Source organism: Paraburkholderia sp. BR10936 (assembly GCF_040965735.1).
GTDB lineage: Bacteria > Pseudomonadota > Gammaproteobacteria > Burkholderiales > Burkholderiaceae > Paraburkholderia > Paraburkholderia nodosa_A.
Genome location: NZ_JBFRCM010000036.1, coordinates 1 through 44,018, shown reverse-complemented (window position 1 = coordinate 44,018; position 44,018 = coordinate 1). Strand labels below are relative to the sequence as shown.

Below are 44,018 nucleotides of genomic sequence, written 5' to 3'. Positions count from 1 at the left end.
CGACAATCATCCAGCGACAATCATCAGGAAGGAGCGACAACCATGACCGAATAACCACCGACAATCACCCCGGTCGACCGGCCAAAATGATTGTCGGTAAACCGGCCATCCTGCTTGACGCTATCTACAAGGCGGCGCTTCGAACAGGCGCTCGACAGGACGCCGGTAACCGTCCTCAGGTGGTGCTCGACTGTATCAGGAGCGAGTCCGCGCAGATCAATGAGATGGGATCGGTATTGCGAAATGAGCGAGTCGAACTGGCTCGGTTTAGCCACCGGAACGAAGAGACCTCGATCGCATAAAAAGCGTTCTGCCGCTCGCTGCGTGGCGAGGTATAAGGTGTCGTGCGACCACGGTGCGAACCAGCGGGACAGCGCAGTCGAAGTAATCGGTAGGCTGGTGCCAGCCGCTACATGGTTATAGACAAGAACCTCACGGAAACGGCGTACGTGGTGCCGTGCGCAAATGCGCGTATAGCCGGGCTCGACGACCCACGCCGAAAATTTGCGGACTAGCGGTCCTTGCGGGCCGGCAGCATAAAGCGGCCAATCGCGGGGAAAGAGAAATTCCAGCATGTGAATCTCCCATTCAAGTGAACGGAGGAATCACAATAGCTCGTTCCAGTTATGTGTAGTTCCGCCGCCTCAAAATCCCATCGGCCGAGGGTCCAGGCAGTTGACTCTACATAACGAGGTCCTGCACATAGGTCGAGGATGATCAAATCGGAGCGATCGAGCTTGGCCAGCGCGGAAGGTAACTGCAGGCTTTGGCGCGCGGCCTGCAGCTTCTGAACGAGCTCGCTGGTACGCGTGAACATCACGCGGTAGCCGACGTCGATCAATGCGTGACCGATAGCCGATCCCACGTGGCTTTTTCCGATCCTAGGGGGGGCGAACAAGAGAACCGTGGCGCCTTTCCAGCCATGACTCTCCGGTGGCCAGCGCTGTAACATGCACTTTTGAGAACATCGGCACGGCGCCGAAGTCGAAGGCGGCGAGCGTCTTGGTCGGGTCCAGATGCGACTCGGTACGGTGCCGCTCGATGCGTCGCTTAGCGCGTTCGGCCAGCTCGTGCTCTAGCAGTGCGCCGAGCAGGCGTGCGGCCGGCTAGGCTTCCTTATCCGAGCGCTCAGCAAACTCGGGCCACAACCTGCCGATCGTTGGCAAACGCACCTCGTTGAGCATCAGGGCCAGGCGGCCACCATCATGCGCGGGCGCGTTCACGCTGGCCACCTTTTCGAGCAGTTCGTGATAGACGGCAACGGGCGGCATCTGAACCTCGACATCGGGACATTGCGCCTCACGGGGTGCGTATCGGTCACGCAGCGCCTTGAGATCGGGAAGCTCGCCGGTTTCCAGCATCGCATCAAGCTGCCCGGCCAGTACGGCCTGCGCGCCATGCAGGCCCGCGAGCTCAAGCAGGCCGACCATCGTCTTACATGCGTCGCGTTGTGACAGGCGGGCATCGAGTTGCTCCCAGTTTCTGCGGTAAGCCGCGCGTCTTCCAGGCACACCACAGGTGAGCGCAATTCTGAGATCTTGGTGCCGAAATCCACGTCCAGGATGTCACCGCGGGTCGGCATGTACAGAGTCGCCCAGACGGCGAACGGAGAAATGGTGCCCATCAGATCGGACACCGTATGATTGTCGCGGCACGATACGGACCCAGGTCCGCGCCAGCTTCCTCTACGGCCACGCCCGCGCGGTCAGTGAGATGAATTAACAACTGCACGTCGCTGTCGTTGCGATCACGTACCAGAACGTGATCAGGCACACGACGCAGAACCGCTCGGGTTGCCTCAGCGATACCCGGCTTCACGCGATTCAAGTTGGAGATGTCAAAGCGAGTTGCCAGCGAGGACACCGCGTCATCAGCGGACGCTTGGAGTTCCAATCGCTGTTCGTTGGTCCATGGAGTTGCGGGATGAACCTCGCCCAGCGCCCCGCGTTCGGCCTCGATCTTATTGATGAACTCTCGGGTTACATCATGCTTAGGCAGGTGGTCGTATGTCACGCAACCATGAAGCCCGCCTTGAGTCGGCCAGATGGTGCGGGATACTAGGCCGGACACGGTCGCGCCGAGGATGCCAGACGGAATTACCCAGTCCTCTGCAGAGCCAGCTAGCCAAGCGCGGCCGCAGGGGTCTGCCAGAACAACGAGGCGAGGATCTTCTGGGAAGCGCTTGTCGTCGTCCAAGGTGCGCTTGAGCTCACCGGAGATTGCGCCTTTTCCGGTCCAACCATCCACGAAGACGATCTTTTCGGGACCGTGCAGCTGGATGACGGCTTCCAGAGCCACCGTGTCGATACCGCGATCGCGAATGATGCTGACGCCGTAGTGGTGAGCATCGCGGCCCATTTCGACGAGTGCCCGGCGCAGCAGGACGCCGAGGGGTACGCCTGCGCGAACAAATGAAACCAGGGCGATGCTCGGCCCGGTGTAAGCGGCACTCAATGCCAAGGCCAGGGACTGAACATTGGAAGCCATACGAGCGCCGTTCTGCGCCAGGACATGGGTGTGGAAACGCTTGTGCACGTCGGTAGGAGCCTGCTCCAAGCTTATCATCTCGGAGTAATGTTTCTGATTCGTCTGGATCAGAAGTTCCTTTTCGTCAACGTTAGTGACGCTCAGCGGCACGCGCTGCAAAAGGAAATGCACATCTTCAGGGGCGTAGCTGCCGCTGCCGACGGTGCTCAGTGTGGCGAGAAGATTAGTCATTGATGAGCCCCTTCACTACGGTCGCCAGTTGACTGTGCGCCGGCGTCGACCACATATGACAGTGGTCCATGAACCCCAGGTCGGAGATGCTGTCACCGAAGCCTAGGACTGGCCGCTCGCCGTGGATCTCACGGTCGCGACGCAACCATTCTTGAACGGCGAAGCGCTTTTCCAAACCCTCAGGCAGGAAGGCGAGGTTGTTGCCGTTAACATGGGTGTGCATGCATTCCAACATGCGTCGAGATTGAACTTCGGTCAGCAACTCGGTGAGCACCGAGTCGTTGGACTCGTTGTGCTTGGTCACGACGTAGTGGCGCAGACCTTTCTCTCCAACTACCCAACTGCGCACGGAGTAGCCCAGTTCTTTGCCGATTTGCAGGGTGGCTTCGCTCAGTGGCGACAGCCGGTCTTGAAAGGTCCGGAGCGACGCGGCCATCTGTCCGTGCCAGGTCTGGTCAGGCGATCCGTCAGGGCGGAGTATCACTCCACCGTGGGAGCAAATTGCGCCTTCGGTGAAAGGAAGCTTGACGCGGTTGTAGGCCTCCACGCTGCGTGCGGTAACCGGAACGACATCGGCTGAGGCCAGCAGCCAGTTGATGAAGAAGTTCTGGACCGGGTTCATGTACCCGTTGGGCTGCCCATGCACGTCCAGAGTGGCGATGATTCGTGGTGTGGCCTCCTCCATCTTGCCTGCGGTCTGGATCAGGGTGTCGTCGAGATCGACGAATATCAGCGGACGGTTACTGCTCATCGAAAATTATCTCCGCATTCAGGACATCAACCAGTTCTGCAGGGAGCGCTTGCGCCGGGGTTTCCGTGCAGATAAGAACTCGGTCGAACTGACCGGGCTTCACGTTGTAGAGGAAGTTCGGAATACCGAGGCCATAGTTGTCAGGAAACGACAGCACGTGCTCGATCGCGTGGCCCAGGGCCACAGGGGATCTCGTGGTGGAGCTGAAGTAGACGTCTGCCCCGGCTCGCTCCGCACGCTCCGCCAGCAGGAAGGGACGCCAGACGAACTCACCGGTACCAACTATGACTACGTTCTCGCCGGGCCGGATTTGAATGTCCGGTGCGAGCGTGTCCTCCACGCGGCGAACGCCCAAGCGCCCCCAGTCATTGCGGGGTGAGAGAGGCCATTCGCCTATAGAAACGGCACCGACGCCTGGCATATCCGGCAGGGGCGCGGACTGATCTTCGTGGAACTGATACGACCCGCTCAACAAGGATACGGCGGTGGTCGACTCTCCGATGGCCTTACTCACAGCACCCGCAGACCAGTCCGTCAGGACGCACGTGACCACTCGCTCGATCTTCTTCAGGCCGGCTTCGATTAGTGCGCGGTGCAGGTTGAGAAAGGTCTTGCCGGTAGAAGCCTCATCGTCCACCAGGACTAAGGATCGGGCCTGAAGCATCAAATCACGAACCTCGGGATCGACCGGCAGGTGGATTAAGTGGGTGCTGGCATGACTGTGCTCTTCCTCGAATCGAGCAAAGAGGTCGGTACCCAAAGGATGACGGGTACTGGTGAGGTACACGCTATCGGAACGCGTTGCACTATAAGCACGGTACACGCCGGCACCGAGGCCAACTGCGGTTTCGGCCACGCCGATTACCAGCACTGGGCCGGGCAGGTTCGCTGGGATCTCGCTGACGAGGCTCTCGAAACTGGCAGCCATGATCGATGGGCGCGCCGGTATGTAGCGTCCCAGAACTTTGGATACAAAGAGAAATGCCCGCTTTGGATTCCGGCGCTCCGCGAAACCGAACAGGTTAGCCGCAGGCAAGGTGGCGGCGTCGACTTTGACCTCGAGCAGTCCCCGCTTCAGTTTAGCGCGTAGGAACGTGGGTACTACATTGCTATCCATGAACTGCTTCCTAGTTTGATGCGAGGTCGTCGAGGACCTAACTGGCTGTTGAAAATTGCCCCGTTGTGACAACCGCGGCACTGTTTAAAATGATGGTATGCAATTCGTCGCTGAGTTGTAGATGGAGCGTCCGGATTGCACCACAGGCGAGTGCGCCAGCCAGCGCATTTTCGCGCGGTGGCGGCGCCTGGGCGACTCATTGCGCTGTCCTTGCGGCACCGCCGTCACTATTCCGGCCACTTGGCTCATGTTGCTAGCAGCATTGTCAGTTGAAGGATTTTTTCGCGATAATGGCAACGGTCATAGCAAAGCGCAATATCACGGGATTGCTTATTTCGCCAGCGAATACAGTTGCTCAACGGCAGATGATTGAGTGCCGCGAATGCATTTCATCTGCCAATGCATGACTTCAATGCCAACCATAAGATGCGTGCACAGCGAAAATCTTTGAATCCCAGCATAGGACGAGTGCGGCGCTTCATGGCACGGTAGTCCTGCTCTACAACATTGTTCAGGCATTTGTTCTGGCGGTCTGCTCGAGGTGGCGCAGACTCAGCCGATAGGCAACGTACCAGCGCAGGCATAGAAGGATTACGTCAAGTGGATAATGCAGGCGCTTGAGCACCTTCGCCACTGCGGGATTCAGGTTCTGCCTCATTGGTCAGATCGTCCGTCTTTGGGACTCGTATCCTCACCTCCGTGTGAGATGGACTTCCGGAAATGACTGATGCAATTTTCGCGCCGGACGGACGGTCATATTGACACAACACAATTCCGAACTGCCTGTTGCAAATGTCCAACATTTGTCGCGGATCGGACAATTTCGGAGATATTGCAACGCAATTAAACGGGATAAGGTAAGGTGACCAATGAACGCTTGATTGCATGGGTGCATTGTTGCTTAGTTTCGGTTCAGCACGGGGCTGCTCTCCTCATCATCCGCCAGGAAATCGCCGAATAGGCCGGGACCTGCGAGGTAAGCAACTCGCGAAGACCCTTCTCGACAGCTGATGGAGTCGATTGGTATTTGCTATCCAAATTATGGCGGTACCATAATGGACAAGACAACGAGCCATTCCTGACTGGCGTTGCGCACGCAACAGCCATGGTTCTGCGAAATCCCCTTGGACCTTGTTCGGCACCAACGTTTCTCTGGGGCGGCTAACCGCCAGGGCAGGCGTGAGTTCCATCACTGCGTCCTTGAACCCGATGGGTGTCTGGTGCGGTTCGCAACCAGCTTGAGAAAACGGGTGCGATATCCGGCCCTGCAGGCAAGGCGATAGCATAACGGAACCAAATTCGCAGGATTGCAATGACGATGAAAAACCGATCGTCATTGCTCGCAGCGGCAGGAAATCGTTCAGGTTGTATGGAATTGAGCGTTTTTTTCTACCTTTGTTTCTTACTCTTTGGGGCGGTGCGGCGGTCGGGTGTCGGTACCCCTCGAGGTACCGAAGCAGACGATCGACAGCTTCCTGCTCGCCCTCGATTGCAGCGCGTTCGTCATCAGTGAGAGGAGTTTCCTGCAACATCCGGATCATGCCCGTCTTCGAAGAGAGCAAGTCGGCTTGGGACGATTTCTTCGGAACGTAGAAGTCGCAACGCACACACGCCATGCGGTGTGGACATTGATCGAAGAACTCATATGAGTACAGCCCGTGACCAAGGTCATAGTACTTCCACGGCTGGTCCGTGTGCCGATCGTCGATCGCCTGCCGGTCAATGAGCACCTCCATCATTCGAAGGTTGCGCTGGAAGTACTGTGCTTCAGAATGAGCTCTGGCCAGCTTTGTGGGCGTGATTGCGACGTAATGCTGGGTCGTTGCTGGCGACCGATGACCAAGCCACGCTTGCAGTTCGAACAGGGACATTGGTTCCCGCGCGTTAAAGAGCTGGCTCGCGATGGTCGAGCGTGCCCCTGTGGCTGCTGATCTGTCCGCGAGCATCCACGCAAGGAATGCCTGCCCTCCGACAAAGCAAGGGGATGAGATGTCGGTTCAGGTACTGGCGTGGTATCGCCCTTGCACGATACGAGAAGAGGAAGTCAACCTGCTCTCCGGTTTTGACGTCGAGCGCAGCCGGTTGTACGGGACGTACTCGCTCCCACGCCAATATTGCTTCTCCGACGACCGAGTCAATCGGTTTGGTAAATGCAGTTCCGGTCTTGTGAACCGGAACGTCGAGCATCCGGCATTGGTGTACCTGGTTGCCCTATCGATGTTTCTTCACGTACACAGCCAACTCTTAGCCGTACGATCTCCTCACTACTTAGTGCGGCGAAGAGAGTGCGCCATTCGAATGCAAAGGGTATAAGCAAGCCCAAAGCGACAGAAATAGACAGCTTTCCGCTGAAGTCGCGAGGTTCCTGACAAATGGAGCGATGTCGGCCGTGCGCTTTCTGTTGAGATAGAAGTCGAGCATCTGCTCGACCTGGAGATGAAGACGCAGGATGCACCCAATATCATCTTCCGTTTCTGCCGCAAGAATCAGGGGATCTGCGTCGAGAAGAGTGCCTAAATCTAGATTGACGGTTGTTGGTGTGTTGTTCATTGTTGTTCTCAAAGAGGGGGCGGAAGCCCCGGCGACACTTCCGTAGCGGGCGCAGTCGCCGTGTCAGGCCCGGCGAGTGTCAGTTATCGGCATCGTCGTCCGAATGCATGGCAACATCATCTTCTTCCGGCTCGGGCTGGGCCGGTTCTCCGGCGTGTCGTCGAGCAGGTACATGACCCGAATTAGCAAGGACTTTCCCGATCTCGTGGCATAGCGATATGCCAGGATGGTTGGTGCTGGACAACCCATCTGAGAAGGGGAAAGTCATGGACAAGATTACTCGTATCGGCGTGGATCTGGCCAAGAACCTGATCCAGGTGCACGGCGTGGACAGCATGGAACGCGTGGTGGTCAGGAAAGCCATCTCACGGCAGAAGTTTCTCGAATGGTTTGCCAACCTTGCGCCATGTCTGGTCCCAATGGAAGCGTGCAGCGCAGCCCACTACTGGGGGCGCAAGCTGCGCGACTTGGTCACGAGGTTCGCCTGATTGCGCCGCAATTCGCTGCGCCATACTGCAAGGGCGGCAAGCACGTGAAGAACGACAGGCTGGATGCCGAGGCCATCTGTGAGGCCGCGGGGCGACCGCATATGCGCTTCGTGGCCGTCAAAACGGCAGACCAGCAAAACGTGCTGTTGCTGCACCGGATGCGAAACGGTTTCGTCGAGGAGCGTACCGCGCTCGTCAACCGGTTGCGCGGTGAACTCGTCGAGTTCGGCGTGTTCCTGCCGCAAGGCATCAATGCATTTCGTGCCCGCTTCGTCGAGGCACTGGAGGACGGGGCCGCTGAACTGAACGATGTCGCGCGCACTGCGCTGGCACGAGGCCGGGAGCACCTGCAGGCCCTCGACCAGCAAATCGCCTGGTGCGACGCGCAGGTCGCCACGCACGTGAAGCAAGACAGCAGCGCGCAGCGCGCCATGGCGATCATCCGCTGCCAGGCCCGTCCAAGCGGGATCTGCGTGTCCGCCGGCAGATCGACCGCCTTGTTCGGGTAGCGCTCGCGCAGCAAGGCGAGCGCATCCATGACGGGATGGGCGGTCTGCGCCTGGAAAGGCAGGTCCAGCAGCTGTGCAAGCAGTGCATGCGCCACGTGCCGCTTCGAGACGAGCTGTGCCCGCATCAGGCGGGTCCGACTGGGCGCATCCTGTTTGAGGACTGTGTCCGCCAATTCGCACAATTGCCTGGCAAGCACATCGCGTGTCAGGTCCCTGTTGCCTGCGAGCGCCTTGACTGCCGTGGCAAATTCGCGCAGCTGCGCCTTCAGATCCGGGCGCGAGGCGGCGCCCCGATCGTTGGCTATCCTGATCGCCTTGCGGACCCAGTCGCCGAGCATCGACAGGAGCTGGTCGGTTGCCGAGCACAACGCGTAGCGCATGAAGCAGGCGGCCTAGAGCCGCCGTATGGCCGGCTGGATGCGGTGGCTCACCGAGGGTTTGCGGTCCGCGCAGCGCCGCGCATAATGCCGGACGATAGCTTCGTTGCATGTGTCGGGGCACTGCACCCGTACACCGAGCTCGACCAGATAGTCGAGCTTGAGCAAGAGTTCGCTCATCTGTCGCGTCGAATTGCGCAGCGGCACCGGCCACAGCCATTTCTGCAGGCTCGATGCCTCGCCATGGGGCTTCGGCAGCAGCTTGCCCCAACGATCCAGTGTGGCTTCGACGTCCTGGATGGCCTGCACGATCAGTTCCCGCAAGGTGCGATCGCGCGGCAACAGGATGGACCGCATCCCGAGATAGGTCTGCCGCCAGTGTTCCATCGCCGTCCGCTCCGCAGCCGAAAGGGGAACCGCTCAGCGTATGCCAACAATATCGCCTTGGCAGTTGGGGGCGAGGCACTGCGGGCCTCCGGGGAAGACAAACAGCAAGCTCTTGATTTCACGGAGACTTAATAAAGGGCTAGACCGCAAAGCCTTGTCAGGTCTGGAGCCCGCTAACCCGGTAAACGGCATCAAAATCACGGGGCCCCCAGTATGCAAGCGAGAACGACCGTGCGTGGTTGAAAAAAGACTTCACGTGGTATGCAGCATGAGCAAGGGAAATTGTTGGGACAATAAATGGAGCGTGTGTGGTAGCGCTAGTACGCCAATCACGATGAGGCTCGGCGCGATATCAACCAGTACATCATCGCTTTCTACAATCCAGTGCGCTTGCACTCCACGCTGGGTTATCTGTCGCCCGCCGCCTGCGAGGCGAAACCGACAGCGAAAGAAGCTATCTGCCTGTCCGAAATTTATTGACCCATGCATCAAGACAGCGGACGTGCCGCCACTCACACCGCGACTTAACAATGCAACTCTTACGGGGCATCATCTCGACGACGTAGCCGTCGCTCAGGTCACGGCGCCGCGCGTGGCGAATTCAGGCGCACGCCAGGTTTCTTCGGTAAGCACTTGGCGCAGATGCTCAACGGCATCCCACACATCCACGTGGCGCGTATACAGCGGTGTAAAACCGAAGCGCAACACATGCGGCTCCCGATAGTCGCCGATCACGCCGCGCGCGATCAACGCCTGCATCACCTCGTAGCCGTGCGGATGCTCGAAGCTCGCGTGCGACCCGCGTTGCGCATGCGCGCGAGGCGTGACGAGCGTGAGCGGAAATTCCTTGCAACGCGTCTCGATCAGTTCGATGAAAAGGTCGGTCAGCGCAAGCGACTTTTGGCGGATCGCCAGCATGTCGGTTTGCAGGAATACATCGAGTCCACATTCGACCAGCGCCATCGAAACCATCGGCTGCGTGCCGCACAAAAAGCGGCCGATGCCGTCGTCGGCGATATATGTCGGGTTCATCACAAACGGCGCACGATGCCCCCACCAGCCTGACAGCGGCTGCTCGAACTCACTCTGATGACGATGCGGCACCCACGCGAACGCAGGCGAACCGGGACCGCCGTTCAGATACTTGTATGTGCAGCCGACCGCGCAATCCGCGCCGACACCATTCAGATCGACGGGCACGGCGCCCGCCGAGTGCGCGAGATCCCACAGCACTAGCGCGCCCCTGTCGTGAACCAGCTTCGTCAGTGCGGCCATGTCGTGCATGTAGCCAGTGCGGTAGTTGACGTGAGTGATCATCGCGACGGCGACGTCGTCGGTGATCGCCGCGGACAGCTCGGACGGATCGTCGACGAGGCGAAGTTCATAGCCGCGATCCAACTGCTTGATCAGCCCTTGCGCGATATACAGATCAGTCGGGAAATTCGAGCGTTCCGACACGATCACGCGGCGCTTCGGGTCGCGCTTGTCCTGCATCCGCAGAACTGCCGACAACGTCTTGAATAAGTTGATCGAAATCGTATCGGTGACGACGACTTCGTTGTGCGCTGCACCGATTAGTGTCGCAAGCTTGTCGCCCAGTCGCCGCGGCAGCGAAAACCAGCCAGCCGCGTTCCAGCTGCGGATTAGCCCTTCGCCCCATTCGGCGCCGATGACGGTCTGCGCCCGCTGTGCAGCCGCGACGGGCGGCACGCCGAGCGAGTTGCCGTCCAGATAGATGACGTTCGGAGAGAGCGCGAACTGGTCGCGCAAGAGTGCGAGGGGGTCGGCCGCATCGAGTGCGAGTGCTTCTTCACGTTGATTCATGATAGTCCGCTCTTGTCATTCGAAAGAGGGCGCGTTCGTGCGGAACGCGGTGATGCGGTTGCATTGGTTTCAATGCCTGCGTACCGCAGGTTTGTTGCACAAATGACGCCGGAAAAACACCATCCCCGTTACCTCGCAATCTTGAATACCGACACGGCGTCCTGCAGCCTGGTGGCCTGCTCATCGAGGGAAAATGCCGCCGCAGTGGACTGCTCCACCAGCGCAGCATTTTGCTGGGTAACCTCGTCCATCTGCAGGACCGCCTGATTCACCTGCTCGATGCCTCGGCTTTGCTGCTCCGACGCGATAGCGATTTCACCGACGATGCCTGAGACCTGCTTGATCGCCTGCTTAACATCATCCATCGTCACACCGACCGCGCTTGCCTGCTTCGCCGCGTGGTCAATCGCTTGGACCGATGAATCGATCAACTCCTTTATTTCCTTCGCGGCTGCAGCCGAACGCTGTGCAAGGCCGCGCACTGCACTCGCAACGACGGCGAAGCCCCGACCTTGATCACCGGCGCGCGCCGCCTCCACTGCAGCATTCAGCGCAAGAATATTGGTCTGGAAGGCAATCCCTTCTATAACAGCCGTAATTTCCGAAATCTGCATCGAGCTGCTGTTCATCTTTCCAATCGCACGGACCATATCCTGCACAGCATCGTTGCTCTCGTCGGCTATGACGGCTGCCTTCATTGCGAGATGATTGGCTTGCGACGCGTTGTCAGCATTCTGTCTGACTGTCTCCGTCAGCTGCGTCATGCTGGCAGCCGTTTCTTCGAGCGACGCCGCTTGAGCCTCGGTACGTGCAGATAGATCAGCATTACCACTAGCAATCTCTCGCGACGTTACCGTTACTGCATCGGTGGTCGCGTGGATGCCAGTGATGAATTTCGCTAGCTGGCTGTTCATCTTCCGCAATGATTGCATCAAACGTCCGACCTCATCCCGGCCGTAACTTTCGATACGTGAGGTCAGGTCTCCGCACGCGGCGGTCTCCGCCACGGAGACTGACTTACGCAGGGGAAGGACAATGGTCCTCGTGATCAAGAATGCGGTGAGAGAGCCCGTCGCAAGCGCTAGTCCAATCAACCCAATTGTGACTTCTACGGCCAGCCGGTAGTCCTCTGCTGCAGTGGTTCGAGCAATTTGGCTTCCGTTGCTGGTGAGTTGGACTTCCGCCTCGATCAATTTGGCGACAGCGGTGAACGCATCGGCAGCCCCCCCGTCGCGAGCGAGCGGGCCGAGGCAAAACTTCCCTCACCCTGTTCGGAAAGCGAAAGCAGTCTGTTATCCATTTCCAGATAGGATTTCCACGCCTTCCGGGTTTGCTGGTTGAGCTGATCCTCTTTCGCTGACGAGATGAGTCGCCCATATGCTTCGATTTTCGCGTCGAGTGTGCGAAGCGCAAAGTCCCTCATGATGCGCTGGGATGCTTTTTGCACGGGATCCGTTTCAAGCACACTTCGTAGCGTTGACTTGCGAACGTTGTTTGCCCATGTACGAATGTCCCCAAGCACAGCGACTTTCGGCAGCCAGCTATCGGCAAACTGAACTGCCCCGTTGTGCACCCGAGCTGTCTGGAACAGGGCGACGGAGCCTGTCACGCAAAGAAGGATTAGCACGAGCGCAAAGCCAGCGCCAAGTCGGACGCCAATTCGGACGTTAGCAAGAAGGTTTCGCATAACGGGATCTGTCTGAGCGAAAATGCAAAAGCGCTGGAGTCCACGACCGATGGTGCCATTCCCGGTCGATTCCTCCAGCTTCTGCGGAAGACATCCTAGAACTTGTGCCGGATTCCCGTTACCGCCACGAACTGATTACCCGTTGAGGAGGCTGAGAAACCCGTGATGTTCGCGACCGCCGATTTGTCAGTAGAGTCCGTTCCCGTCGCATGCTGGTAAATCGCGGAAATATAGACGTCGGTCCGCTTCGACAGGAAATAATCGACACCTGCGTCGACCTGGTGATAGGCCGCGTGATTGACGCCGTAGCCCTTCGTATAGTCGTAGGAGATACCCAGATTCAGCGCGGGGGTCACGAGATACTTGAAGCTGACCTCAGCATTGTGGAACGCGGCGTTGCCATGATAGTGTAGCGAATTCAGGGCACTTAGTGCGCCAAGACCCCGGAACTGGGTGTTGGTGTACATGGCACCAAGCGTGGCCTGTCCTAGCTGATATGCTGCGCCCGCTGCAATGATCTGCTGCGTGCGCGCTGACGCATAGCCCGAATAGACGGTACTGGCAGTCATGTTCGACGCTGTCGTGCTGGACGTCGAATTGTTGCCGAAGAACGAGAAGTTCGGGTCTCGCACATTCAGGTATGCTGCGCCGAAGGAAAGCGGACCGTTGTCGTAACCTGCGCCGAGGGACCAGATCTGGTTGGTGCCAAGGTGGCCGGCAACGCCACCCAAGCTGTACAGTCCGCCGAATTTCAGGCCTGCGTAGTCGACGCTCCTGAACTTGATTGCGTTGTTCACCCGATTGGTGTTCTGGAGGTTGTCAAGATCACCGGGGTGCGCGCCATAGCCCGTTGCCCACTGTGCAGCGGATTCAAAGCGCGCCGTGTAATCCACTACCGCATCGTACTGGCGGCCCAGTGTGACGGAGCCGAAGCGATCCGATGCCAGTCCGACGTAGGCCTGGCGACCGAACAGGTCTCCGCCTTGCAGCAGTTTTCCGTTGGTCACGCTAAAGCCGTTCTCGACGGTGAACAGCGTCTTGAGTCCATTGCCGAGGTCTTCGACGCCACGCAGCCCCCATCGGCTGCCTTGCATGTTGCCGCTCGCCAGCGTGTAGAGCTTTTGACCGCCGGAATTATTATTGAAAGCGAAGCCCGCATCGACAATGCCATACAGCGATACGCTGCTTTGTGCGTAGGCGTGACCAAATAAGGACATTATTGCCGCGCCGGCAAGCAGACTCTTTCTCACAGTGATCTCCAGGTGAATTTGAACAGACGGAATAGACGCTTCGCGTGTGACCCGCGATGTCAGCGTTGGCGCACTCTACCGCCTCTGTTCTCCTGGCGTATTCGAAATCAAACAAACTCGCTTTGCGCCTTTCGCAAAGCTTTGCTATGCCGTGGGGGGATGCCGATCGTTTGTCCGCTGCAGGTCTGCGACCAGATGATCGAGACAGAGGGTGGCGAGCCCGGTCAATGGGCGCGTCGATGACGTTTTGACCTGCAGGCGACGCTGTTGCAGCAGTGCATTGGCGAACGGGATTGCGACCAGACCGTCGGAATCCATGCGGTTCGCGACCGAGACAAAGCCAGTCAGCATGATGGCGTTCGGAATCACCTGGGTAAACCGGTACAGTGACGCGACGTAGCGGCTCGTGATCGGTGTCACAACCTCAAATCCTTCAACGTTGCAGGCGATGTCAAACAACTGGCGAACCGTCGTACCGGTGTCCTGCAACAAAACCGGGTAGAGGTGGAGGTCTGGCAATGTAAGCGATTTTTGACCCGCAAGCGGGTGGTCTCTCGACATCAGCGCCATGACGGGCGCGGGAAGCGTAAGACGAGCAACCACATCCGGTTCGGGCTTCAGGCTGAACGAAAGCGCGATCGACGCATCCCCATCGACCAGCATGCGGCTTGCGTTATCAGACGATGTGACCTCGATCACGACCACGGCCTCTGGGTACAGCTTGTAGAACGCTGCGAGCGAGTTCGGCAGGAAATCGAGGGCAAAGCCTTCGGTGCATGCAATCTTGATCTTGCGCTGTCGCCGCCTCTGGTCGCCTTGAATCGCGCTCATCACGGCCTCGGCATCCGTAAGGCTATTTTGCGCATAGCGCAACAGCATTCGGCCAGCGTCAGACAGCACCATGCCACGCGCGTGTCGTTCGAAAAGCGGCGCGCCGACGTCGCCTTCGAGCTTCGCGATATGGCGGCTCAACGCTGATACAGTTGCGCCGAGCTTTTCGGTGGCAGCCGTCAGCGATCCACTCTGTGCCACGACTGAGAAGTAATACAGCGACGAATCCAGCAGGTTGCGCATTTCGGACCTGGCATACAGGGTTGCGATTTCCGCAAATATACGTTGATTGATTGCGAATACAAAAGATTGTTTACCCGGGTACTCTGGGGACATCGATTCTTTGATTCCAGAACATGAGCCGCTCAGAAGCCATCTCGCACGTCTCCCGTCACTTCGAAAGCGGAGCGTTCCAAGCGGTATTGCGCCGTCGCGTCGGCCTTCGCACGGAGAGCCAGAACCCGGATGCACAGGCTGCGCTGACTGGCTATTTGTCCGACGAGATCGCTCCCGCGCTAGGCGCTATGGGATTCACGTGCGACATCGTGGAAAACCCTGAAGCAGGCATGCCGCCGATGCTGATCGGCGAGCGCGTGGAAGCGGTCGGACTGCCCACGGTGCTGATCTACGGTCACGGCGACGTAGTCAACGGCGACGCAGCCAACTGGACAGACGCGCGTTCCCCGTGGGAGCTGTGCACAGACGGGGACAGCTGGTACGGCCGCGGCACGGCAGACAACAAGGGGCAACATTCGATCAATCTGGCGGCTCTTGCGTCGGTACTTGCCACGCGCGGCAGGCTTGGCTTCAACGCGAAGGTGATCATCGAAATGGGGGAAGAAGTCGGGTCGCCGGGACTCGACGCGGTATGCGCGCGGTATGCGGACCGGCTGGCTGCCGATCTGCTCATCGCCTCCGACGGACCGCGACAACGCGCTGCTGCACCGACGATGTTTCTTGGGTCGCGAGGCGCATTGCATTTCCGGCTGCGCGTGTCGAATGCATTTGGCGCGCGTCACTCGGGCAACTGGGGCGGCGTGCTGGCTAATCCCGCGACCGTGCTGGCGAATGCGCTTGCGAGCCTTGTTGATGGCAGTGGCCGGATTCGCGTCAACGGCCTGTTGCCGCCGCCGATTCCGCCGCGCGTGCGCGAGCTCGTCGCGAGTCTCGAAGTGGGTGCCGACGAAGGCGATCCGCCGTTGTCACAGGGGTGGGGCGAACCCGGTCTTAGTGATGCGGAGCGGGTGTACGCATGGAACACGCTGGAAGTGCTGGCGATGCAGGCAGGCAACGTCGGCCGGCCAGTCAGCGCGATTCCGGGCAGCGCGGAAGCGGTGTGCCAGTTGCGCTTCGTGGTCGGCACGGATTGGTTGAACGCGCGCGAATTGCTGATCGCGCATTTGCGCCGCGAAGGTTTCGAGAACGTCGACGTGACGATCGAAGCGTCGGGCAGCGCGACGCGGCTCGATCCTGATCATCCGTGGTCGAAGTGGGCGGAAGCCTCGATTGCAGCAACCTCTGGCAAGCCGGTGACCATCCTGCCGAATCTCGGCGGCACGATCCCTAACGAGTGCTTCGCGACGACGCTGGGTCTCGCGACTGTCTGGATCCCGCACTCTTATCCGAACTGCCGCCAGCACGCTCCCGATGAACATCTGCTGGGGAGTGTTGCGCACGAGTCGCTGCAAATCATGGCCGGCCTGTTCTGGGATATGGGGGAATCGGGGCACACGGTTCGCGAGACGCTCCGGGCTTCGACGAAGCGCTAATGGCAGTAGTCCCACTCTCAAGCAGTCTTTCTTCCGGGTCTCAAGATCATGCAATCTGTTGCTACTGAAGGACGTGCTGTGCGCCAGGACAACCGGCCACTGAAGCGCCTTATCGTCGCGAGCAGCGTCGGCAACGCGCTCGAATGGTTTGACTTCGCAGCGTATGGCTTCTTCGCCGTCACGCTGTCGAAGCTCTTTTTCCCCGCGCATGACGAAACGGTGTCGCTGCTGCTGACCTTCGGCACGTTCGGGCTTTCGTATATTTTCCGTCCGCTCGGCGCGCTGGTTCTCGGACGCTATGCGGACCGGCACGGCCGCAAGGCGGGACTGCTCGCATCGCTTTGGCTCACCACGCTCGGCACGCTGATCTGTGCGCTGATTCCGACCTACGCAAGCATCGGCCTGGGCGCGCCCATTGGCCTCATGCTGGCGCGCGTGCTGATCTCCTTTTCGACAGGCGGCGAGTTCGGCAGCGGCACCGCGCTGATGATCGAACAGAAGTCCACACGAAAGTCTTTCCTTGGAAGTTGGCAGTTTTCGAGCCAGGGTATGGCCACAGTGCTTGCTTCGTTCGCGGGCCTCGCACTCAGCAGCCAGCTTTCGACGGATCAGATCGAAGCGTGGGGATGGCGCGTTCCATTTGCTTTCGGCCTTTTGGTAGCGCCCGTCGGTCTCTATATTCGCCGTCACATTGACGACACGCTGCAGCCTTCAGCGGCGAAACATGCAGCGCCCATTCGAGATCTGCTCGTGAGTCACAAGGGGCGCGTCCTGCTTGCGGCAGGCATCATGGCGGTGTCCACGGCGGCCAGTTATCTGATGATTCTCTTTATGCCGACGTATGCCGTGAAGCAGTTGCATCTGCCAGCGTCGACGGGTTTTGCGGCGACGGTGCTGACGGGCGCGATCCTGATGGTGTTAACGCCGTTCATGGGGCATCTCGCCGACAAATATGGACGCAGCCGGATGATGACGGTCTCCGCGCTTCTCACGCTGCTGACCATCTATCCCTGCTTCCGATGGCTACTGGCGGCGCCCTCTCTGTCAGTGCTGATGTCGATAATGATGCTGGCGGGCGTGTTGAAGGCAATCTACTTCGGTCCGCTCGCAGCGGTGCTGTCGTCGCTCTTTCCCGCCTCGCTGCGCAGCACGGGACTCGGCTTCAGCTATAACATCGGCGTCATGGTGTTTGGAGGATTCACGCCGTGGCTCGTGACGGCCATGATCGGCTGGACGCATGATCCCGTATCGCCGAGCATCTATCTGATGGGCTGCGCCGTGCTCAGCCTCGTATGCATCGGCATCTATCATCGGTTCATCGTCAAACACATCTAGTTCGAAGCGAAGCGCTGACATGACTTTATTTTCTACCGCGCAGGACAGTGACTTCAGTGGCTGGATGATGTACCACTCGGTTGGTGTATTCCCCGGCCAACGGGAGGCCGTGACGGCGGCGCTCGCACGCTTCACATCCGACTGGTATGCACCCGACGAACGACGCTGGAGCGTCGGGCTCGGTGCGCGTGACGCGCTGCTGTCGAACTGGGCGACGCTGATCGGCGCAGACGCCGCGCACGTATTCGGCGCGCAAAATGTCACCGACGTCTTCGCACGTTTCATCGACGGTCTCGACGATGCGGCCTTGCGCGCACGCACGGTGCTGATTGCCGCCGACTGTTTTCCGAGCCTGCACTTCCTGTTGAACGGTGTTGCGGCACGGCGCGGCTTCACGTTGAAAACGGTGCCGGTGCGCGCCGGTGAAGCCTACGTTCGCGACGAGGACTTCGTCGCGGCGTGGGATGCGCATGTTGGGCTTGCGCTGATCACGTGGGTATCGTCGCTGACGTCCAAACGCGTCGATCTGGCCGCGCTCGCTGCGCACGCGCGAACCACGGGCAGCCTTGTCGCGGTCGACATCACGCAGGGCGCGGGCATCCTGCCGTTCAATCTGCGTGAGATACCGTTCGATTTCGTCTGCGGCTCCACGCTCAAATGGCTGTGCGGCGCGCCGGGATCGGGTCTTGGGTATGTCGCGCCGCATCTGCTGACGTCCGCCGTCACACCTTGCGTGCGCGGCTGGTTCAGTCAGGCCGACCCGTTCAACTGGAACCTCGATGCGTTTTCGTATGCGCCCGACGCACGCCGGTTCGACACGGGCACACCGTCGCTGCTGCCGTTCGTCGCATCGAAGCCGGGCTTCGACTGGCTGCTTGCGCAGCCGCCGGGCAAGCTGCGCGCGCAGAACCTGTCGTTGTGCCATCAACTTGTCGAAATCACCGACGGTCTCGGCTACGCGCTGTTGTCGCCACGCGACGATGCATCTCGCGGTGGCAGTGTCATGGTGCGGACGCCCGCACATCTGGATCCTCAGGAGGTCGTGGCGAAGCTCGCTTCGCAGCATATCCTGGTCGACTCGCGCGGCCGCACGTTGCGTCTGTCGCCCGGTGCGTGCACGACGGTGGCGGGCATCGAACGTCTCGCTGCGCGGCTGCCGCGATGAAAGCGAAAGCGCCGCATGTAGTGCGGTCAAATGCGCCGCGCGCAGAAGGCGTGTCGTGCGTCCTGACGGGGCCGCCCCGGATGCCAGTTGCTGCACCGCTGCATTTGTGAAACCCCGCTCTTCAGCTCAGGATCATGATCATGACCAGTCCATCGTTTCTTCCCGCTCCGCTGACCGGTATTCGCGGCTTTCTCGTCCCGATGTCGTGTACCGATCTGGCCGCGACGACGCAGTTCTTTATCGAACATCTCGGCTTCCGCATCGATGCCATTTTTCCCGCTGACAGTCCTCGCACGGCGATCCTGTCGGGCTGCAATATCAGGTTGCGCCTCAGTGTAGACCTCGTCGGCGGGGTGACGAAGCTCGACGTGCTGTGCGACGACGAGTTTCAACTCGGCGACGATACGCGAACACTGACCGCGCCGAACGGCGTCGAGGTCAGGCTCGTCCCGGCCGAGCCTCGCATGAAGCAGCCTGTCAACAGACAGGAACTCGTGTTGTCTCGTGCGCAGGATGGGGCACCGTGGACCGTCGGTCGTGCGGGCCTGCGTTACCGCGACCTGCTGCCAAACCGGCACGGAGGTGCGTTTATCGCATCACATATTCGGATCCTCGGTGGCGGCCCCGTTCCCGATTACGTGCACTTCCACAAGATCCGTTTTCAGACGATTTTCTGCCGCAAGGGCTGGGTTCGGGTCGTCTACGAGGGGCAAGGCGATCCGTTCATTCTGGAAGCGGGCGATTGCGTGCTTCAGCCGCCGGAGATCCGGCACCGCGTGCTGGAAAGTTCGGCCGGGGCAGAGGTGATCGAAATCGGTAGTCCGGCCGAACATATCACGATGGCCGACCACGATATGGCGCTTCCTTCGGCTGTCTATGATCCCGCCCACGATTTCAACGGTCAGCGCTTTGTTCGGCATGTCGCAAAGAACGGCACGTGGAGTCCGTGGAAATCGCCGGGTTTCGTCGTAACGGACACGGGTATCGGTGCGGCAACGAACGGCCTCGCGGGCGTGCGCGTGGTGCGCCCGCAAGGCGAGGGCAAGGTCGTTTCGCGCATGCACGATACGGAGTTCTGCTTTTTCTTCGTGCTCGCAGGAACTCTCGATGTCGTGCAAGGCGACGACCAATGGCATCTTCGAGCAGACGACAGCATTGCGATCCCCGGCATGCTTCCCTATGCGTTTAAGCACTGCAGCGCCGATTTGGAACTGCTCGAAGTGACCTTGCCAGCCGACTTCTCACTCGCGTGAGCAGTCGCTCGTGTTCGAGCACGAGATCGTCGCCGTAGTTTGAGCGCGTGATTCCCGTTGCGCTCGATGTGACCGGGGGGGAGGGTGTGGCTACGCTGCGCGTTCCGCCTCGGGTCTCGCGTTGCCTGTCAACAATGTGCGCGCATGAACCGCCTGCGGTCGTTTATCGCGGTGCAGAATACTGACGATGTGCGGGCCGAAATGGAAGTCAATTACTTCGGCGTTGCGACACCAAACGCTTTCACTGCGCCGCACGCGTTCATGCCTGACATGCTCGCCGCGACGGTGTCCCCTTCGCGCACCTTGGCGTTATTGCGGAGCGTGGTCGATACGAGCGGCCGACCGTCTCTGGCATCCGGACGGCGAGGAAGATGCCACCGTCATGCCGCGCCTCGTCGAGGTATACGGCCAGCAGAAAGCCGAGTGGATGATGCATCGGCTGCGCAACCTGAACGTCTATCCGAGCCTCGTTTTCATGGATCAGATCAGCTCTCAGTTGCGCATCGTGCGTCCAGTCGCCTGGAACAAGACGGAAGTCATCAGCCAGTGCATTGGCATAAAAGGCGAATCGGATCAGGATCGCGAAAACCGCATTCGTCAGTTCGAAGATTTTTTCAATGTCTCGGGAATGGGCGCGCCGGACGATCTCGTGGAATTCCGTGAGCAGCAGCGGGGCTTCCAGGCGCGCCTCGAGCGCCGGAGCGACATCTCGCGCGGCTACCACAAGTGGGTGTCAGGTGAAACGGCGAATACGCGCTTGCTCGGCATTGCGCCTGTGCTCTGCGGCACGGAGCTGACGCAGGAGGGGCTTTACGTCAATCAGCATGGCGCCTGGCAGGCGTTTCTCATGAGGGGCCTCGCACAACAATCGAACGTCGGGAAGGAAGCCATGAATCATGGCCGTCACGCAAACGCTACAGCAATCGGTCGAGCAATTTCTGTATCGCGAGGCCGAGCTTTGCGATGCGCAGAGTTGGGACGAGTACCTCGAGCTCTTCGACGAAAACAGCACATTTCACGTGCCTCAATGGGACTCCGAGCACGTGTACACGACCGACCCGAGGCGCAGCATGTCGCTGATCTACTACGCGAACCGAACGGGGCTCGAGGACCGTGTGTTTCGGCTGCGCACTGGCAAGTCTGCGGCCTCCACGCCGCTGCCACGTACACCTGCATCAGATCACCAACGTGCGTATCGCCGAATGTGAGCACGGGGAACTGGAAGTGAAGGCCAACTGGGCGACCTTTTACGCGCGGCACGGCGTGGCTGAACACTTCTTCGGGCGCGCTACCTACCAGCTGCAGCCTGCGGGCGGTAGCTGGAAGATCGCACGCAAGCACGTGCTGCTGCTGAACGACACGATCAACGCCGTGCTCGACTTCTATCATCTGCAGGCGGGAGTGCGCACAATGATCCATAAGGTCGCGTTCAGTTTTGCCGACGGCAAAACGGTGTTCTTCGACGTCCGTTCAGGCGAAATCCTCCTCGACGCCGCCCTCCGCAGCGGCGTGAACATTCCACTCGACTGCCGCGAAGGTGTGTGCGGGACCTGCCAGGGACGCTGCGAGTCGGGCAGCTACACGCAGGATTATGTCGGTGAAGAAGCACTGTCTCCGGACGATCTTGCCGTGCGTAAGATCTTGTCCTGTCAGACGCGCGTGCAGTCCGACGCCTCGTTCTACTTCGACTTCGATTCGAGCCTATGCGGCGCGGGGGGGAAGCGGGTGCTCACGGGCCAGGTTTCCGGCATCAGGCAGGTATCCGAAACGACGGCGATCCTGGATCTGGACGCAGGCGCTCACGCTGGACGCCTTGATTTTCTGCCGGGGCAGTACGCCCGCCTGAAGGTGCCGGGCACGGACGTGTGGCGTTCATATTCGTTCGCCAGCCGGCCCGCCCGCCGACGACAACCAGTTGCAGTTCCTCATTCGTCTGCTGCCCGACGGAGCGATGAGCAACTACATGCGCGAACGCTGCAGGCCAGGGCATACGATTGATCTCGAGGCACCGCTCGGCACGTTCTATCTTCGGCAGGTGGGGGCGGCCGCTCGTGATGGTGGCGGGCGGAACTGGCCTGTCCGCATTTCTCGGGATGCTTGATGATCTCGCTCACAAGGGGGCGACCAGAAGGTGCATCTCTACTATGGTGTGACGAACGCGCGCGACCTGTGCGAACTCGATCGTTTGGGCTCTTACGCACAACGCATCGCAAACTTCGCGTGCGACATCGTGGTGACGAAACCTTCTGACGGGTGGCAGGGAAGGACTGGCCTCATTCCGGAGCATTTCGACCGCGGGATGATCGAATCAAACCCCTTCGACATGTACGTGTGCGGTCCGCCTCCGATGGTGGACGCTATCAGGGCATGGCTTGCGCGCGAAGGCGTAGGCGACCACCGACTCTACTACCAAATTCGCGGATAGCAACGGCGCGCAGCAGGTCCCTTGAGGTGGCGGCGCAGCACCCATTCAGGGTCTTTTTGTATTCTTTTCCGCGCCCGGGGGGGGTTACTATCGAGTGACCATCAGCCCTCAGTGACACGCCATGTACGCGCCTGCTCTCAACGACAGCCAAGGTATTGACGCGCTGCGTCACGACCTCGAAGGCGCGCAGGAATGGATGGCGTCGATCTGCGGACCGCATCGGTTGCAGGTACGGAGCCCGAAGAAACTGCAGTTCCACCATTCGGGCACGGTGTTGCGGTCGATGGCGAGCTCGTTGGGGTACGTGGAATACGGCACCGATGTCACCGTTTCCATACATAACGAGGCGCCGCTCAACTGCTATAGCCTGAGTCTGCCGCTTACCGGGCAGCAGGAACTGGCCGCGCATGGTCGTTTGTGGCTATCGGACCGGGACAACGGCCTCGTGTTGTCGCCGCATGAGAGGCAGGACCTTACGATCATGGGAAACTGCCGGAAGATCATCGTTGCGATCCCGAGCCAGGCCCTGCGTCAGGTGCTTGAAGATCTTCTGCGACGGCCGGTTGGTGTCCCGTTGACGTTCGAGCCGCAGATGAATGCCGCCGACGGCGATCAGGCAGCCTGGTGGCGCATGGTCAAGTTTCTGCTGAACGAGATGGGCCACGCCGCGCCGTTGCTCAATCATGAGCAGATGGTCGGAAATCTCGAGGAAGCGTTGATCAAGGGGCTGTTGCTCTGTCAGTCGCACAACTACTCGCAGGCGCTCGCGGGGGCCATGGGCCCCTCATGTCCGCACTATCTATTGCGAGCGAAGCAGTTCATCCACGACAACGCCCGTGAGGACATTGCGCTCGAAGACATCGAGCGCGCGGCCGGTGTGTCGCGCTACAAGCTGTTTGGTGGCTTTCGGCAACACTTCGGGCATGCGCCCATGGCATATCTGAAGTGGCATCGGCTCGAAGCAGTGCGGCGTGAGATTCTTTCCGACTGCTCCGAGCGTAACGTTTCTTCCATTGCGATGAGCTGGGGGTTTTCGCATCTCGGACGCTTTTCCAACGACTACAAGGCGCGTTTCGGCGAAACACCGTCGCAAACACTCAAGCGGGTGACAAGACGCTAAGTGAATATTAATTGCGTGTAGATTGCCAACTGTGATGACTGAGAGACAGTAGAGACGTCGCTCCGAGGTATACAGCGCCGTGGACCGCTCTGGCGTCATCCAGTACTGCTGGCTCGAGGAATTCGAAAATCATCATTGCGATTAATGAGGACGAGGACAAGGACGAGGAAGCGTCAATTTTTTGGTAGCAGTCGTCGGCCTTTTCGTGCATGTGTGGACCCGCCGCCTTTTGCAAGCTTCTTTTTCGTGATGCCGAAACGGTCTGCATGCATGTATCCGGCTTGCCAGATGGGCGGTTGCCGAAGCACGCCCGCAGCCTTGATGAGATCCGCGCAGCCCGTCCTTAGCAACATCGCGGCTTGCCACGAGTGGCAGCCGGCACGAAAAACAGGCTTCAGGATGCTGGTTCAACCTATTTCGTCATCGCTTTGAGAAGCTTCGCAAACCTGGGTGGGGGCTCCTTACCGGCGGCTTTGGGAGGTTATGTTGCCGCGCTTCTCGTCATATAGGTCACTTCGCTACTGAGCAGCGCCTGGATGATCCGCGCATTCCTGTTGGCCAGGGCGACCTCTGCGCAGTTATGGCCCGCGTCGAGCCATCAGCTCTTGAAGCCAGATGCTCTGAAGATCAATTTTTTTGGGGTGCATAGCGCGGAACTGGCCGAGCACCATGAATGAGCAAGGTCCGCAGGTATGTGTCGCCGCGTCGGCTGTTGCCGTGCAGGCGAGGCTTGCCGCCAGACGAATACTGTCGAGGCATGAGGCCGAGCCAGGCGGGCAGATGCCGGCCGTCGCGAAACTGCCTGGCATCCCCGACCGCGGCGACAACGGCCGTCGCGGTAGCGGGCCAATACCAGGGATCTTGGCGATCTTCCTGCAGAGCGCGGATTTCTTCATGAACGTCTGGGTGGATGCCTCGATGAGATGAACACGTTCCTGGCGCGCATGTGCTGCAGAAGTTCGGTGAGCAGCGTCTGGCAAAAGGAAGTCAGTTCGTCTGCGCTCGTACGTAGGAGTTCCGGTATCGCGCGCCTGAAGGCTTCCGGTGAGCGCGAAATGGCCAGCCCGCGCTCGCCGAGCAGGCCACGTATCTGGTTGATCAGCGCAGTACGGTGACGCAGCAGGATTGCGCGCATGCGGTGCGCCGCCTGGATGTCCTGTTGCTCAACCGATTTGATCGTCACGAAGCGCATGGTGGGCCGGCTGGCAGCCTCGACGATCGCCTCCGCATCGTTGCGGTCGCTCTTGTTCGTCTTGACGAACGGTGCGACATATTGCGGGCTGATCAGCCTGACTTCGATACCGATCGACTGGAAACACCTCCCCCAGTGGTGGGCCGTGCTGCATGCTTCCATGACGACCAACTTCGGGTTCAAGGCGCGTACGGCTTCGAAGAACGAGCTGCGCGAGACCTTCGACCGATGCACAACACGACGGCGACGATCAGCGCCATGGAGCTGGAAGATCTGTTTCGCTAGATCAATGCCGAGAACGTCGATTTCCATGGTGAACCTCCGCACGTCTGGGTGAGTGCGTTAGTGTCTCCCGGTGGGAGGCGCCGGGTCCATCGCGGTAAAATTTGGCGGTTCCTCCTAGGCGCCTTTAGCGGCACAACTCAGCCGGCGATCCAGACGATTATCGGCGGCCCTGGCGGCGACCTGCGGTGACCGCCTGCGAATGGCGCTATTCCCCTCGAAGCGAGAGGCGCTTGACGACTGCGGATTCGGCCCTTCGAGACACGTCCCAACGTGTGGCCGCTAACATGTGTTTAGCGGCCACCGCGCGTGGCGAGCTGTCAGCGTGCCGGCAATTGCCGTCGCGCAATCTCAGCAAAGTATCGCGATCCGACTGACAGTATGTCGTCGTTGAAATCGTAGGTAGCGTTGTGCAGAGGAACGCCGCCGTTTTGGGGCTCCGTTCCGTTGCCGATGAAGATGAAATTTCCCGGTACAACCTGCAGAAACGCACCGAAGTCCTCCGAGATCATCATAGGCTGAACGTTGGCGTCCACATTCTCCGCGCCCACGACATGCGAAGCGGCTGAAACCGCTACATCAACAAGCTCTGGTGTATTCACGGTCGGGACGAACTCATGCGTGTACTGGAAGTCGCACTCGGCTCTGTGTGTACGGCAGATGCCCTCACTGACTTCCCTCATCCGGATCATCAGCAGCTTCTGCACTTCTGGGGCGTAGCTGCGCGTGTCGCCTTTGATGATGACATTCGAAGGAATGACGTTTCTAAGACCGTCCGTAACTATCTCAGTACACGAGATGACTGCGGACAGGCTTGGGTCCAAATTGCGCGAAATAATCGTCTGGAGACCGAGCACAATTTGCGAGGCAATGACAATGGGGTCGACGCCCATATGAGGCCGTGCTGCGTGCGTGCCTCTTGCCTTGATGTGAATGACGAAGTTGTCTTCGCTGGCCATAATGCCGTTCGGACGTGTTGCGAAGCTGCCTGCGGGCATCCCGGGCATGTTGTGCGCGCCGAAAATGGCGTCGACAGGAAACCGTTCGAACAACCCTTCTTGCATCATCGCTTTCGCGCCACGTCCGTGTTCTTCGGCGGGCTGGAAAATGAAGCGAACCATGCCGTCAAAGTCTTTTCGCTCCGCGAGAAGTTGCGCTGCGCCGAGAATCATCGCCATGTGTCCGTCGTGACCGCATGCGTGCATTTTCCCCGGAATACACGATGCGTAAGGTCTGCCGGGCGCATTCTCGGTGATGTTTAGCGCATCCATTTCGGCGCGAAGGCCGATAACCCGTTTCCCGTTGCCAATCTTCAAGTTGGCGACCATCCCGGTTCCGCCAATGTTGCGATGAACCTCGAGGCCGAGTGTCTTCAGAACACTGGCAACGTAGTCCGATGTCTGTACTTCTTCGAAGCCTGTTTCGGGATTCTTGTGGAACTGATGTCGCCAGTTCTTCAGGCGCTCTTGTAGGGACATTTCCATGGTGCGGTCCTCGATTTGAGGCGGTGATTGGATGTCAGTGCTCGAGCGATTTTTGCCACTCGCTCTGGCGCGCAAGAACGGCTTCCGCCGACTCGCCAACGAGGTCTCGATACACTGCGGGCGCCGTGGCACCCTCGGTATTGATGGCCAGCACGTGTGAGTCGGGTCCAAGTCCTACCTGCTGGGCAAGGGACGGGTTTTGCATGAGCACGCTTAGGCCCGCGAATCCCGCGGCACCGGACTCTCCAACCACTAAAGGAGCGTCACGGTCGCTGCCAGCGGCAAGTGAACGCATTGCTGCCACCGCGTCATCGTCACTGATGGTCATGAAATGGTCGACGCACCGATCGAGAATTTTCCAGGCCAAGGGGGATGTCTCTCCGCAGGCGAGGCCGGCCATGACCGAATCAACGGAGCCAGTCGCTTTCGTGGCGTAGCCTGCGATGGCGCTTTGATAAAGACAGTCTGCCTGCTGAGGCTCGACGACAACGAATCGGGGACGCCGCGCTTCGGCGTGCTCCCAGAGATAACTCGCGACGCCTGCTGCGAGACCACCGACGCCTCCTTGCAGGAATACGTGGGTGATTGGTTGCGAAAGGGTGGAACTGCCGAGCTGCCGTATTGTTTCAGCGGCAATCACGCCATATCCCTGCATCACATCCCGAGGAATCGCTTCGTAGCCTTCGTAGGACGTGTCTGAGACAACGTGCCAACCATTTTGGGCCGCCAGTGCTGCCGCATGCTCAACCGATTCATCGTAGCTACCCGCGATGCGAATAATCTTCGCGCCGTACAAAGCGATGGCCTGCTCCCGTTCTACGCTGACGTTGGCGTGAAGGACGATGACACACCGACAACCGATGTCGCGTGCGGCGGCTGCCAATGACTTTCCGTGATTACCATCGGTGGCGCTGATAACAGTCAGGTTCGAAAACATCCCGGCATATTGCCCGCGAAGAAGGCCGGCCGGATTCAGGCTATGAGTGTGCCAGTGCCGAAGAATCAACCGCACGAGTGCGATGGGCGCGCCTAACGCTTTGAAGCTGCCAAGCGGCGAGCGGAAGCCTTCGTCCTTCAGGCTGATACGTGCGACGCCCAATGCTGCCGCGGCGTCCGGGAGGTCCCAGAGCGGCGTCGCTGAACGAGAGATCTGGTCCCAATCGGCTAGCCAGGCGCCGCTTTCGTCTGCTGCCCGAATGTTCAGAATGCTTTTGAGTTCATCTGGGTACGGCCCTTTGGACGCGCGGGAATTTGCAGTCAACATTGAGAAGAGCTCCAGGGAGGCATCCGATGTGCCGTATTTCTATTGCCAAAGTCCAAGTGCTGGCTCGGAGGAACAGCAGGAATAATATTGCAATGCTTTGTTTATTTGGGATCTAAAATTCGGCACAAATCGAGAAAATTTCTCGCATGGGGTGCTGCAGGCATTATGGCACCGCCGCACCCAACTGCGCGTTCGGGTTAGCGGACTACCGACTTGTCGTTCCAGACGTTGTTGTCAAACTGCCGTACCGTGATTGCACCGTTGCGGATGTCACCTGCTTCATCGAACTGAATGGGGCCCGTCACCCCGTCAACCTTCACCGACCGCAATTGCGCCAGGTAAACTTTCGGGTCGGTAGAGTTGGCTGCTTGCATAGCGGCTGCCATGGTCATGACTGCGTCGTATGCATAGGGAGCGTAAAGCTGAACCGGCGTCTTGAACCTTTGTTCGAACCGTTTGAAGAATGCCGGGCCTTGTGGCATCTGAGAAGGCGGTACGCCGGCGAGTGTGCAATACATATCGTTGGTCATTGATGAGCCGCCGAGGGCAATGAACTGCGGCGTGCACGCTTCGTCGCCGGCAATGAACTTGACCTTCATTCCGAGTCGACGCATTTGTTGTATAAAGGCGGCCGCCTGCGTGTCGCCACCCGTGAAAGCAACGGCATCAGGTCTGCGATTTTTGATCGTCGTGAGAACCGCCATCCAGTTGGTTGTCTTGTCGGTCCCGAATTCGCGGTCGACGACGGTACCGCCGGCGGACTGCACCGCCTTCTCAATCTGGTCAGCGAGGCCCTGGCCGTACGCTGTACGGTCGTCCACGATTGCAACCCTGGGAGCTTTCAGGTCTCGTACCAGATAAGTTCCGATGACCGAGCCTTGGCGGACATCGTTTGCGACCATTCGAAACACCGACTTGAGTCCTTGCTGGGTCAGCAATGGATTAGTAGCCGATTCGGTAATCATCGGAATTCCAGCGCCTGCGTAAATCCTCGAAGCGGGAATCGATGTGCCGGAGTTGGCATGCCCCACGACGCCGGCAACACGGTCGTCTACTAGCTTCTGCGCGACCGTCACTGCGGTCTTCGGGTCGGCGGCGTCATCTTGCGAATCTAGCTCGAAGGTGATCGAGTGGCCGGCGATTTTCAGCTTCCTGGTATTCAAGTCCTCGATTGCAAGCCGCACTCCGTTCTCGTCATCCTTTCCGATGTGTGCGAGCTCGCCAGTCAGAGGCGAAACTTGGCCAATTTTGACGGTAACGTCCGCGTCGGCCGCCGATGCAGATGCGCCAATTGAGACCGCCATCAACGTGTTGAAAAGTTGTCTGGTTTTCATGATCTTCGGTGGGAATACGAAACGGGGTGGGAGGGTGCCGAAGTCCCCAGCCGTCAGCTGCTCTAGCAGCGGTGACCGAAAGCACTTGACATGAACAGTTTATTGCGAGTAAACCGTTAGTATTTATTCTTTTGCGCCCACGTTTCGAGAAAAATTCTCATGTCGAATCTTCGAGATGTCGAGCTAGACGCTTTCGATTTGCGGATCCTCGCAATCGTGCAACGGAACAATCAGCTGCCCCATCGTGAGATCGGGCATGAAGTGAACCTGTCCGTCCCGTCCGTGGCGCGAAGGCTCCAGAAGCTTAGAAGTGCTGGCGTTATTGCTGCGGACCGCAGCTTACTGAATCCCGATGCGCTCGGTTCCCGGGTCACGATAATCACTCACGTTTCCGCGGAGAGTGAGGCGATAGAGTTGCTCGATGCGATGAAGGCACGGTTCGATGCCTGCGAGCAAGTCCAGCAGTGCTATTACGTGACCGGCGACGTCGACTTCATCCTGATTTTCTGCACGCGGGACATGGCGGAGTACACGGCCCTAACGCGGGCGCTGTTCTTCGCGGAGGGCAACGTTCGAAGCTTCCGTACCTTTGTCGCGATGGAGCGGGTCAAAATAACGCTCGATGTGCCACTCGGTCGGGCGCAGTAGGCCTGTCTCCCGGTTGCTCAACCACCCGCCCAGAAGTGCACATCTCTTCTTCAAGGTACGCTATCTACGCAACGAATAGGCCCGTCAACACGAACTGCACGAGCTTCGGCAATACGACCAACCACTTGGCACACTGAGTTGGCCGATACCCTTAGTCTTGCGTCCGTAGACGGTGTGACGGTGCTTCTGCTCCCGCGTGTACGCGATGTTCAACGCGCTATCCATGCAACCAGATTTCCAAACGCGCTTACGCAGGCGGCCGACGAAGTTTGAAAAAAGATTGATTGAAGAATTAAGTACCTCTCGCTCGGTACGTGCCGCTCAACTACACGCGAGGCGTCAACATATCCCTGTGCCATAGGCAGGACTACCTGTTACGTGAGCTACCGGTACGTGGCCTCGTTGAGTGCTCTCGCAAGCATGCGGATGTCTGCGGAATTGTCCGGCTCATTGTTGTCCGACTCATTGGCCGCCAGGCCCCCGAAAGAGCGTCGTGCGGAGCCCATGAAGAACTCCTCCAGATCGCGGTCCATGGCTCATACCTCGCAATTCACCACGTGAAAAGAGCACGTTGACACGCCGGACGAAGTTCGACAGGAGGCATGCGGCGGTAGGCGCCAAGGCTCTGTCGCGATAAGTTCGGACAACGTTGTTCAGGTATTTGATCTGGCGGATCTTGATGGGCGCTTCCCGTTCGGCGTTGATGGCGTGCAGGGCATCCAGATTGGCGCCGCTCTTATCCATAGTGATCGTCTCCGGCTCGCCGTTCTGGTCGATGGCTTTCTCGAAATAGCGACGGGCGGCAGCCTTGTCACGATGGGCTCGAAGCAGGAAATCCACCGTCTTTCCGGCCTTGTCCCCAGCGCGATAAAGGTATTTCCACTGGCCACGCACCTTGGCGTACGTCTCGTCCACCCGCCAGCTCTTGCCGACCGGGCGCTTGCAGCGGCGGAACGCCTTTTCAAGTACCGGCAGAAGCTTGATGGCACCGCCGGTGCACGGTCGAATGATCGACCGCGATCCCGCGCTCGGCCCTCATCTCCTGAAGATTGCGCAAGCTCAGCGGGTAGGCCACTTACCAACGCACGCACACCAACATTATCTCGAGCGGATAGTGCAACCGCTGCAGCACTTTGGCTACCGCCGGACTCAGGGCTTTCATTGTCGTTCACAGCATTCGGTAAGGTCCCGCAGCATACCAGCCTCTGCTATTGCAATAGAACCGAAAGGAATAACAAATGTCCGGCGTGGCAGAAAGGATAGCCGATGCGGGACTAAAGGCGAACGTGGTCTGTCGGCTACTCTGACGAGGGTCCCGGTCGCACAAACCCCTCATTGCCAATGGCGGGACGGGAACACATGACGAAGAGATGCGAGGTGGCCTTTCGCTTTCGACAACAGCCCAACGGGGACAGGCGGGATCTCTGGCCGTTCTATCTCACACGCAGACAACGCCAGTGGCTTGCATCGGTGCGTGAGCAGTGGGAGAAAACTGCGTCGTCCAGATTGCAAACCGCGAAGCGCGAATTATCGCCGAAAATTGCGAGCTTGCGTTTTGCAGTGCATACTTCGTGGAAAGCAAAGCAATTTCGCGAAAACCAGGCCTTGCCTCCCTCCACCGTACCGAGCGGGCGCCTTGATTGTCCACAGGTTCGCTGCGACCGGGGGCAGCGCGCGGGTACGCGATTGCAGCAGGATCGTCTGCGCGGCCGGATTCGGGTTCGACTAATCGGTTGCGGCCGACACTTCGATCAAGACGACTTTGCCGTTGGCCTGATACCGGCGATGTCCGAGACGGGCGACTCGCGCGCCCGGGCACGACGGCGTGCGTGCGGGGGGAGTGCCCGTGCGACCGTGTAGACATGGCCGCTCCGGGTTGTCGGTCGTGGAAGGGTGCATGTCGAATACGCGTCCACGATGCCACGGCTATGTCGATGAGGCCGGATGGTCCGGAAGTTTCACCTTGATTGTCGTGCCGGCTCCCGGCGAACTGATAACGTTGATCTGACCGCCCAGCATCAGAACGCGTTCTTCCATGCCCGCGAGTCCGAATGAACCCTTTTTGGCCGGCTGAACATCGAATCCTCGACCGTCGTCGCGCACTTCGAGCAGGCAGCAGTCCCCTGTCCGCTCCAGCATGATGACCACATGGGGCGCCGCTGCGTGGCGGGCGACATTGGTCAGCGCTTCCTGAACGAGGCGGAACAGCACGACAGCGCAGGGCTCGCTCACGACGATATTCTCGTCGGGCAAGTGCAGGCGGCATACCGTGCGACCGTTTCGGTTGAACTCGGCCGCAAGCCACTCGAGCCCCGCTGCAATGCCGGTGTCGAGTGCCGCAGGGCGCAGCGCCGCGATGACGCCCCTGACGACCTGCATGGTTTTGTCCACCAGCGCAATCAGCGCCTGCGTCTGCTCGACCAGTTCCGGGCGATCGTTGCCCAGTCGCATACGTAATGCCGACGCCTGCAGGCGAAGCGCGGTGAGGTGCTGTCCAAGTTCGTCGTGCATTTCACGCGCGATGTGCTTGCGCTCTTCCTCGCGAGCCATTTCGCGATGTGACGTGAGTTCCCGCAGCATCTCATAGGACTCGCGCAGGCGGCGCTCCGCCTCCTTGAGCACCGTCAGATCGATCACGAACGCGACGCCTTCCTTCCCACTGCCGTCGAATGCCGCGCGGCCGACCAGGACGGGCACACGACTGCCATCCTTCCTGAAGTATTCTTTTTCGGTCGGCTGAATGTCTCCCTGGTGCCCGATCTGCGCGAGAGCCCGTTCGCTGCTTTCGCGCCACTCCACTGGGGTCAGGTCTCGCCAGGGCAGACGACCTGAAACAAGATCCTCGCGGTCATATCCCACCATGCGCAGGAATGCCTCATTGGCCTCAAGGATGTCGCCCTCTGCGTTCCACACAATGATGCCGATGATATTGGCGTCGACGAGTCGCCGGATCCGGGCCTCGCGCTCCTTCAGGTCGCGGTACAGTCGGGTATTCTCGATCGAGGTTGCCGCTTGCGACGCGAGCAGCCGCAGCACGCCAATTCGCGCTGGCGAGAAGGCACGGGTGACTAGGTTGTTTTCGAGGTACAGGGCGCCGATAAGCCTGGCCTGATTCGTCAGGGGCAGACACACAATTGAGCGGGCTCGATGCTGGAGGATGTAGGCATCTGCAGCGAACGCGGACGAGCGTGTGGCATCGTCGAGAATGACGCTCTGGCCCGTTCGCAACACATGATAGAGGACCGACTCGGGTATCACGTTGGGGCTCGCGGGGTCATCGCGTAGTTGCACGCGGAGTGTGTCCCCCGCGATTTTGGCTTCCGCGACTATCCTTTGTCCGCCCGCGTCTGGAAGAATCAGCAATCCTCGCTCGGCGCCCGCCTGTTCGATCGCAGTGCGCATGACCATATCGATTAGCTTGTCCAGGACGATCTCTCCGGAAACGGCCTGCGACACCTTGATGACAGTAGCAAGGTCGAGGTGTTCAACGGGGGTGCCGATCGTGCTGCCCGGGCCGGGCGCTCGCTCTTCGTCCCCGAGAAGCGGATACAGCGCTTCAAGTTGGCGTACCTTGCCTTCGGCACCCCAGCGTTGGTAGCCCCGGCGTGCGTCCTGCAAATACACGCGGGCAATCCTGTCGAAGCCTCGCGCCGCGTAGAAGCCTGACGCGAGTTCATTGGCAAGTGCTTCGTTGTGTACGAAGCCATGTGTACGCGCCGAGCGCATGGCCTCTTCGTAGAGACGCATTGCTTCGACATCGCAGCCGTTCAGGCGAGCCAACTCGGCGCCCACCAGCGCCGCACGGGTTGCAAAATTCTCCGGACAGTTCTCTGCCCAGATCTCCAACTGCCGGTGATGTGCGGCGATCGCGTCGTGGTGCTGCTGTCGCTCCGCGGCCGGGGCACGGTCACAATGTGCGGCCCGTGCCAGTGCACCGAAGAAATGGTATTCGCTTTCCTCCAGGTGCGATGACGAACTCCACAGTAGCTGCTGCGCAATCAACGCCGCGTTGATGGCGGCCACATGGTGGCCTGCAAGGAATCGTCCCTGCAGTTTCCGGATCCAGTACCAGCACGCGGCCGTTGCGAGCGCGGGGTTTCCGGACAAATGCTGTTCCATACGAAGTTCGTTAAATTCGTCGTCGAAGTGACCGAATTTCAGCGTCGAGCCCCGGAGCATCCGGATCAGCGCGAGTTGCGTAGTGATGTTATCTACGACAAGACCGAAACGCGCCTTGCTGGCGAACGCGAGGCCCTGTTCGGCTTCGCGCTCGACCTCGACCAATGGTGCACCGGCGAAAAGCAGGTCTGATACGATATGGCAGCACGTATAGGCGCCAGACGGGACGTCCCCGATCCGGCTCGCTGCTTCGAATGCGCGGCGCAGCACCTCGCTACTAACGCACACATGTTTTGTCCAGCGCACGACATAGAGGGCGAAGCAGAGATATGTCACCGCCTCGAAGCGTTTGAGCCCACGGCGCTCGACCAGATCGAAGCCAAGCTGGCCGAACTGGATTCCAGCGTGGTAATCGCCAAAGCGTGGTCCAGCAATCCGCGGGAACATGACATACGCAAAACACGACGCATCGCAGTTGCCATGCTCCAGGCTAAGGCTGATCAGCTTGCATATGGCCAGGGAAGCCAGGTTCGCGTCAAAGAACCAGGCCGGCCTCTGGAGCTTGCTCAGCACGTTGGCGGTCGCGAGAGACGGCAGGTCCTTCATCAGAGGCAGATCGATGAGCGTCCCGATCGTCCTGCCGCCGAGCCGTGACCGGATGCTTTCGTACTCCTGTTGTACGTCGCTCTCTTCCGGATGCGCTAACCAGTCGATACCAACGCGCCGGAGATGCTCGAGACAGACGTCGACTGCGTGACCACTTTGGTCGAGGGTCAGATAGACATCCATTTGCAGACACGTGACCTGCGCCTGTTCGACCGTGGTCCTGGCACGGCTTGATAGCACGGCTAGTCGCTCTTGCGCGACCGATAACCGGCCGGTGAGGAATTCGCATTCGGCAAGGTTCAACTGCAGCGCAAAGACCAGATCGCGCCTGCGTTCCCAACAATCGTCCCGCATGAGGTCCGCACCGGCGCTCAGATAGGTGAGCGCCGATGCATAGGCTGTTGACGCTTTTGCCCGCTGGCCGGCGCTCAGGTTGAACCCGGCCAGCTGCTCACGCTCTTGCCGGGAGGTCACCAGCGCTGCGCCACGGTTCAGTTGTGTAACGATCTCGAAGATCGCCGCTTCACGTTTGTCAGCGGGCGTTAGCGCCGCGAGCAGGCGTCCGATACGCAGGTGGGCGCCGGCGCGCGAGTGCTCCGGGATCAATGAATACGCCGCTTCCTGTACGCGGTCGTGTGCGAACCGGTAGGCAAGTTCCAGTTGCTCGACCAGCCCTTGATCGACCGCTGGCTGCAGTAGCGCCCGGACCGCCTGCCTGGAGACCCCCAAAACCTTCGGTAACATCGCGACGGGGGCGGCGTTGCCAAGGCAGGCGAGCTGTTGCAACGCGCGCTGCGTTTCGATGGGCAAGCGCGCGAGCTTCGCGACCATCAGGTCCACTACGTTGTCGGTATATCCCTTGCTGTGAATGCTGGGCAGATCCCAGCGCCAGCAGGTCGCGTCATGGTCGAAGGTGACCAGATCGACATCAGCAAGCGTGTGCACGAACTGGATCACAAAAAACGGATTGCCGGCCGTTTTCTCATGCACGAGCGCGGCAAGCGGTGCGGCGCGTTCACGCTCGCAGCAAAGTGTTTCGGCAATCAGTTGCTCCACGTGCTCGCGGGCGAGCGGCTCAAGGGCAATTTCGTCAAGCCTTGCGCCTGTGGTCCTGACGGTTTGAAGTTTGCGCATTAGTGGATGCTCAGCATCAACTTCATTTGCGCGGTAGGCGCCGATCAGCATCAGGTATCGCTGGTCTGGGCGGATGAGGAGATCTTCCAGCAGGTCCAGCGTCGCGGCGTCGAGCCATTGCAGGTCATCGAGAAACAGGGCCAGCGGATGTTCACGTTGGGCGAAGACACCGATGAAGCGCCGGAAAACGAGCTTGAAGCGGCGTCGCTCCTCGTGAGGTTCGAGTTCCGGGACGGGTGGCGGATCGCCGATGATGAGCTTCAGTTCCGGGATCAGTTCGGTCATAAGGCGCGCATTCGGCCCTAGTGCCCCGATCAACGTGTCGCGCCAGATGGCCAGTTCCCTGTCGTGCTTGCCAAGGAGCGGTCGCACCAGCCCCTGAAAGGCTTGCACCAGTGTCGAGTAGGGTATGTCGCATTTGTACTGGTCGAACTTGCCCGACGCGAACAGCCCCCGCGGCGGTACAAGCGCCCTGTGCAATTGGTTGACGACTGCGGACTTGCCGATGCCGGAATAGCCGGACACCAGCACCAGCCCAGGCGTGCCGCTCGTGACGACGCGCTCGAACGCAGCGACCATGGCCTCTATCGCGCGCTCACGCCCGTAAAGCTTCTCGGGGATGCGAAGCTTGTCGGATGTATCACGTTCACCCAGCACGAAGGCATCGATGTGGTGCTGGCGCTGCCAATCGGACAGGCACCGCCGCAGATCATGCTCGACACCGGCCGCAGTCTGATAGCGTTCCTCGGGAGTCTTGGCGAGCAGCTTCATGACAAGTTCCGAGACGACAGCCGGCACACTTGCTACCCGCGCGCCGGGCGGTACCGGGTTGCGTGCAACATGGCAATGTACCCACTCCATCGGATCGGCCGCGGTGAACGGCAGGGTCCCTGTGAGCATCTGATAGAGCGTGACTCCGAATGCGTAGAGGTCGCTGCGCGAATCGATCGAGCGGTTCATCCGCCCAGTCTGCTCAGGCGCCATATAGGCGAGGGTACCGACGATCGTTTCCGGCGGTTCCGGCGATTGCCGTTCATACGTGCGTCGAGAGGCGCTTCCAAAGCCAGTGAGCCGCACGTGGCCGTCGACGCAGTCCACCAGAATATGCGCAGGTTTGATGTCCTTATGCACGAGGCCGTGCTGATGGACTTTACCCAGCGCCGCTGCAATGCCCACAGCGAGGGACAACACATGTCCCACCTCGCCAGGTCCGCCGATTTGCCGCTCGAGCAGTTCGCCAAGCGGATCCTCGAGCACTAGTACCATCCGTGCGTCATCGCGCACCAGCTTCAAAGGGCGCGCTGCCCACTGACTGTTGAGTACGTCCTTCAGCGCGAACTCGTGAGCGAGGCGTTCGAGAAGGGCGGTTGGGGGATGTTCGTCGGCGGGACGTACCACCAGCACACTGCCGGTGCTGCCGGTGGGCTGGACCCGGTAGAGCGTGAACTCGCCATCCTCGCGCAGTATGCTGGCGCTGCGATTTACGTCGGTACCGTGTAGGGAGTCCATCTGACGTAGTTTATCGTCGCGCTCGTGCCCGTCAATCAAGAGAGGCAACTCATTCGTCTGCTCATACAGCGGCGGACGTGCCCTTCAAGCACACTACACGGCAACATCTGTGGAGTCAGCAACGCGTGTAGAGCCAGGCGTTCTTCTCTAGAACCGCCTCAATCGGCCGTGCTGGAGCCGAATCAGTACTTTCATTTATTGGCTGGCTAGCCCATGTGGCGCGGCCTTGGTCGACACAGCCGTCCCTTCCAACGGCGGAACCTGAAGGGGCTCGATGAGGGCTATCGACTACGTCGCCGCCGGCCCCGGTATCAAGTCGTTCACGTCTACGGCGTCGACCGGCTTCTGATTGAGAAAGACCAGTACCCGGCGGCGCGTAGCACGGTAACGCACCGAGGCGCGTCAGCCCCGGCGACGTCGACGGACTACGTTGTTACATGTGGACTCGGATCAAGAGGGCAGCGGCGCGGCACGAGTACAAGGTGGACGATTCGGCCTCGCTAGGTTTGTCGACCTTGATCCGAAAATGTTGGCAAAATCGGCGGCCAGAACGGGCTTTCTTCTTTAGCAGGCTGTTGAAAAGCGCCCCGTCATGACGACCGAAGCCATGTTCAGGAGGCTTGCGCGTGTGATTTCCCGCTGAATTACCGGTTCGCCGCGCAATCTGCGCGGGGCATGCGCACGCATGCAACCCTTGTGGCGCGCAATCTTCGCGCCGTGTCGGCTCATCGCGTCGCTCCTTGCGGCACCACCCCTGGCATTCGGGCCATGCGGGTCAGATTGCTCGCAACCATCGTCAGCATGAAGTGCTGGTCGACGCGCTTGATGCCGCGATAGACCGTCTGCCGGATCCGTCCGATGGTCTTGCCCCAGCCGAAATGCTCTTCGATTCGTTTGCGGATGATCTGGCTAATCCGGTAGCCCGCATGCCGCGAAGTGCGACCGTCGATTGCGCTGCCGCTCCAACGCTCATCGTTGCGCGCGACATGCGGTGTCACGTTGCGAGCGCGGCAATCGTTCACGAATTCGCGGGTGTCATACGCCTTGTCGGCACCAACTGTCTTCGCATGAGCGCCTGGCACGCAATCGAGCAATTGCAACGCGCTGGCCCGCTCGGCGAAACCATCTGCGTGACTGACCACGGCGCCGACCACCAGCCCCGAGCGATTCTCCATCAGGATGTGCCCGTGGTAGCACAGGATGGCAGGGCTCTTGTGGCTCTTCTTGAACAATCGCGCCTCCGGATCAGTAGTCGACTCGTGCGTGGCATTCCTACGTCGCCCGCCTTTCCAGTCAGTGTTGGCGTTGCGGCCACCGCCGGCCGGCGGACCATCGTCCGGGCCGTCCTTGCTGCGGAAGCTCTTGTGACTGGCCCACGCCTGAATCAGCGTGCCGTCCACCGAGAAATGGTCTCTCGACAGCAAGCCCTGCTTGTCCGCCAGGCTCATGACTTCGGTGAAGAACGCTTCCACGACTTCATGCTCCAGCAGCCGGTCGCGGTTCTTCGAGAACACCGAGTGGTCCCACACGGCGTCCTCAATCGCTAGCCCGACAAACCAGCGGAACAGCAGGTTGTAGCGCATCTGCTCCATCAGCATGCGCTCGCTGCGCACCGAGTAGAACACCTGCAACAGCAGCGCCCGCATCAGCTTCTCAGGCGCAATCGAGACACGGCCGGTGTCCGCATAGATGACGCTGAACAGCCCGTTGAGTCGTTTCAACGCATCATTCACCAGCAACCGGATCGGTCGCAATGGGTGATCTGCCGGGACGAAGTCCTCCAGCTTGACCCTGCATCTCATCCATTCCGCGCATCGCATCCGCTACCAAAGATTATGAACACGATATCCATAACGCTCGTCCCTTTACACGGGATCCAAATTCAACAGCCTGTTAGGGAAGCTATAAACTGATCCACCTGTCTCGAGCGCTCCATCACTTTGTCGCGTGAGGCCGCCACGACTGACGAACCCAAGGCCTACGACGTGATCGCGCGACTCACTAGTCATCCAGCGCGACACGATTGCGTGAGGCATCTTCACCACGGTAAAGGCTCTGGAGCGCAAGCTGATGCGCTGTATCCGCGAGCACAACAAGAATCCCAAGCCGATTAAATGGAAGTACGACGATCCATCGCGGCGAATTCGACCAGTGCCATTTCAATGACGCAGTTGACTAGCGAGACGAAAAGGCCAGCAATGGTCGCGCTCATCAGGTTCGACAAAGTGACCGCAGTCAGCGCCCGCAGACCATATCGGCCGACGCGTCCGCGGATGTCCGGGTTGATCGCGCCGAAGCTACCAGTCAAGATTGCGATCGAGGAAAAATTGGCGAACCCGCACAATGCGAATGAGACAATCGCCAATGTTTTGGGCGTCAAGATTTGCAGCCCGCTTGCGGCAACCTCAGCTGTAGTTTGCAGGTACGGTGCCAAACCTGTATAAGCAACATACTCGTTCAAGATCAATTTCACGCCAATGAAGTTTCCGGCGATCGATGCGTCGTGTCAAGGTACGCCGATCACCCACGCAAGTGGTGAGAAGAGTAGCCCAAGCAGCGACTGCAAGGTTACATCGTGGAACCCGATGAAGGTTGCGATGCCTGAGACCATGTTATTGAGCAGGGCAATGAGACCAATGAAAGTGATCAGCATCGCCGCCACGTGCATTGCGATCTTCACGCCAACAGAACCGCCCGCGGCAACTGCATCGATGACGTTGGCAGCTAGCTTCTCATTGAACTCCAGTGAGTCGACTTCATTGTGATTCATCTCGGTAACCGGGCAGATTATCTTCCCGAAAAGGATACCGCCCGGTCCCGTCATGAAAGACGCCGCGATCAGAGGCTCTGTCACGATCAGGTTGGCGGGACGAGAAAGCCCCGATATAATGAGGATTACTTACATGGCCAGCGAATAAAATTGCTCGGCAGTAGTCAACTGGATCCCAGCGGCTTTCATCTGCCCCTTCCTGATCATATGCATCACTCGATGCCCGACAGGATGATGCGGGCGCAACGAAAATCCTTGAAGCCCATCATGGGTTTGACAATCCGTTTGATGGAGCGATGGTTCTGTTCGACAACGTTGTTCAGGTATTTGACCTTGCGGATCTTGATGGGCGCTTCCCGTTCGGCGTTGATGGCGTGCAGGGCATCCAGATTGGCGCCGCTCTTATCCATAGTGATCGTCTCCGACTCGCCGTTCTGGTCGATGGCTTTCTCGAAATAGCGACGGGCGGCAGCCTTGTCACGATGGGCTCGAAGCAGGAAATCCACCGTCTTTCCGGCCTTGTCCCCAGCGCGATAAAGGTGTTTCCACTGGCCACGCACCTTGGCGTACGTCTCGTCCACCGCCAGCTCTTGCCGGGGCGGCCAGTGGAAATGTTTGCACTGGGCCGCATGAAAAAACTGCTGCCCCACACAGTTTGTTCTGGCTGAACTACATATCAATTATTTTGATGTTAATTGTCTTGTGTCTCTCCTCCCAGGAGGCGAAACTTTATCTCGCGCGGGCAGTGTGCGGTAACCAAGTGGGCTCGCCAATGGTTGAAAGATTGATTCAGAGTAGTGGGCGGCACCTCTTAAATCAGTAGGATCAGGTATGGTCGTTGAGCCACTAGCTGCTCGGGAATGGTTCGGCACCTTGCTGATGTTAGGCGGTGCATCACATCGCGTTTCCAATATCTCCTTCGTAAATTTATATGGCAGAGCTCGCAAAAATTACCGATGACACCCTTGGTGCTGTGCAAATTTGGGGGTTCCATGGAGAATGCAATGTAAGGGACGTCGCGGCGGCTCTTGAGGAGATCGCTGCGGGGCTAAAGGGCGACGGGCATACAATTCACGTGATGTCGGGCACCCACGGCTGTTGCGTGGGGCGAGTCGGTGCTGTCGCAATGCGCGAGCAAAGGTTTTCGGAACAAGATCGGGCTCTTGCCCACCCCATGACGGCAGACAACAAGGCCATTGTTGTGGCTGTCCACGACTTCAATACGAACAAGTTGCCGGCTCCCGACTATGTGTCCGCAGCGATGGCCAAGCTCAACAAGGACATCCGCGCGATCGTGGCAGAGACGCCCGGGATTCCTACATTCCTGCTCGCCTATTGCTGCAGTGCAGGCACGAAGTAGCAGCGATGGGTTCCGCGGGGTTTTGTCTTCAAGTCGCCCCGGGCATGCAGCCAATCCACTGCTCGCTCAGCCCGAGCCGGAGCGAATGAGCCGTCCGGCGCGGCCGGGCCAACTCAAGTCCGAAGCAAGTCGATGAAGCGCGACTGGCCCGTCATGCGGACGGCCGACGCGGCGCGCACTCGCACGTTCAGGAAAGCTGATCTGATCGCGGCGCTGTGTGATCGTGCGGGGCTAAGCCGGGAGGAGGCGACTGAAATGATCGAGGCGTTTTTCGAGACCCTACGCGCCACGCTGGCTGCCGGCGAAACGGTCAAGCTTGCCGGGTTCGGGGTCTTTGCGTTGCGTGACAAGCCACCGCGCCCCGGACGCAATCCGCAGACCGGCGTCGCTGCGCCCATTGCGGCACGCCGCATCGTAAAGTTTCGCGCCAGCGCGCAGCTGCAGGCGCGCGTGGAGCGGGATGACGCATGAAGAATGAAAGATCCCCCCCCAGGTCGCGCTGATTCGGGCAGCCCGTGCTGAGGCGAACAGTTGTGTGGGTGATCGCGTTCATTGACGGTGCAACGACCCGGTGGTGGGGCAGCATCAATGACTGGCAGCCGGACGAAACCCGTCTGAGCTCGGCGCCACGCTTGAGCGCTACCTTGGGCTCGTGGAAGCGTACCGGGCAGGCCGGGTGCCACAGCGCACGCACTCATGGTGTACCGCGACGGCACGTTCGCTTCGGTGATGCTGGGCGTCAGCACGCCTGAGGCCATCGGGTCTTACCCAGCAAGGCAGCGGAGGTGGCGCGCACGCGCAACGCCGCCCTTGGCTGAAGGCATGACCCGGCAGGGGCACTGAAGACTGATCGCCACTGCTTCGGCGCGTGAAACTCCCCCCAGAAATGCGAACGTATTGCACCGCCCCTGTCAGGACAGGCAAGTACATCCCGGCCGGTTTTCGGCCACAGGACAGGAACGTGACGTTTTCAAGTGGAGGCGCACGAAGGGAAGATGGAGAGCCCTCATAAAAACGGGGGAGAAGTCGGTGGGAAAACAGGCAAGGCACCCTGACGGCGGCGCGAGACAGCCTTTGAGGGACGGGGCTCAGTCAACCAGTCCCGTTGTTTTGATCGCCCAGCGGATGGAATTGGCCCGCAATCCGGCGACGGGCAAGGAGATCAACGAGGCGACAGGAATCATCCGGGTGAAGACGCCCCTCTGCAGGGTAGCAATGCCCGCGTCGGCTATTCAGCACGTTTCGTTTTTCCGCACCGTGCCCCGGTTCACGGTTCCATTCTTGACGGGAGAGGTCAACGCTCAGTCCACACGAATTTGCAACCCTGATGCTGGTTCGCCACGCAGCGGATCAGCTCGACATGAACCGCGCCGAACTGGACGCGCTCCTCGAACGGCAACTGGCGATGCTGGAACACGGCTCCGTGGGCAGGCGTCGCGCGCACCTGACGGAAAGGGGGCGGCCAGTCCTCGACGTGCTGCATCCGGACAGCGTTGAGCGGCGAAATCGCGCACCCGGGGCTAACGCAGGCGGCGATGCCAGGGACGGAGTTCCCAAGCCAGTGTTCGCCGCGACGGATTCCGCAATGCCGCAAGACGGAGGCTGAATACTGGTGTCCCGAATGACGACTACCGCGACGGCAGTCGCGCATATCAGGTGCAAGAAAAGGCAACGAAAATAGGGCGCTGGGCTGCACCGCGGCAAAGAGGATAACTAAGGATAACGACGGCCATTAGGAATCCCGCGTCCGCCCGGGCATTACTGCGCTACAACCCCGGCTCGCTGGCCGGGCTCCCGCATTCCGATACGGTCACAATAATCTACAGGAAGGCAGGAGGACGAAGATGTCGTCATTGCCGTCACCGGCGGATAATTGCTGCGTCATCCTGACGCTCACATGAGTCGAAGGACGATCCTCTGGAGCAGGGCCGGCAGGTCGCGTCGTGTATCGACCACGAGGTGAATGAAAACCGTGTCGTCCCGCACCTGGTAGATGATCCGGTTCCTGCCGCATAGGGCCTGCCGGAAACGCTCATCGACGAAGCCTTCGAGTTCGGCAGGAATATGGCCACTGTTGGGATACTGGCGAATCTGCGTGATGGTTTCCTGAATCTGCGCCGATGTCTGACGCCAGGTCTCCCATCCGAAGGTTCGGACAATGTAACTTCTCAGCTCGTCGATGCCGATCCGCGCGGTCGGCAGGACGCGGTACTTCAGCGGCGAGGCCGGCATCAGCGAAGTTTTTCCTGGCGGTCGAGTTCGTTGAGCTCCCCGAAGAATTCGTCGCCGTCGACATGGTCGTCGCGCTCGATATGCTTCTGGCCGATGGCCAGGAGCTTCAGCAGCGCGATGGTCTGCTGGGTCGCGTCGTAGGTTCGCACGTCCTGGACCACGAGTTTTGCTTCACCGTTCTGCGTGATGATGAGCGGCTCTCCCGAGTCGGTGAGGTCCTTGACGATCTGGGCGGCTTCGCTTTTGAGGTAGCTGATCGGCTTGACGTGATCGGCGAGGTGCATGGGGCGCTCCGTTGGGTCTAATAGGACTAAATATAGACCGTTATCGGTCACATCGCAACCGGTTACGAGGCTGGCAGCCGGCGTATTTAACATAATTAACATTATCGCAGTTTTTGTTGTGGGGGCTACGTCTTAATGTCGTGTTCTGGCTATTTACAGATGTCGTGTTTTTGAGCGCTGGCAAGCTGGCAGACTGCTGCAACCGCTGCGGGGCCTGCCATGAAGCCGGACACGACGCTGGTGA

At 59.6% G+C, this 44,018-nt stretch carries 31 protein-coding genes and 13 pseudogenes; 18 read left to right on the top strand and 26 right to left on the bottom strand.

Translation table 11 applies throughout. The features are described 5' to 3' along the window. Positions 1-23: 23 nt before the first annotated feature. From AB4Y36_RS38845 to AB4Y36_RS38815, 7 genes and pseudogenes are all read right to left on the bottom strand, one after another. Complete coding sequence (locus AB4Y36_RS38845) at positions 24-575, bottom strand: hypothetical protein (RefSeq protein ID WP_368685763.1); 552 nt, start codon at positions 573-575, stop codon at positions 24-26. Further along, positions 512-952: an ATP-binding protein gene (locus AB4Y36_RS38840; protein WP_368685761.1), complete on the bottom strand. Its 441-nt coding sequence runs from the start codon at positions 950-952 to the stop codon at positions 512-514. Before AB4Y36_RS38840 ends, AB4Y36_RS38845 begins: the two co-directional genes overlap by 64 nt. Further along, the gene (locus AB4Y36_RS38835) at positions 882-1,043 is read right to left on the bottom strand and encodes a hypothetical protein (RefSeq protein WP_368661897.1); all 162 of its coding nucleotides are present in this window, start codon (positions 1,041-1,043) and stop codon (positions 882-884) included. Before AB4Y36_RS38835 ends, AB4Y36_RS38840 begins: the two co-directional genes overlap by 71 nt. A 180-nt stretch (positions 1,044-1,223) precedes the next feature. Beyond that, positions 1,224-1,493 (bottom strand): annotated as a pseudogene (locus AB4Y36_RS38830) (IS21 family transposase); the annotation flags it as partial. 130 nt (positions 1,494-1,623) lie between these two features. Then, entirely contained in the window at positions 1,624-2,718 is a 1,095-nt protein-coding gene (locus tag AB4Y36_RS38825; protein ID WP_368661893.1) for a cysteine protease StiP domain-containing protein, read from the bottom strand. Next, the gene (locus tag AB4Y36_RS38820) at positions 2,711-3,469 is read right to left on the bottom strand and encodes a trehalose phosphatase (RefSeq protein ID WP_368661892.1); all 759 of its coding nucleotides are present in this window, start codon (positions 3,467-3,469) and stop codon (positions 2,711-2,713) included. The genes AB4Y36_RS38825 and AB4Y36_RS38820 overlap by 8 nt, the downstream gene beginning before the upstream one ends. Next, positions 3,459-4,586 (bottom strand): phosphoribosyltransferase domain-containing protein, encoded by a 1,128-nt coding sequence (locus AB4Y36_RS38815; RefSeq protein ID WP_069269012.1) that lies wholly within the window; start codon positions 4,584-4,586, stop codon positions 3,459-3,461. The genes AB4Y36_RS38820 and AB4Y36_RS38815 overlap by 11 nt, the downstream gene beginning before the upstream one ends. 121 nt (positions 4,587-4,707) lie before the next feature. Here AB4Y36_RS38815 and AB4Y36_RS38810 point away from each other — a divergent pair, with 121 nt between their 5' ends. Further along, positions 4,708-4,959 (top strand): hypothetical protein, encoded by a 252-nt coding sequence (locus AB4Y36_RS38810; RefSeq protein WP_368661899.1) that lies wholly within the window; start codon positions 4,708-4,710, stop codon positions 4,957-4,959. Here the strand turns inward: AB4Y36_RS38810 and AB4Y36_RS38805 are convergent. The 3 genes and pseudogenes from AB4Y36_RS38805 to AB4Y36_RS38795 form a co-directional block, all read right to left on the bottom strand. Further along, positions 4,917-5,116 (bottom strand): annotated as a pseudogene (locus AB4Y36_RS38805) (DDE-type integrase/transposase/recombinase); the annotation flags it as partial. The gene AB4Y36_RS38810 and the pseudogene AB4Y36_RS38805 sit on opposite strands and share 43 nt — an antisense overlap. 405 nt (positions 5,117-5,521) lie before the next feature. Then, the gene (locus AB4Y36_RS38800; RefSeq protein ID WP_368661891.1) at positions 5,522-6,457 is read right to left on the bottom strand and encodes a hypothetical protein; all 936 of its coding nucleotides are present in this window, start codon (positions 6,455-6,457) and stop codon (positions 5,522-5,524) included. A gap of 397 nt (positions 6,458-6,854) precedes the next feature. Continuing rightward, entirely contained in the window at positions 6,855-7,136 is a 282-nt protein-coding gene (locus AB4Y36_RS38795; RefSeq protein WP_342922286.1) for a hypothetical protein, read from the bottom strand. A 266-nt stretch (positions 7,137-7,402) separates the two neighbouring features. Between AB4Y36_RS38795 and AB4Y36_RS38790 the strand changes: the two are divergent. Next, positions 7,403-7,854: pseudogene (locus tag AB4Y36_RS38790) on the top strand (IS110 family transposase); the annotation flags it as partial. Between the two features lie 671 nt (positions 7,855-8,525). On the opposite strand, the gene AB4Y36_RS38785 reads toward AB4Y36_RS38790, so the two are convergent. Next, positions 8,526-8,897: a hypothetical protein gene (locus AB4Y36_RS38785; protein ID WP_368661890.1), complete on the bottom strand. Its 372-nt coding sequence runs from the start codon at positions 8,895-8,897 to the stop codon at positions 8,526-8,528. A gap of 256 nt (positions 8,898-9,153) precedes the next feature. Between AB4Y36_RS38785 and AB4Y36_RS38780 the strand changes: the two are divergent. After that, a pseudogene (locus tag AB4Y36_RS38780) lies at positions 9,154-9,377 on the top strand (IS3 family transposase); the annotation flags it as partial. A gap of 93 nt (positions 9,378-9,470) precedes the next feature. On the opposite strand, the gene kynU reads toward AB4Y36_RS38780, so the two are convergent. From kynU to AB4Y36_RS38760, 4 genes and pseudogenes are all read right to left on the bottom strand, one after another. Beyond that, complete coding sequence (gene kynU, locus AB4Y36_RS38775; protein ID WP_368661889.1) at positions 9,471-10,721, bottom strand: kynureninase; 1,251 nt, start codon at positions 10,719-10,721, stop codon at positions 9,471-9,473. A 128-nt stretch (positions 10,722-10,849) separates the two neighbouring features. Further along, positions 10,850-12,408 (bottom strand): annotated as a pseudogene (locus AB4Y36_RS38770) (methyl-accepting chemotaxis protein). Positions 12,409-12,503: 95 nt separating this feature from the next. Beyond that, a complete protein-coding gene (locus AB4Y36_RS38765) occupies positions 12,504-13,658 on the bottom strand; it encodes a porin (RefSeq protein ID WP_368661887.1) in 1,155 nt (384 codons plus the stop codon). A 144-nt stretch (positions 13,659-13,802) separates the two neighbouring features. Further along, positions 13,803-14,825, bottom strand: a complete 1,023-nt coding sequence (locus AB4Y36_RS38760; protein WP_368661886.1) for a LysR family transcriptional regulator — start codon at positions 14,823-14,825, stop codon at positions 13,803-13,805. Positions 14,826-14,845: 20 nt separating this feature from the next. Here AB4Y36_RS38760 and AB4Y36_RS38755 point away from each other — a divergent pair, with 20 nt between their 5' ends. The 10 genes and pseudogenes from AB4Y36_RS38755 (at position 14,846) to AB4Y36_RS38710 (ending at position 23,556) form a co-directional block, all read left to right on the top strand. Further along, positions 14,846-16,258: a M20 family metallopeptidase gene (locus tag AB4Y36_RS38755; RefSeq protein ID WP_368661885.1), complete on the top strand. Its 1,413-nt coding sequence runs from the start codon at positions 14,846-14,848 to the stop codon at positions 16,256-16,258. Between the two features lie 48 nt (positions 16,259-16,306). After that, the gene (locus tag AB4Y36_RS38750; RefSeq protein WP_342922293.1) at positions 16,307-17,593 is read left to right on the top strand and encodes an MFS transporter; all 1,287 of its coding nucleotides are present in this window, start codon (positions 16,307-16,309) and stop codon (positions 17,591-17,593) included. 19 nt (positions 17,594-17,612) lie between these two features. Next, complete coding sequence (locus tag AB4Y36_RS38745; protein ID WP_368661884.1) at positions 17,613-18,758, top strand: aminotransferase class V-fold PLP-dependent enzyme; 1,146 nt, start codon at positions 17,613-17,615, stop codon at positions 18,756-18,758. 140 nt (positions 18,759-18,898) lie between these two features. Then, positions 18,899-20,011: a cupin domain-containing protein gene (locus tag AB4Y36_RS38740; RefSeq protein WP_368661883.1), complete on the top strand. Its 1,113-nt coding sequence runs from the start codon at positions 18,899-18,901 to the stop codon at positions 20,009-20,011. A gap of 376 nt (positions 20,012-20,387) precedes the next feature. Then, positions 20,388-20,900: pseudogene (locus AB4Y36_RS38735) on the top strand (anthranilate 1,2-dioxygenase large subunit); the annotation flags it as partial. A gap of 7 nt (positions 20,901-20,907) precedes the next feature. Beyond that, positions 20,908-21,403, top strand: a pseudogene (antB, locus tag AB4Y36_RS38730) (anthranilate 1,2-dioxygenase small subunit); the annotation flags it as partial. A gap of 18 nt (positions 21,404-21,421) precedes the next feature. Further along, on the top strand, positions 21,422-22,009 hold the full coding sequence (locus AB4Y36_RS38725) for a 2Fe-2S iron-sulfur cluster-binding protein (protein ID WP_368685762.1): 588 nt from the start codon (positions 21,422-21,424) through the stop codon (positions 22,007-22,009). Then, positions 21,963-22,112, top strand: a complete 150-nt coding sequence (locus tag AB4Y36_RS38720; protein WP_368685760.1) for a hypothetical protein — start codon at positions 21,963-21,965, stop codon at positions 22,110-22,112. The genes AB4Y36_RS38725 and AB4Y36_RS38720 overlap by 47 nt, the downstream gene beginning before the upstream one ends. A 30-nt stretch (positions 22,113-22,142) precedes the next feature. Next, positions 22,143-22,436 (top strand): hypothetical protein, encoded by a 294-nt coding sequence (locus AB4Y36_RS38715; RefSeq protein ID WP_368661881.1) that lies wholly within the window; start codon positions 22,143-22,145, stop codon positions 22,434-22,436. A gap of 121 nt (positions 22,437-22,557) precedes the next feature. Next, the gene (locus AB4Y36_RS38710; RefSeq protein ID WP_342950019.1) at positions 22,558-23,556 is read left to right on the top strand and encodes an AraC family transcriptional regulator; all 999 of its coding nucleotides are present in this window, start codon (positions 22,558-22,560) and stop codon (positions 23,554-23,556) included. Between the two features lie 481 nt (positions 23,557-24,037). On the opposite strand, the pseudogene AB4Y36_RS38705 reads toward AB4Y36_RS38710, so the two are convergent. From AB4Y36_RS38705 to AB4Y36_RS38690, 4 genes and pseudogenes are all read right to left on the bottom strand, one after another. Then, a pseudogene (locus tag AB4Y36_RS38705) lies at positions 24,038-25,060 on the bottom strand (IS110 family transposase). Between the two features lie 290 nt (positions 25,061-25,350). After that, positions 25,351-26,514: a M20 aminoacylase family protein gene (locus tag AB4Y36_RS38700; protein WP_368661880.1), complete on the bottom strand. Its 1,164-nt coding sequence runs from the start codon at positions 26,512-26,514 to the stop codon at positions 25,351-25,353. 34 nt (positions 26,515-26,548) lie between these two features. Further along, positions 26,549-27,778 (bottom strand): diaminopropionate ammonia-lyase, encoded by a 1,230-nt coding sequence (locus AB4Y36_RS38695; protein WP_368661879.1) that lies wholly within the window; start codon positions 27,776-27,778, stop codon positions 26,549-26,551. 197 nt (positions 27,779-27,975) lie between these two features. Continuing rightward, positions 27,976-29,112, bottom strand: a complete 1,137-nt coding sequence (locus AB4Y36_RS38690; RefSeq protein WP_342950017.1) for a branched-chain amino acid ABC transporter substrate-binding protein — start codon at positions 29,110-29,112, stop codon at positions 27,976-27,978. A gap of 159 nt (positions 29,113-29,271) precedes the next feature. Between AB4Y36_RS38690 and AB4Y36_RS38685 the strand changes: the two genes are divergently transcribed. Next, entirely contained in the window at positions 29,272-29,760 is a 489-nt protein-coding gene (locus AB4Y36_RS38685; RefSeq protein ID WP_368661878.1) for an Lrp/AsnC family transcriptional regulator, read from the top strand. A gap of 642 nt (positions 29,761-30,402) precedes the next feature. Here AB4Y36_RS38685 and AB4Y36_RS38680 read toward each other — a convergent pair. The 3 genes and pseudogenes from AB4Y36_RS38680 to AB4Y36_RS38670 form a co-directional block, all read right to left on the bottom strand. Beyond that, a pseudogene (locus AB4Y36_RS38680) lies at positions 30,403-30,922 on the bottom strand (IS6 family transposase); the annotation flags it as partial. 764 nt (positions 30,923-31,686) lie between these two features. Beyond that, complete coding sequence (locus tag AB4Y36_RS38675; RefSeq protein WP_368661895.1) at positions 31,687-37,128, bottom strand: AAA family ATPase; 5,442 nt, start codon at positions 37,126-37,128, stop codon at positions 31,687-31,689. A gap of 725 nt (positions 37,129-37,853) precedes the next feature. Next, positions 37,854-38,943, bottom strand: a pseudogene (locus AB4Y36_RS38670) (IS5 family transposase). A gap of 192 nt (positions 38,944-39,135) precedes the next feature. Between AB4Y36_RS38670 and AB4Y36_RS38665 the strand changes: the two are divergent. Beyond that, a pseudogene (locus AB4Y36_RS38665) lies at positions 39,136-39,294 on the top strand (IS630 family transposase); the annotation flags it as partial. A gap of 10 nt (positions 39,295-39,304) precedes the next feature. Here the strand turns inward: AB4Y36_RS38665 and AB4Y36_RS38660 are convergent. Together AB4Y36_RS38660 and AB4Y36_RS38655 are read right to left on the bottom strand one after the other, a co-directional pair. After that, a pseudogene (locus tag AB4Y36_RS38660) lies at positions 39,305-40,015 on the bottom strand (nucleoside transporter C-terminal domain-containing protein); the annotation flags it as partial. A 12-nt stretch (positions 40,016-40,027) separates the two neighbouring features. Further along, a pseudogene (locus AB4Y36_RS38655) lies at positions 40,028-40,479 on the bottom strand (IS6 family transposase); the annotation flags it as partial. A 350-nt stretch (positions 40,480-40,829) separates the two neighbouring features. Here AB4Y36_RS38655 and AB4Y36_RS38650 point away from each other — a divergent pair. The 3 genes from AB4Y36_RS38650 to AB4Y36_RS38640 all read left to right on the top strand — a co-directional run bounded on the left by AB4Y36_RS38650 (position 40,830) and on the right by AB4Y36_RS38640 (position 42,864). Beyond that, on the top strand, positions 40,830-41,258 hold the full coding sequence (locus tag AB4Y36_RS38650) for a hypothetical protein (RefSeq protein WP_368661877.1): 429 nt from the start codon (positions 40,830-40,832) through the stop codon (positions 41,256-41,258). Positions 41,259-41,390: 132 nt separating this feature from the next. Then, positions 41,391-41,729, top strand: a complete 339-nt coding sequence (locus AB4Y36_RS38645) for an integration host factor subunit alpha (protein WP_069269036.1) — start codon at positions 41,391-41,393, stop codon at positions 41,727-41,729. A gap of 856 nt (positions 41,730-42,585) precedes the next feature. After that, positions 42,586-42,864 (top strand): hypothetical protein, encoded by a 279-nt coding sequence (locus AB4Y36_RS38640; RefSeq protein ID WP_368661876.1) that lies wholly within the window; start codon positions 42,586-42,588, stop codon positions 42,862-42,864. Positions 42,865-43,151: 287 nt separating this feature from the next. Here AB4Y36_RS38640 and AB4Y36_RS38635 read toward each other — a convergent pair whose 3' ends face one another. After that, positions 43,152-43,490 (bottom strand): type II toxin-antitoxin system RelE/ParE family toxin, encoded by a 339-nt coding sequence (locus AB4Y36_RS38635; RefSeq protein ID WP_083245687.1) that lies wholly within the window; start codon positions 43,488-43,490, stop codon positions 43,152-43,154. Further along, positions 43,490-43,774, bottom strand: a complete 285-nt coding sequence (locus AB4Y36_RS38630) for a type II toxin-antitoxin system Phd/YefM family antitoxin (protein WP_342925222.1) — start codon at positions 43,772-43,774, stop codon at positions 43,490-43,492. The genes AB4Y36_RS38635 and AB4Y36_RS38630 overlap by 1 nt, the downstream gene beginning before the upstream one ends. Positions 43,775-44,018: the final 244 nt, after the last annotated feature.

Coding starts and splice junctions, on each gene's coding strand:
- AB4Y36_RS38800 (WP_368661891.1), bottom strand. CDS start 6,457: ATGTCCCTGTTCGAACTGCAAGCGTGGCTTGGTCATCGGTCGCCAGCA.
- AB4Y36_RS38720 (WP_368685760.1), top strand. CDS start 21,963: ATGAGCAACTACATGCGCGAACGCTGCAGGCCAGGGCATACGATTGAT.
- AB4Y36_RS38635 (WP_083245687.1), bottom strand. CDS start 43,490: ATGCCGGCCTCGCCGCTGAAGTACCGCGTCCTGCCGACCGCGCGGATC.
- AB4Y36_RS38760 (WP_368661886.1), bottom strand. CDS start 14,825: ATGTCCCCAGAGTACCCGGGTAAACAATCTTTTGTATTCGCAATCAAT.
- AB4Y36_RS38700 (WP_368661880.1), bottom strand. CDS start 26,514: ATGGAAATGTCCCTACAAGAGCGCCTGAAGAACTGGCGACATCAGTTC.
- AB4Y36_RS38745 (WP_368661884.1), top strand. CDS start 17,613: ATGACTTTATTTTCTACCGCGCAGGACAGTGACTTCAGTGGCTGGATG.
- AB4Y36_RS38685 (WP_368661878.1), top strand. CDS start 29,272: ATGTCGAATCTTCGAGATGTCGAGCTAGACGCTTTCGATTTGCGGATC.
- AB4Y36_RS38695 (WP_368661879.1), bottom strand. CDS start 27,778: ATGTTGACTGCAAATTCCCGCGCGTCCAAAGGGCCGTACCCAGATGAA.
- AB4Y36_RS38810 (WP_368661899.1), top strand. CDS start 4,708: ATGGAGCGTCCGGATTGCACCACAGGCGAGTGCGCCAGCCAGCGCATT.
- AB4Y36_RS38845 (WP_368685763.1), bottom strand. CDS start 575: ATGCTGGAATTTCTCTTTCCCCGCGATTGGCCGCTTTATGCTGCCGGC.
- AB4Y36_RS38795 (WP_342922286.1), bottom strand. CDS start 7,136: ATGAACAACACACCAACAACCGTCAATCTAGATTTAGGCACTCTTCTC.
- AB4Y36_RS38785 (WP_368661890.1), bottom strand. CDS start 8,897: ATGGAACACTGGCGGCAGACCTATCTCGGGATGCGGTCCATCCTGTTG.
- AB4Y36_RS38690 (WP_342950017.1), bottom strand. CDS start 29,112: ATGAAAACCAGACAACTTTTCAACACGTTGATGGCGGTCTCAATTGGC.
- AB4Y36_RS38675 (WP_368661895.1), bottom strand. CDS start 37,128: ATGGACTCCCTACACGGTACCGACGTAAATCGCAGCGCCAGCATACTG.
- AB4Y36_RS38815 (WP_069269012.1), bottom strand. CDS start 4,586: ATGGATAGCAATGTAGTACCCACGTTCCTACGCGCTAAACTGAAGCGG.
- AB4Y36_RS38645 (WP_069269036.1), top strand. CDS start 41,391: ATGAAGCGCGACTGGCCCGTCATGCGGACGGCCGACGCGGCGCGCACT.
- AB4Y36_RS38650 (WP_368661877.1), top strand. CDS start 40,830: ATGGCAGAGCTCGCAAAAATTACCGATGACACCCTTGGTGCTGTGCAA.
- AB4Y36_RS38820 (WP_368661892.1), bottom strand. CDS start 3,469: ATGAGCAGTAACCGTCCGCTGATATTCGTCGATCTCGACGACACCCTG.
- AB4Y36_RS38755 (WP_368661885.1), top strand. CDS start 14,846: ATGAGCCGCTCAGAAGCCATCTCGCACGTCTCCCGTCACTTCGAAAGC.
- AB4Y36_RS38825 (WP_368661893.1), bottom strand. CDS start 2,718: ATGACTAATCTTCTCGCCACACTGAGCACCGTCGGCAGCGGCAGCTAC.
- AB4Y36_RS38840 (WP_368685761.1), bottom strand. CDS start 952: ATGTTACAGCGCTGGCCACCGGAGAGTCATGGCTGGAAAGGCGCCACG.
- AB4Y36_RS38740 (WP_368661883.1), top strand. CDS start 18,899: ATGACCAGTCCATCGTTTCTTCCCGCTCCGCTGACCGGTATTCGCGGC.
- AB4Y36_RS38630 (WP_342925222.1), bottom strand. CDS start 43,774: ATGCACCTCGCCGATCACGTCAAGCCGATCAGCTACCTCAAAAGCGAA.
- AB4Y36_RS38750 (WP_342922293.1), top strand. CDS start 16,307: ATGCAATCTGTTGCTACTGAAGGACGTGCTGTGCGCCAGGACAACCGG.
- AB4Y36_RS38640 (WP_368661876.1), top strand. CDS start 42,586: ATGCTGGTTCGCCACGCAGCGGATCAGCTCGACATGAACCGCGCCGAA.
- AB4Y36_RS38725 (WP_368685762.1), top strand. CDS start 21,422: ATGATCCATAAGGTCGCGTTCAGTTTTGCCGACGGCAAAACGGTGTTC.
- kynU (WP_368661889.1), bottom strand. CDS start 10,721: ATGAATCAACGTGAAGAAGCACTCGCACTCGATGCGGCCGACCCCCTC.
- AB4Y36_RS38710 (WP_342950019.1), top strand. CDS start 22,558: ATGTACGCGCCTGCTCTCAACGACAGCCAAGGTATTGACGCGCTGCGT.